This window comes from Microbispora sp. NPDC046933, from assembly GCF_040644635.1.
Lineage (GTDB): Bacteria > Actinomycetota > Actinomycetes > Streptosporangiales > Streptosporangiaceae > Microbispora.
In genome coordinates, this window is record NZ_JBEYWW010000007.1 from 171,673 (window position 1) to 229,343 (window position 57,671).

46 protein-coding genes and 2 pseudogenes (2 of these 48 only partly in view) are annotated in these 57,671 nt (G+C 72.2%); 26 read left to right on the forward strand and 22 right to left on the reverse strand.

Translation table 11 applies throughout. The annotated features are described in order from the left end of the window. Positions 1-2,284: the 5' portion of a BTAD domain-containing putative transcriptional regulator gene (locus ABZ857_RS11980; protein ID WP_357041551.1), read on the reverse strand. Its footprint begins 635 nt before the window's first position; 2,284 of the gene's 2,919 nt are visible here — the first part of the coding sequence; the start codon lies at positions 2,282-2,284; its stop codon lies off the left edge, out of view. A 1,089-nt stretch (positions 2,285-3,373) separates the two neighbouring features. Here ABZ857_RS11980 and ABZ857_RS11985 point away from each other — a divergent pair. The 3 genes from ABZ857_RS11985 (at position 3,374) to ABZ857_RS11995 (ending at position 7,425) form a co-directional block, all read left to right on the forward strand. Further along, a complete protein-coding gene (locus ABZ857_RS11985) occupies positions 3,374-4,666 on the forward strand; it encodes a helix-turn-helix transcriptional regulator (RefSeq protein WP_357041554.1) in 1,293 nt (430 codons plus the stop codon). 201 nt (positions 4,667-4,867) lie between these two features. Continuing rightward, a complete protein-coding gene (locus ABZ857_RS11990; RefSeq protein WP_357041557.1) occupies positions 4,868-5,434 on the forward strand; it encodes a copper resistance CopC family protein in 567 nt (188 codons plus the stop codon). Then, positions 5,431-7,425: a cytochrome c oxidase assembly protein gene (locus ABZ857_RS11995; protein ID WP_357041560.1), complete on the forward strand. Its 1,995-nt coding sequence runs from the start codon at positions 5,431-5,433 to the stop codon at positions 7,423-7,425. Before ABZ857_RS11990 ends, ABZ857_RS11995 begins: the two co-directional genes overlap by 4 nt. A 99-nt stretch (positions 7,426-7,524) precedes the next feature. Here the strand turns inward: ABZ857_RS11995 and map are convergent, their stop codons facing one another. After that, on the reverse strand, positions 7,525-8,373 hold the full coding sequence (gene map / locus ABZ857_RS12000) for a type I methionyl aminopeptidase (protein WP_357041563.1): 849 nt from the start codon (positions 8,371-8,373) through the stop codon (positions 7,525-7,527). 43 nt (positions 8,374-8,416) lie between these two features. Between map and ABZ857_RS12005 the strand changes: the two genes are divergently transcribed. Further along, entirely contained in the window at positions 8,417-8,593 is a 177-nt protein-coding gene (locus tag ABZ857_RS12005) for a hypothetical protein (RefSeq protein WP_357041566.1), read from the forward strand. Positions 8,594-8,752: 159 nt separating this feature from the next. Here ABZ857_RS12005 and ABZ857_RS12010 read toward each other — a convergent pair whose 3' ends face one another. Together ABZ857_RS12010 and ABZ857_RS12015 are read right to left on the reverse strand one after the other, a co-directional pair. Next, a complete protein-coding gene (locus tag ABZ857_RS12010) occupies positions 8,753-9,079 on the reverse strand; it encodes a hypothetical protein (protein WP_357041569.1) in 327 nt (108 codons plus the stop codon). Positions 9,080-9,244: 165 nt separating this feature from the next. Next, positions 9,245-10,309: a LuxR C-terminal-related transcriptional regulator gene (locus tag ABZ857_RS12015; protein WP_357041572.1), complete on the reverse strand. Its 1,065-nt coding sequence runs from the start codon at positions 10,307-10,309 to the stop codon at positions 9,245-9,247. A 116-nt stretch (positions 10,310-10,425) separates the two neighbouring features. Between ABZ857_RS12015 and ABZ857_RS12020 the strand changes: the two genes are divergently transcribed. Continuing rightward, positions 10,426-11,808, forward strand: a complete 1,383-nt coding sequence (locus ABZ857_RS12020) for an FAD-binding oxidoreductase (protein WP_357041575.1) — start codon at positions 10,426-10,428, stop codon at positions 11,806-11,808. A gap of 32 nt (positions 11,809-11,840) precedes the next feature. Here the strand turns inward: ABZ857_RS12020 and ABZ857_RS12025 are convergent, their stop codons facing one another. Next, positions 11,841-12,419 (reverse strand): hypothetical protein, encoded by a 579-nt coding sequence (locus tag ABZ857_RS12025; protein WP_357041578.1) that lies wholly within the window; start codon positions 12,417-12,419, stop codon positions 11,841-11,843. Positions 12,420-12,549: 130 nt separating this feature from the next. Here ABZ857_RS12025 and ABZ857_RS12030 point away from each other — a divergent pair, with 130 nt between their 5' ends. Then, positions 12,550-13,698, forward strand: a complete 1,149-nt coding sequence (locus ABZ857_RS12030) for a lipase family protein (protein ID WP_357041581.1) — start codon at positions 12,550-12,552, stop codon at positions 13,696-13,698. Positions 13,699-13,771: 73 nt separating this feature from the next. Here the strand turns inward: ABZ857_RS12030 and ABZ857_RS12035 are convergent, their stop codons facing one another. Beyond that, positions 13,772-14,437: a response regulator transcription factor gene (locus ABZ857_RS12035; protein WP_357041584.1), complete on the reverse strand. Its 666-nt coding sequence runs from the start codon at positions 14,435-14,437 to the stop codon at positions 13,772-13,774. Between the two features lie 12 nt (positions 14,438-14,449). Beyond that, complete coding sequence (locus ABZ857_RS12040; protein ID WP_357041587.1) at positions 14,450-15,148, reverse strand: histidine kinase; 699 nt, start codon at positions 15,146-15,148, stop codon at positions 14,450-14,452. Between the two features lie 282 nt (positions 15,149-15,430). On the opposite strand from ABZ857_RS12040, the gene ABZ857_RS12045 reads away from it, so the two are divergent. The 4 genes from ABZ857_RS12045 (at position 15,431) to npdG (ending at position 18,413) form a co-directional block, all read left to right on the forward strand. Continuing rightward, positions 15,431-16,135 carry an ATP-binding cassette domain-containing protein gene (locus tag ABZ857_RS12045; protein WP_357041590.1) on the forward strand — a complete coding sequence of 235 codons (705 nt, stop codon included), beginning with the start codon at positions 15,431-15,433 and terminating at the stop codon, positions 16,133-16,135. Then, positions 16,132-16,896 (forward strand): hypothetical protein, encoded by a 765-nt coding sequence (locus ABZ857_RS12050; protein ID WP_357041593.1) that lies wholly within the window; start codon positions 16,132-16,134, stop codon positions 16,894-16,896. Before ABZ857_RS12045 ends, ABZ857_RS12050 begins: the two co-directional genes overlap by 4 nt. Then, positions 16,893-17,666 (forward strand): hypothetical protein, encoded by a 774-nt coding sequence (locus ABZ857_RS12055; RefSeq protein ID WP_357041596.1) that lies wholly within the window; start codon positions 16,893-16,895, stop codon positions 17,664-17,666. The genes ABZ857_RS12050 and ABZ857_RS12055 overlap by 4 nt, the downstream gene beginning before the upstream one ends. A gap of 75 nt (positions 17,667-17,741) precedes the next feature. Next, positions 17,742-18,413 carry an NADPH-dependent F420 reductase gene (npdG, locus tag ABZ857_RS12060; protein WP_357041598.1) on the forward strand — a complete coding sequence of 224 codons (672 nt, stop codon included), beginning with the start codon at positions 17,742-17,744 and terminating at the stop codon, positions 18,411-18,413. A gap of 13 nt (positions 18,414-18,426) precedes the next feature. On the opposite strand, the pseudogene ABZ857_RS12065 reads toward npdG, so the two are convergent. Continuing rightward, a pseudogene (locus ABZ857_RS12065) lies at positions 18,427-18,735 on the reverse strand (transposase); the annotation flags it as partial. A gap of 245 nt (positions 18,736-18,980) precedes the next feature. On the opposite strand from ABZ857_RS12065, the gene ABZ857_RS12070 reads away from it, so the two are divergent. Beyond that, on the forward strand, positions 18,981-20,429 hold the full coding sequence (locus ABZ857_RS12070; protein ID WP_357041601.1) for a leucine-rich repeat domain-containing protein: 1,449 nt from the start codon (positions 18,981-18,983) through the stop codon (positions 20,427-20,429). 61 nt (positions 20,430-20,490) lie between these two features. Here the strand turns inward: ABZ857_RS12070 and ABZ857_RS12075 are convergent, their stop codons facing one another. Continuing rightward, complete coding sequence (locus ABZ857_RS12075; RefSeq protein WP_357041604.1) at positions 20,491-20,622, reverse strand: hypothetical protein; 132 nt, start codon at positions 20,620-20,622, stop codon at positions 20,491-20,493. 71 nt (positions 20,623-20,693) lie between these two features. Here ABZ857_RS12075 and ABZ857_RS12080 point away from each other — a divergent pair, with 71 nt between their 5' ends. Next, positions 20,694-21,989 (forward strand): esterase-like activity of phytase family protein, encoded by a 1,296-nt coding sequence (locus ABZ857_RS12080; protein ID WP_357041607.1) that lies wholly within the window; start codon positions 20,694-20,696, stop codon positions 21,987-21,989. Between the two features lie 55 nt (positions 21,990-22,044). Here ABZ857_RS12080 and ABZ857_RS12085 read toward each other — a convergent pair whose 3' ends face one another. After that, positions 22,045-22,725, reverse strand: coding sequence for an alpha/beta hydrolase (locus ABZ857_RS12085; protein WP_357041610.1), 681 nt, complete (start codon positions 22,723-22,725; stop codon positions 22,045-22,047). Positions 22,726-22,836: 111 nt separating this feature from the next. Between ABZ857_RS12085 and ABZ857_RS12090 the strand changes: the two genes are divergently transcribed. Further along, positions 22,837-24,015 (forward strand): aminotransferase class I/II-fold pyridoxal phosphate-dependent enzyme, encoded by a 1,179-nt coding sequence (locus ABZ857_RS12090; protein ID WP_357041613.1) that lies wholly within the window; start codon positions 22,837-22,839, stop codon positions 24,013-24,015. Positions 24,016-24,079: 64 nt separating this feature from the next. On the opposite strand, the gene panB is transcribed toward ABZ857_RS12090, so the two are convergent. After that, complete coding sequence (gene panB / locus ABZ857_RS12095; RefSeq protein ID WP_357041616.1) at positions 24,080-24,925, reverse strand: 3-methyl-2-oxobutanoate hydroxymethyltransferase; 846 nt, start codon at positions 24,923-24,925, stop codon at positions 24,080-24,082. 201 nt (positions 24,926-25,126) lie between these two features. Between panB and ABZ857_RS12100 the strand changes: the two genes are divergently transcribed. The 3 genes from ABZ857_RS12100 to ABZ857_RS12110 all read left to right on the forward strand — a co-directional run bounded on the left by ABZ857_RS12100 (position 25,127) and on the right by ABZ857_RS12110 (position 28,948). Further along, the gene (locus ABZ857_RS12100; RefSeq protein WP_357041619.1) at positions 25,127-26,353 is read left to right on the forward strand and encodes an MFS transporter; all 1,227 of its coding nucleotides are present in this window, start codon (positions 25,127-25,129) and stop codon (positions 26,351-26,353) included. Between the two features lie 449 nt (positions 26,354-26,802). Continuing rightward, on the forward strand, positions 26,803-28,317 hold the full coding sequence (locus tag ABZ857_RS12105; RefSeq protein WP_357041876.1) for an MFS transporter: 1,515 nt from the start codon (positions 26,803-26,805) through the stop codon (positions 28,315-28,317). Between the two features lie 7 nt (positions 28,318-28,324). After that, entirely contained in the window at positions 28,325-28,948 is a 624-nt protein-coding gene (locus ABZ857_RS12110) for a TetR/AcrR family transcriptional regulator (RefSeq protein ID WP_357041622.1), read from the forward strand. Between the two features lie 322 nt (positions 28,949-29,270). Here the strand turns inward: ABZ857_RS12110 and ABZ857_RS12115 are convergent, their stop codons facing one another. The 6 genes and pseudogenes from ABZ857_RS12115 to ABZ857_RS12140 all read right to left on the reverse strand — a co-directional run bounded on the left by ABZ857_RS12115 (position 29,271) and on the right by ABZ857_RS12140 (position 39,367). Further along, complete coding sequence (locus tag ABZ857_RS12115) at positions 29,271-31,787, reverse strand: glycosyl hydrolase family 18 protein (RefSeq protein WP_357041625.1); 2,517 nt, start codon at positions 31,785-31,787, stop codon at positions 29,271-29,273. Between the two features lie 209 nt (positions 31,788-31,996). After that, positions 31,997-32,439 (reverse strand): annotated as a pseudogene (locus tag ABZ857_RS12120) (response regulator transcription factor); the annotation flags it as partial. Between the two features lie 215 nt (positions 32,440-32,654). Next, entirely contained in the window at positions 32,655-34,403 is a 1,749-nt protein-coding gene (locus ABZ857_RS12125; protein WP_357041628.1) for an NAD+ synthase, read from the reverse strand. A gap of 50 nt (positions 34,404-34,453) precedes the next feature. After that, positions 34,454-35,941 (reverse strand): BTAD domain-containing putative transcriptional regulator, encoded by a 1,488-nt coding sequence (locus tag ABZ857_RS12130; protein WP_357041630.1) that lies wholly within the window; start codon positions 35,939-35,941, stop codon positions 34,454-34,456. 83 nt (positions 35,942-36,024) lie between these two features. Then, entirely contained in the window at positions 36,025-38,049 is a 2,025-nt protein-coding gene (locus ABZ857_RS12135; RefSeq protein WP_357041633.1) for a sensor histidine kinase, read from the reverse strand. A 112-nt stretch (positions 38,050-38,161) separates the two neighbouring features. Next, positions 38,162-39,367: an MFS transporter gene (locus tag ABZ857_RS12140; RefSeq protein ID WP_357041637.1), complete on the reverse strand. Its 1,206-nt coding sequence runs from the start codon at positions 39,365-39,367 to the stop codon at positions 38,162-38,164. 73 nt (positions 39,368-39,440) lie between these two features. Between ABZ857_RS12140 and ABZ857_RS12145 the strand changes: the two genes are divergently transcribed. After that, entirely contained in the window at positions 39,441-40,403 is a 963-nt protein-coding gene (locus tag ABZ857_RS12145) for a DUF5937 family protein (RefSeq protein WP_357041640.1), read from the forward strand. Here ABZ857_RS12145 and ABZ857_RS12150 read toward each other — a convergent pair whose 3' ends face one another. Continuing rightward, the gene (locus tag ABZ857_RS12150) at positions 40,404-42,608 is read right to left on the reverse strand and encodes a histidine kinase (protein WP_357041643.1); all 2,205 of its coding nucleotides are present in this window, start codon (positions 42,606-42,608) and stop codon (positions 40,404-40,406) included. Between the two features lie 248 nt (positions 42,609-42,856). Here ABZ857_RS12150 and glnA point away from each other — a divergent pair, with 248 nt between their 5' ends. Both glnA and ABZ857_RS12160 read left to right on the forward strand, forming a co-directional pair. Further along, positions 42,857-44,218, forward strand: a complete 1,362-nt coding sequence (glnA, locus tag ABZ857_RS12155) for a type I glutamate--ammonia ligase (RefSeq protein ID WP_357041879.1) — start codon at positions 42,857-42,859, stop codon at positions 44,216-44,218. A 160-nt stretch (positions 44,219-44,378) separates the two neighbouring features. Further along, positions 44,379-45,137 (forward strand): hypothetical protein, encoded by a 759-nt coding sequence (locus ABZ857_RS12160; RefSeq protein WP_357041646.1) that lies wholly within the window; start codon positions 44,379-44,381, stop codon positions 45,135-45,137. A 7-nt stretch (positions 45,138-45,144) separates the two neighbouring features. On the opposite strand, the gene ABZ857_RS12165 is transcribed toward ABZ857_RS12160, so the two are convergent. The 3 genes from ABZ857_RS12165 to ABZ857_RS12175 all read right to left on the reverse strand — a co-directional run bounded on the left by ABZ857_RS12165 (position 45,145) and on the right by ABZ857_RS12175 (position 47,473). Next, on the reverse strand, positions 45,145-45,303 hold the full coding sequence (locus ABZ857_RS12165; RefSeq protein ID WP_357041649.1) for a hypothetical protein: 159 nt from the start codon (positions 45,301-45,303) through the stop codon (positions 45,145-45,147). A gap of 81 nt (positions 45,304-45,384) precedes the next feature. Next, complete coding sequence (locus ABZ857_RS12170; RefSeq protein ID WP_357041652.1) at positions 45,385-46,590, reverse strand: aminotransferase class I/II-fold pyridoxal phosphate-dependent enzyme; 1,206 nt, start codon at positions 46,588-46,590, stop codon at positions 45,385-45,387. Between the two features lie 25 nt (positions 46,591-46,615). Then, positions 46,616-47,473: an alpha/beta fold hydrolase gene (locus ABZ857_RS12175; RefSeq protein ID WP_357041655.1), complete on the reverse strand. Its 858-nt coding sequence runs from the start codon at positions 47,471-47,473 to the stop codon at positions 46,616-46,618. A 69-nt stretch (positions 47,474-47,542) separates the two neighbouring features. Here ABZ857_RS12175 and ABZ857_RS12180 point away from each other — a divergent pair, with 69 nt between their 5' ends. From ABZ857_RS12180 to ABZ857_RS12205, 6 genes are all read left to right on the forward strand, one after another. Beyond that, the gene (locus ABZ857_RS12180; protein WP_357041659.1) at positions 47,543-48,274 is read left to right on the forward strand and encodes a type 1 glutamine amidotransferase; all 732 of its coding nucleotides are present in this window, start codon (positions 47,543-47,545) and stop codon (positions 48,272-48,274) included. 249 nt (positions 48,275-48,523) lie between these two features. After that, complete coding sequence (locus ABZ857_RS12185) at positions 48,524-51,541, forward strand: bifunctional [glutamine synthetase] adenylyltransferase/[glutamine synthetase]-adenylyl-L-tyrosine phosphorylase (protein ID WP_357041662.1); 3,018 nt, start codon at positions 48,524-48,526, stop codon at positions 51,539-51,541. 134 nt (positions 51,542-51,675) lie between these two features. Then, positions 51,676-53,034, forward strand: a complete 1,359-nt coding sequence (locus ABZ857_RS12190) for a hypothetical protein (RefSeq protein WP_357041665.1) — start codon at positions 51,676-51,678, stop codon at positions 53,032-53,034. Between the two features lie 44 nt (positions 53,035-53,078). Then, positions 53,079-53,294, forward strand: a complete 216-nt coding sequence (locus ABZ857_RS12195; RefSeq protein ID WP_357041667.1) for a hypothetical protein — start codon at positions 53,079-53,081, stop codon at positions 53,292-53,294. After that, complete coding sequence (locus tag ABZ857_RS12200) at positions 53,278-54,789, forward strand: nitrilase-related carbon-nitrogen hydrolase (protein WP_357041670.1); 1,512 nt, start codon at positions 53,278-53,280, stop codon at positions 54,787-54,789. Before ABZ857_RS12195 ends, ABZ857_RS12200 begins: the two co-directional genes overlap by 17 nt. Positions 54,790-54,841: 52 nt before the next feature. Then, positions 54,842-56,095 (forward strand): MFS transporter, encoded by a 1,254-nt coding sequence (locus ABZ857_RS12205; protein ID WP_357041673.1) that lies wholly within the window; start codon positions 54,842-54,844, stop codon positions 56,093-56,095. 174 nt (positions 56,096-56,269) lie between these two features. Here ABZ857_RS12205 and ABZ857_RS12210 read toward each other — a convergent pair whose 3' ends face one another. Continuing rightward, positions 56,270-57,040 (reverse strand): neutral zinc metallopeptidase, encoded by a 771-nt coding sequence (locus tag ABZ857_RS12210; protein WP_357041676.1) that lies wholly within the window; start codon positions 57,038-57,040, stop codon positions 56,270-56,272. Positions 57,041-57,173: 133 nt separating this feature from the next. Between ABZ857_RS12210 and ABZ857_RS12215 the strand changes: the two genes are divergently transcribed. Then, positions 57,174-57,671: the 5' portion of a GNAT family N-acetyltransferase gene (locus ABZ857_RS12215; RefSeq protein ID WP_357041679.1), read on the forward strand. The gene runs 24 nt beyond the window's last position; the window shows 498 of its 522 coding nt (coding positions 1-498); the start codon lies at positions 57,174-57,176; its stop codon lies off the right edge, out of view.

The following is a 57,671-nucleotide window of genomic DNA, read 5'->3' on the forward strand; positions in this document are numbered from 1 at the left end:
GGGCCTCGGCCCCCTTGCCGAGGTTCAGCAGCGCGTTGGCGATCTGGCCGTGAGCCAGGGACAGGATCTCCTGGTCGCCGGTTCGCTCGCCCACGGCCAGGGCCAGCCTGTTGAGCTCGCGCTGCTCGCGGCGGTGCGCGCCCCTCGTCAGCTGCCAGGTGAGGGAGAACCCGACGTAGGCCCCCAGGCGTGCGACCTCGTCGTCCTCGCTCGGCATCGCCTGCGCGGCGGCGGCGACCACGTCCGCCAGCTCCTCCTCCAGCCAGTTCCTGGCCTCGTCGGCGGTCCCCAGCGCGAGCGGGCGCTGCGGCACGCCGGGCCAGGGAAGCTGGACGCGGTGGGGATCGAGCACCGTGCTGGCGTGGCGTGCGGTCGCGCCGAAGAAGCCGAGCGCGCCCAGGAGCGCGTCCTTGCGGGCCTCCGGCGTGAGCCGGGCGTCCGCGAGCTCGATCGTGAACAGCCGTACGAGGTCGTGCGGGCGGTAGCGGCCCAGTCCCGAGATCTCCAGCAGGTGTGCGCGTGCGAGGCGGTCGAGGGCACGCTCGGCGGCGTCGACAGGCTCGCCGAGGAGGGCGGAGACCAGCTCGGGGGTCACGCTCGCCACGTGCAGGACGCCGAGGTGGCACATGGTCCGCGCGGCCAGCCGATCGAGCTCGCCGCCGTGGGCCAGACCCTCGTAACTCAGCTCCAGACCGGAACGGACGGCCCTCCGCCCCGATTCCAGCTCGTGCAGCGTACGCCGCCGGTCCTCCAGCCTCGTGGCCAGATCCCGCACCGTCCAGTCGGGGCGTTCGGCGAGCCGGGCGGCGGCCAGGCGCAGGGCCAGCGGCAGCCCGCCGCACAGGTGCGCCAGGCGGTCCGCGGCGGCCGGGTCCGTCGCGATCCGCTCCGCCCCGACGAGCTTCGCCAGCACGGTGACCGCCTCCGACCGCAGCAGCCTCCCGAGCACGAGCTGGACGCAGTCGTCGGTCACCGCGTGCGATTCCCTGCTCGTGATCAGCACGGCGTTGCCGGACGGCAGGCCCAGCAGGGCGCGGACCTGCTCGGGTCCCGCCGCGTCGTCGAGCAGGATGAGAGTCCTGCGTCCCTCCAGCCGGTCGCGCAGCACGGCGGCGGCCTCGTCCTCCTCGCACGGCACGGCGCCGCCCGGCAGCCCCAGGGCGCGCAGGAGCCTGCCGAGCACGTCGATCGGCTTCAGACGTTCGACCCCCGGCGTCGCCCCCTGCAGGTTGACGTACAGCTGCCCGTCCGGGAACGCGTGGGAGGAGGCGTGGGCGGCCTGTGCGGCCAGCGCGGACTTGCCCGACCCCGGGGCCCCGGTGATCGCGACCACCGCCTGCGGGGGTCCGCCGTCCCACGGAGAGAGCAGGGATCGCAGGCGGACCAGTTCCTCGGCCCGGCCCACGAAACCGCTCACGGCCCGCGGCAACTGCCGGGGAGGCCGCGCCGAGGGCTCCGCACCGGGCGAGCCGCCCCTCGCCCGCGCGAGCGAGGGATCGGCACGCAGGATCAGCTCGTACCGTTCACGCAGGGTCTCGCCGGGATCCACCCCGAGCCGCTCCGCGAGCAGCCGCTTGACGTCCATGTAGACCTGGAGAGCGTCGGCCTGCCTGCCGCAGCGGTACAGCGCCAGCATGAGCAGGTCGCGGGTGCGCTCCCGCAGGGGAGCCTCCGCGGCCAGCTCGGCCAGCGCCGCCGCCGCCTCCTGGTGCAGCCCCAGGCCGAGCAGCGTGTCGGCGTGGTCCTCCCGCGCCGACAGGCGCAACTCCTCCAGCCGGGCCCGCTCCGCCTCCGCGAAGGGGCCGGGGATGCCGCACAGGGCGGGCCCCGACCAGCATTGCGCGGCGGCCTGCAGCGCGCGCAGGCTGCCGTACGGGTCACCGGCGCCGCGCAGCCGGCGGGCCTCGGTGAGGTGGTGTTCGAAGTCCTCGACGTCCACCTCCACGGTCTCGCGCTCCAGCAGGTAGCCGCGGGACCGGTGCGGCAGCACGACGTAGGGGCCCCGCCGGCCGGCCTGGGGCTCCAGCGCCCGCCGCAGGCCGGCGATGTAGGTGTAGACGCTCTGCTCGGCGGTGTTCGGCGGACGCTCTCCCCAGAGTCCGTTGATCAGCGCGTCCCTGGTCGCGACCCGGCCGGGACGGGCGGCGAGGAGGCACAGGGCCGCGCGCTGCAGGGGCGGCCCGAGGTCGACGCTCCGGTCGCCACGCCACGCGGCCACGGGCCCCAGCAGCCGCAGACGGCACAGTGAGTGCCGGGACGCTCCCCGCTCTATTGCGTTATGCATAGGGTTGTCGGACTCCCCTGGTAACGGCACGGATGGGTTCCGCGGGCACCATGAGGAGCCGGAATCACACTCCCATGCTCGGGCCATGCGCTGAGTAGCGATTGCGCATGCAGGCCGTAGCCCCCAGAACTGCGGCTTTGCGATGACATCCCCGATTGGCCGGTTCTGCGCGCATCCTCGAGGCAGCTTCCGGCCTAACTTCAATATGCCATCACATATCTATATTTTGTCTAGATACCGGAATGAGAAGTGTCCGTCTCCGCTGCCCGCGGACGTCTCGGCTGAGTGGCCGAACCCCTGTGACCGGCGCGAACGGCGGCTCGCCGGGCCGGTGGGCGGACGGGCGCCGGCGGGTGGGCACCCCGCGGCCGGGCGGCGGGATCGCGCTGTCCGTACGGGCCCGTCTTCGCGGCCGCGCGGGGGACGCGCGCCGCCGGGACGGACATCGGGGTGGGGGCGCACCGCCGGGCACGACGGCCCGGACGCGCCGGCATGGCCGGGGCGGGCGATCGGGCGGCGGCCCGGGCGGTCGCGCCCTGGAAAGGCGACGGTCCGCGAAGCGGGGCCGATCGGGCGGCGAGCATGCGCCGGAAAAGCCCATTGCCCGGCCCGCGCTCATTGCGAATCACTCCGGCGACGTGATTTCATCGTCATGAAACCGGGTGAGATTACGGGAGATTTTCGTTATTGGGAGCGGTGGCGCCGAATGATGGAATTGCCTGAGCGCCGAGAACCGCCGGCCCAGTTTTCGGCCTAGTTTTCGGCCGAGAACCGCGGGGCCGGGTCGTCATTCGCGGGGCGGCCTGGCCGGCCCCTTGGGCGGAGGGGGTAAACGCCGGGACCGGCCAGTGTCCTGGATCATCGCTGCCGGAGAGTGGCTCCCGGTACGCAGCCACGACCGGGTCAGCAGCAGGCGCTGCCGTTCCCGTAGGAGATGAGGGGAGACGTGGAGCGGTCGGTGGTCGTAGCATTGGCCCCAGTGGCCACTACGGCCGGAATTAGGACGCTAAGTAGACACAAGGCTAGGCGGCGCACGGTGGATCTCCCATCGATTCGACTGTCGGGCCTACAATATTTCAAGAGGTGCCAATGGCCGCGCAAGATCTCGTCGGGCAGAGAATCAAGGCGATTCGTCGGCAGCGTGGGCTCTCCCAGGCGCAGCTCGCCCACCCCGAGCTTTCCGACAGCTACGTGTCCCTGATCGAGAGCGGCAAGCGCACCCCCACTCCCGCGGTCCTCGAACTGCTCGCGCAGAAGCTCGACTGCTCCCTCACCTACCTGGTCAACGGAGTGACGGCCGAGCAGATGGAGGACCTCGAAGTCGGCCTGAGCTTCGCCCGCATGGCGCTGGAGAACGGCGAGGTCGCCGAGGCCCGCCGCAGGTACGCCGAGCTGCTCGCCGACGGCAACCTCCTGGGTCTCACCTCGATGCGGGTGGAGGCGCGCCACGGTTACGCGCTGACGCTGGAGGCGTGCGGCGAGCTCGGCGAGGCGATCTCGGTGCTCAACGAGCTCAACGACGCCGAGGCCGACGCGCTGACGCCGGAGCGCAAGGTGGCCGTCGCGCTCGCGTTGTCCCGCTGCTACCGCGAGCGCGGCGACCTCTCGGCCGCCGTCCAGATCGGCGAGCAGGCCCTCGGCAGCCTCTCCAAGGGCGGCTGGAACGACGATCTCGTCGAACTCGGCGCCACACTGTTGTTCGCCTACGTGGTGCGAGGCGACCTGCTGCGCGCGAGCCACTTCGCCGGCGAGCTGCTCGCCGTGGCCGAGACCCTGGGCACGCCGAGGGCGACGGTCGCCTCCTGCTGGAACGCCGCGTTCGTGGCCGAGCAGGCGGGACGCGGCGACGACGCCATCGCCCTCATCGAACGTGCGCTCGCCATCCAGTCAGAGACGGGTGAGCCCCGCAATATCGCCAGGCTCCGCCAGGCCTATGCGTTCATGATGCTGCGGATCCACCCGGAGCAGGCGGAGACGGCGCGCGACCTGCTGCTGAGGGCTCTGCGCGAGCACGAGGAGTCCGCCACCAGCAAGTTCGACAAGTCGCGCGTCTTGATCGTGCTCGCGTTGGCGGAGGTCATCCTCGGTCGCCCGGACAAGGCGCTGGAGTGCGCGCGGGCCGCCGCCGAGCACGTGGACGGCACCAAGGGCGACCAGCGCACCGACGCCCACATCCTCCTCAGCCAGGCCCACCACCTGCTGCACGAGGACCTGGAGTCGGTGGCCGAGCTCGACGTGGTGAGCCGGTGGCTGGACGACGTGCCGCCCACGCGGAAGACCGCCGAGGACTGGATGACCGTCGCGGAGATGCACCGGCGGCTGGGCGACGACGTGCAGAGCGTGGCCGCCTACCAGCGCGCCCTCGCCTGCGCGGGTCTCTAGCCGCGCGCCTTCGACTGGATCCGAGAACGGGATGCTCTTCGCGCCGGGCCTCCTACGGAGGTCCGGCGCAGGGGGTCCGCGTACAGGGGTTCGGTGTGCGGGGTTCGGTGTACAGGGTTCGGCGAGGGAATCCGGCGTGATCCCCAGTCTTACGGTGCGGAGTATGGACCGGACCCCCGCGTCGGTAGCCTGGGAGGTGCCATGAAGAGACCCTTCCTCGCCGCCTTCGCCGCGCTCGTGGCGGCTTTCCTGCTGTGCGCCGCGCCGGCCCTGCCGGCCCAGGCGCACACCTCGCTCAAGAGTAGCGACCCGCAGAAGAACGCCCAGGTCAAGACCTTGCAAAAGGTCACGCTCGAGTTCGCGGACTCCGTTCAGTTCCCGGTCGTGGTCGTCCGCGGCGAGGACGGCAAGCGCTACGAGAAAGGCGCCCCGGTGGTGGACGGGCCGAAGGTCACCGAGGCGGTGACCGAGCCGGTTCCCCCGGGTCGCTACACGATCGCCTGGCGGGTGGTCTCTCCTGACGGGCACCCGCTCGAGGGGGAGATCCCGTTCACCGTGGTCGGCGACCAGTCCCTGGGGACGGCGACCTCGGCGGCCGCTCCTGACAGCTCGTCCTCCGCGCCGGTTGCAGGCGCGCCCGCGACCGCACCGGCGGCGCAGGCCGGCGACGGCGGGCAGACGGGCGTTCCCGGGTGGATCTGGGCGGTGATCTTCGGGATCGCCGGCGTCGGTATCGGGATGTTCCTGAGCCTCCGGAAGAAGCCGTGAACAGGGCGGTGCGCCTGACCGGCGCGGCGCTCTGCGCGGCCGCCGGCGCACTCGTGATCGCGATGGTGCTCGGCGGCGCCGCGACGCCGCGGATCATCCCCGGCCTGCCCGACGAGGGCACCCTGACCCGGTGGATGCTGCCACTGTCGAAGCTCGCGATGGACGTCTCCGGCGTCCTGACCGTCGGGCTGCTGGCCGCGGCGGCGGCGTTCCTGCCCAGCGACAAGGGCCTGCTCGGCAAGCAGGCGCAAAGTTACGTGAAGGGCGCCTCGTGGTCCGCGCTGGCCTGGGCGGTGGCCGCGGCGGTGGCGCTGGTCTTCAGCCTGTCGGAGACCCTCGGCGCGCCGGTGGGGCAGATCCTCGCCGGCAACGAGCTCACCAGCTACGCCAGCCAGGTGCCGCAGGGCATCGCGCTGACCCTGGTCGTGCTGTTCGCCGTCGCCATCGCGCTGTTCGCCCGGGGGGCGATCACGGTGGGCGCCGCCGGAGGGCTGCTGGTCTTCGCGCTCGTGACGCTGCTGCCGCCCGCGCTCACCGGACACTCCTCCTCCTCGCCCAACCACGGGCTGGCCACCACCTCGGTCGCCATGCACCTGCTCTTCCTGGCGCTGTGGGTGGGCGGCCTCGGGGTGGTCTGCGTCCACGCGCTGCGCGGGCAGCCCAACCTGGACGTCGCCGCCGCGCGCTTCTCCCGCATGGCGCTGTGGTGCTTCGCCGGCGTCGGCGTCTCCGGGCTCGCCGCCGCCGCCTCGCGCCTCACCTCGATCGGCGAGCTGTTCACCTCGAACTACGGCCTGCTCCTGCTGGCCAAGATCGTCGCGTTCGCGGTGCTCGGGTTCATCGGGTGGCGCCACCGCGGCCGTACGCTGCCGAGGATGTCGGCGGGGGAGCCGCACGCCTTCCTCCGCCTCGCCCTCGGCGAGGTCCTGCTGATGGGGGCGACGATCGGCCTGGCCGTGGCGCTGTCCCGGACCGCCCCGCCGCCCGTCGACACGCCGGTCGACCGGGCCTTCGAGCTGCTCGGCTACCTGGTCCCGCCGCCGCTGACGCTCGGCAACCTGGTGACGCTGTGGTGGTTCGACCTGTTCTTCGCCGTGCTCGCCGTCGTCATGGCCGGTCTGTACGGCGCGGGGGTCGTCCGGCTGGCGCGCCGGGGCGACCGGTGGCCCCGGGGCCGCACGGTCAGCTGGTACATCGGCGTCGTCATCCTCGTCCTCAGCACGCAGAGCGGCGTGGCGCGTTACTCGCCCGTGCTGTTCAGCGTGCACATGACCGAGCACATGATCCTGTCGATGCTGGTCCCGATCTTCCTGGTGCTCGGCGCGCCGGTCACGCTGGCGCTGCGTGCGCTCAAGCCCGCCGCCCGCCGGGGCGACCGGGGACCGCGCGAGTGGATCATGGTGCTCCTGCACAGCAGGGTCATGAAGTTCGTCAGCCACCCCGCGATCGCGACGGCGATCTTCGTGGTGTCGACGTTCGCGCTGTACTTCACCCCGCTGTTCGCCGCGGCGATGGAGGAGCACCTCGGTCACATCGCGATGACCGTGCACTTCCTGCTGAGCGGCTCGCTGTTCTTCTGGGTGATCATCGGCGTGGACCCGGCGCCGCACAAGCTGCCCTACTACGGGCGGCTGCTGCTGCTCATGGTGACCATGCCGTTCCACGCGTTCTTCGGGATCGCCCTGATGAGCATGGGGACGGTGCTCGCGTCCGGGTACTACGACCAGCTCGGGCGCACCTGGGGCGCCTCCTCGCTGGCCGACCAGCAGGCCGGCGGCGGAATCGCCTGGGCCTTCGGCGAGATCCCCACGCTGATCGTGCTGCTCGCGCTCGGCTTCCAGTGGTGGCGCGACGACGAGCGCGTGGCGCGCCGGGCCGACCGGCGCGCCGACGCCGCCGCGGCAAGGTCAGGCGGCACCGGGGACGCGGAGCTGGACGCCTACAACGACTACCTCACGAAGTTGAACAAGCGGGACACGGCTGCCGAGTAGGCCGTCGACACCCGGTTGGTCGTCTCCCGCCGGAACCGCGCGGCGCCTCGCCGGAACCGGCGAAGCGCCGCGGGGTTCCAGGGCAGCTCTGGGGCGGTTCTAGGGCAGGGTGAGGATCTCGTGACCCGTATCGGTCACCACGATCGTGTGCTCGAACTGCGCGGTCCGCTTGCGGTCCTTGGTGACCGCGGTCCACTTGTCGGGCCAGATCTCGTAGTCGATCGTGCCGAGCGTGAGCATGGGCTCGATCGTGAACGTCATCCCCGGCGCCAGGGTCACCGACAGTGAGGGATCGTCGTAGTGGGGGACGACGAGCCCGGAGTGGAACGAGGCCCCGATGCCGTGCCCGGTGAAGTCGCGGACGACGCCGTAGCCGAAGCGCTTGGCGTAGGCCTCGATCACCCGGCCGACGATGTTGAGCTGGCGGCCCGGCGCGACCGCCTTGATCGCCCGCATCATCGCCTCGCGGGTGCGCTCGACCAGCAGGCGGGACTCCTCGTCGACCTCCCCGACCAGGAAGGTGGCGTCGGTGTCGCCGTGCACGCCGCCGATGTACGCGGTGATGTCCACGTTGACGATGTCACCGTCGCGCAGCACGGTGTCGTCCGGGATGCCGTGGCAGATCACCTCGTTGATCGACGTGCACAGCGACTTCGGGTAGCCGCGGTAGCCGAGGGTCGAGGGATAGGCGCCGTGGTCGCAGAGGAACTCGTGCCCGATGCGGTCGAGTTCGTCGGTCGTCACGCCGGGGGCGACGTGCCTGCCGACCTCCTCCAGCGCCTGCGCGGCGATCCGGCCCGCGATCCGCATCTTCTCGATGGTCTCGGGGGTCTGGACGTCGCTGTCGCCCTTCCTGGGCTCGGCCTTCCCCACGTACTCGGGCCGGGGGATGTGGGCGGGAACCTTACGAGTGGGCGAGATTCGCCCGGGGCGGAGCAGCGTGGTCATGCGGCCAAGTCTAGTTGCGCGTCAAGGGGGCACGATTAAGGGCGTGAGCGATCAATGGTGGTTCTGCCTGAAGCACATGAGCGTCGAGCCCGAGAAGGGCTGCCCGAACAAGGACCGGCTCGGCCCCTACGACTCCCGCGACGCCGCCGCCCACGCCCTGCAGACGGCGGCCGAGCGCAACGAGCGCTGGAGGGAGCAGGACAAGGAGTGGGACGACTGATCCCTGACCTCCTTTCCGGACCCGGTCCTCCGGCATTGACAGTTCACCGAGGCGCCATCCCCGACCGGTGCGTATGGACCGGAGCCGGGCGCTGTCCCCGTCGAGGTCGATGACGTGGTCGGAGCTGACGTGGTGGGTTGCCCGGAAGAGGGAGGGCTCTTACTGTCCCGGAGCCGGAGCCGGAGCCGGAGCCGGAGCCGGAGCCGGAGCCGGAGCGGCCTCGGCCGTGTGCCGGCGGGCCGCCGCGCGGCGGGCGACGAGCCGGCCGAGCGTCCACACGCCGATGCCGCTCCACACCAGGTTGAGGATCGCCGAGGGCCAGGCCGAGTGGTACGCGCTGTTGATCATCAAGGTGCTCGCCCCGCCGAAGTTGAGCAGCTGGTAGGGCAGGCCGTCCCCGGACATCCTGCGTGACGACACCATCGCGTACGCGAACAGGAGCACGACGGCGCCCGCGGTGCCGATGATCGTGATGAAGGTCGACATCAGGACGGCTCGCCGTCTGCGGAAATGGTCATGGTGCGATGATCCTGCCCGCGGAGAGCGAAGAGCAGGTGAAGGATTCTTGATCCGAACGTAAGATCTGCGGTACTGAGATCGACCCGCGGCGGCTGCGCGCGAGGTGCCCCGCTCCGGCCGGTGGGTGCCCGGTCACTCCGGCGGGGCCACAGTGTGCCCGTGCAGGAGGGATGCGAGCTCGGACCGGCTTCGGACGCCGGTCTTGGCGAAGACGGCCTTGAGGTGGTCCTGCACGGTGAACGCCGACAGGAAGAGAACCGAGCCGATCTCCTTGTTGGTGAGCCCCCGCCCGGCCAGCGTGGCGATCTGCCGTTCCCGGGCGGTGAGCCGGTAGGCGTCGGCGAGCAGCTCCATGATCTCGTGCGGGCGCGTCGCCTCCAGAATGACGGAGACCGAATCCTCCCCGAGACGCTCGGCGTGCGCCGTCAGCCATCGTCCCGTGCGGACGCGGATCCGGACGCGATGCGGGGCGCCGCAGGCCGCACGCCGGTGCGCCGCGTGCACCAGTGACGCCAGCGTGTACGGGAGATCGCCGAGGCGGCCGTCGTCGATCTCGTCGAGCAGCCGCCGGGCGGACGCCGACGTGTGCTCGACCACGACGGCGCCGGCCACCCTGCACAGCAGCAGGCCGGGCCCGTCGTCGCCGGTCGGCGGCCGTTCGGAGAGCACCGTGGCCCGGCGCAGTCCGTCCGCGACGACCTGGCTGATCGCGCGCAGGACGCCGAGCTCCCGCGCGGCGAAGTCGGGGACGTCGGTGCCCCGCATGAGGACCATCGCACCCCACACCCGGCCGTCCTGCGCCCGGAAGGCGACGCGGACCTCGTGCCCGACGCCGGACGGGCTCAGCACGTCGCGGAAGCGGTGGCTGCGCACAAGGTCACCGCCCGTCGCCTGCGCCAGGGTGCGCGCGGTCACGCCGCTGCGGACCAGCTCGCGCATGGTGAGGACGTCCGGGTCGGTCTCCTGCTGCTCGATCTCGGTCAACCGGCCGAGCAGCCGGAACGGCAGTCCTTCGTCGTGGAAGCCGCCGCTGATGTTGTGCGTGTCCGGGTCGATGGTCAACGCGCACCACAGGTCGGCCGGAACCACCCGGGCCACCTGGGCGGCCACCGCCCGCTCCAGCGCCAGGGGGGAGTCCGCCCGGCGAGACAGGTCGGCCACCGCCTCCCGTACGTCTCGCACCGTCGCACTTCTCACCGCGCCAGTATGGGCGCGGCTCCCGCGTCCGGACCATCCCTCACATCAGGGATGCCGCCCGCGCGCCGCACTGCCTCAGGCTTGGCGCGGTCACGGCGACAGACAGGAGAACTGACATGACCATCGGCGTCCCCGCTCCCGCCCTCGACGGCTTCCAGGGCGAGCTGCTCACCCCGCGCCACGCCGACTACGACACGGTCCGGCGGATCTGGAACGGCTCGATCGACCGCCGGCCCGCCTTCATCGCGCGGTGCCGCTCGACAGCGGACGTGGCCGCCGCGGTGGTCTTCGCTCGCCGCCACGGCCTCCCGATCGCCGTGCGCGGCGGCGGTCACAGCATCCCGGGCTACTCGGTCGTCGAGGGCGGGCTGATGATCGACCTCAGCCCGATGAAGGGCATCGCGGTGCGCGCGGCGGCTCGTCTCGCGGACGTGGACCCGGGGGTCCTGTGGCGGGAGTTCGACGCGGCGGCGCAGGCGGAGGGACTCGCGACACCCGGCGGCGAGATCTCCGACACCGGGGTGGCGGGCCTCACGCTCGGCGGCGGCATCGGCTGGCTGTCCCGGCTGTACGGCCTCGCCGCGGACAACCTCCTCGGTGTCGAGCTCGTCACCGCGGACGGAGACGTCGTGACGGCCGACGACGACACCGACCCCGAGCTGATGTGGGGGCTGCGCGGCGGCGGCGGCAACTTCGGCATCGTCACCCGGTTCACCTTCCGCCTTCACCCGGTCGCTCCCGCCTGGGCAGGCATGGTGATGTATCCGGGAGAACTCGCCCGCGACGCCCTCCATGCCTTCCACGAGGCCGGCGAGCGGGCGCCACGCGAGCTGTCCCTGGTCGCGGCGCTGGTGTCCGCCCCTCCGGCGCCTTTCGTGCCCGCCGAGGCCGTCGGCAGGCCCGTCGTCGGCGTCGCGGCCGCCTACTTCGGCCCGCACGGCACGGGTCAGGAGCTGACCGCGCCGCTGCGCGGCCTCGGACGGCCGCTCGTCGACACCTTCGGGGTGACCGGGTACGCCGGCCTGCAGCGGATGCTCGACGACGCGAACGTCCCCGGGCGGCAGCAGTACGTGCGGTCCGACTTCCTCAAGGGCCTGCCGGAGGAGGCCGTCGCCGCGCTCGCCCACCACGGCACCCACCCGTCGTCCCCCCTGAACCAGGTGCTGCTCCGCCGCCTCGGGGGCGCCGTCGCCGACAGGGACCCGGGGGCGACGGCCTTCGGTCACCGGTCGGCGGACTACATGACGATGATCGCGGCCACGTGGGAGGACCCGGCGGAGGACCCCGAGCGGCACCGCCACTGGGTGAGCGAGACGTGGAACTCCACCCGGCCGTGGGCCCACGGCACCTACGTCAACCACCTGGGCGACGAGGGCGGCGGCCGCATCCGAGAGGCGTATCTGCCCGGCAGCTGGAGCCGTCTGACCCGGCTGAAGGCGCGCATGGATCCGGACAACGTCTTCGCGTCGAACCAGAACATCCCGCCCGCAGGCGCCTGAGGCGCGCTGGGGGACCGGAACCCGGCCCGGCCTCAGTCGCTCACGTGGGGGCCGGTGATCCGGTCGGCCAGGCGGGCGAGGCGCTCCCTCAGGCCGAGCCGTCGCACCTCCCCGGCCGCGCTGCTCACCAGGTGCTGCGCCGCGTCGAAGCTCAGGACGGCTCCCTCGGCCGGCACGGCGATCGCGTCGTGGGCGAGCGACTCCAGCTCGGGGTCGCCGCCGTCGATGGCGAGGATCGTGGCGCCCGTGCGGCGGGCGTCGTCCACGCGTTCGAGCAGGGGCACGGGCGCCCGCTGCTCGGCGACCACGAAGAGGGTCTCGCCCCTGCCGGCGCTCCGCAGACGCTCGATCCCGACCCGCAGGTGGGCGGGCGCGCCCGGCGGCGGCGCCCAGCGGACCAGCGTGGGGGAGAGCTGGGCGAGCCCCGACAGCCGGGCCTCGTCGGCGAGATGGGCGGTGACGTGCCACGGTTCGTCCTCGGGGGTGCCGACGACGAGGAGCCCCCCGGCCGACCGGGTGGTCCGCAGGGCCAGGCCGAGCTCCCGGGTGCGTTCGAGCCATCCGGTGGAGGCGAGCACCTCGCGCAACAGGTTCACCGATGCGGCGTCCATGAAGGTCATGGTGCCTGACACGAGCGCGTGAAGTCCCCCAATTGGGTCCTTGACACATCGTTACCATCAGGTAACGATCAGCCCACGGCGTCGATTGTGGAACGTGATCCAACAGCCGGAAGGCGGCTTCATGAACCTTCGCGTTCGTGCCACCCTGTCCATGATCGGGGCTCTTCTCCTGCTGCCCGCATTGGGCGGCACCGCACGCGCGACCTCCGCGGGAGACGTCGTCGAAGCCGGCCGTACGACCGTCTACCTCGCGCCCGGCAAGCTGCTCGAGGTGCCGGTGAAGGCCTGGCACCTCCGCTACCGGTCGACCTCCGCCACCGGGGAGCCGAACGTCGTCTCCGGCACCCTGCTCGTCCCCGCAGCCCCCTATCCCTTCGGCAAGCGGCCGATCGCGGGGTACGCCGTCGGCACGCACGGCATGGGCGACCAGTGCGCCCCGTCGGCCGCCATGGCGGGCGGCACCGAGGCCGAGCTCGCCATCATGAGCCTGATGCTGCTCAAGGGCTGGGCCGTCGCGGTGACCGACTACGAGGGTCTCGGCACGCCGGGCGACCACACGTACATGGCGGGCCTGTCCCAGGGGCACGCCGTGCTCGACTCGATCAGGGCGGCCGCGCGGGTGCCGGACGCGAACCTGTCCGGCGCCGCCCCCGTCGTGGTCATGGGCTACTCGCAGGGCGGGTCGTCGGCGGCCTGGGCCGCCCAGCTCCAGCCGTCGTACGCGCCCGAGCTGCGGCTCAAGGGCGTCGCGGCGGGCGGGGTCCCGGCCGACCTGCGGGCCGTGGCCGATCACCTGGACGGCACCGGGGACTTCGGGCTCGCCGCGGCGGCCGGCATCGGGCTCGACGCCGCCTATCCCGAGCTGAAGCTGGAGAGCTACCTGACCCCCGAGGGCGCGGCGCTGTTCGGCGACGCCCGCGACGACTGCGTGAGCGACCTGCGGACCAAGTTCGGCGGGCGGCGGCTGGCGGAGTTCACCACCGCCGACGTCATGAACCTGCCGGACTGGCGGGCCCGCCTCGCCGAGAACCGCCTCGGCGCGTCCGCGCCGCGGGTGCCGCTGTTCCTCTACCACGCCAAGGGCGACGAGATCATCCCGTACGAGGTGGGCAGAACCTTGCGGAAGGAGTACTGCGCGCGGGGCGTGAACCTCCTGTGGACCGGTCTGCCGGCCGGCAGCCACGTGCTCGGGGCGGTCGAGGGCGGCCCGCTGGCGGTGGCCTGGCTGGCGACCCGGGTCGCCGGTCTCCCCGCGATCCCGAACTGCTGAGGGAGGCCGAAAGCACGCACCGGCGGTCTCCACGCAGGAAGAGACCGCCAGGTGGTGGCCGGATCGGCCGCGTTCAGCGGCCTACGAGGTTGCCCTCGTAGGCCGCGATGACGAGGTGCGCGCGATCTCGTGCCTGGAGTTTGCTCAGCAGGTTGCCGATGTGCGTCTTGACGGTCTTGATCGAGATGGTCAGTCTCGCCGCGATTTCGTCGTTGGAGAGCCCGCGACCGACCAAGGTGAGGACCTCGGTCTCCCGCTCGGTGAGAGCGTCCAGGCTCGCCGGCTTCGCGCCCGGAGGCTGGGCGATGTAGGCCTCGATCAGGCGGGTGAGGACTTTCGGGGCGAACAGCGATTCGCCTAGGTGAGTCCGGCGGATCGCGTCGAGGAGCTTGTCGGGGTGGGAATCCTTGAGGAGGAAGCCGCTGGCGCCGGCCTGGAGCGCGCCGCGGACATACTCGTCAAGCTCGAACATCGTGAGAACGACGACCTTCACCGACTCGATGCCCGCGGTCACGATGCGGCGGGTGGCGGCGATTCCATCGGTGCCCGGCATCCGAATGTCCATGAGCACGACGTCAGGGCGCAGCTCGGCGCTGAGCCTGACAGCCTCGTCGCCTGTGCCCGCCTCGCCGACCACCGTCATGTCGTGATCGGCGTCGACGACGAGGGCGAGGCTGTGGCGCAGCAGCGGCTGGTCGTCGGCGATGACGACGCGAATCGGGGTTCCGCGGTCATTCATGACATTCGGGCCTCAGGAAGTCTCGGGAATACGGGCGGTGACACGGAAGCCGTTCTCGACGTGCTCGGCCTGGAAGATCCCGCCGATCGCGGTGACGCGTTCCCTGAGCCCCTCGATCCCGTGCCCGGCCCCCGGGTGAGGCGTCCAGCCGTCCACGGGGCCTTCGTCCCGGACACTCGTGACGATCCAGTCGCCGTCGCGACGGACGTACACGTTCGCGCTGGTGGGTCCGGCGTGCCGAGCGGTGTTCGCGAGGGCTTCGCGCACGACGGAGCAGACCGCGAGTTGTGCCCCGGAGCTGATGTCGTCGATCTCGCCGAGCTCGAGAGTGACGGTTGGGCCCGCCCTCTCGGCATCCTGGATGATGGCCGGCAGGTCGTGGAGAGATTCCGCGGGCCGCAGAGGCGCGGCCACATCGGCTGAGTCACGCAGCACGTTGAGCATCCGGCGTAGCTCCGTCGTGGTCTGCCGTCCGATGCGCTCGATGTCCGACAGCGCCGCGGAACTGTCGTCCCCTGCGCCGGGATAGCGTGCCGCGCTCGCCCGGACGGTGATCAGGCCAAGGCCGTGGGAGACGAGGTCGTGCAGCTCGCGCGCGATTCGGAGCCGTTCGGCCTGCGCCGCGCGTTCGCCGGCCCACGCCGTCAGCCGCGCTTCGTACGCGATCCGCTGCCGGCGCGCACGAGACAGCGCCCACACGGTGACCGCCAACGCCAGCGCGGCGATGACGATCGGGAGGACGACCGCGCCGGCACCTCCACGGCCGACCGCCAGAAGGGCGAGTAAGAGCACGACGTGAACGGCGACGGCCGGTGGCCAGACTCGCCGGCCGCGTCTCGGAAGCGCGTCGTCTACCCCCATCCTCCAAATTTAAGGACTCGCCGGTGGAGGAAGCATCGGACCAGGGTCCGAGAGGCCCGGGCCCGAGCCGCGGAACCGGGTCCGGTCTTCGGGCCGATGACCGGAGACGGTGCTCCGAGGTCACATGTGAACATGATTACGATCGCCGACCTCGTCAAGCGGCGCGGTTCCAGAGAGATTCTGACCGGCATCAGCTTCCAGGCCCGCCCTGGGAGAGTGACCGGGTTCCTCGGCCCGAACGGGGCGGGCAAAAGCTCCACACTGCGCATCCTGCTGGGCCTGGATCGGGCGACCTCCGGTGCGGCCCTCATCAATTCTGTGCCGTTTGCGAAGCTTCGTGACCCGCTCGCCACGGTCGGCGCCATGCTGGACGGCTCGGGCGCTCATCGGGCCCGGACGGGCCGGGCGCACCTGCGGTGGGTGGCCCGCTCCGCGGGACTGCCGCGTGCGCGCGTCGACGAGGTGCTCGAAATCGCCGGCCTGACGGACGTCGCGTCGAAGCGGGTCGGCCGTTACTCCCTGGGCATGGGGCGCCGGCTCGGGCTGGCGACGGCGCTGCTCGCAGACCCGGAGATCCTGATCCTGGACGAGCCGGTGAACGGGTTGGACCCGGACGGCATCCGGTGGATCAGGACATTCCTCCGCGACCGCGCCGCGTCCGGCCGGACCGTGCTGCTGTCCAGCCACCTGATGGGAGAGCTCGCGGAAACGGTGGACGACGTCGTGGTCGTCAACGAGGGCAAGGTCGTGGCGGACGGCACCCTCGACGAGGTCACCGGCTCCCACCGCAGCCTTGAGGACGCGTTCTTCGCCCTCACCACTCGTGGTGCGCCATGAGGGCGCTCGCGGCGGAGGCCTCGAAGCTCGTCTCATTGCCGAGCGTGTGGATCGCGACGGCGGCCGGGGTGCTCGTGCCGAGCGTGATCGCCGCGATCATCGCCTCCTCGGCCCTTGGCGCGATCGATCGCGGCGCCGCGACGACCGCCGGGGTCGACACCGGCTATCAGGAGCTGGCTTTCGGCGTGGTCGGAGCGATCATCCTCGGCGTCGTCGGCATCAGCAGCGAGTACTTCACCGAGAGCGCGGAATCCGGAGGCGGACGTCAGATCACCACCAGCCTGACCGTGGTCCCCTCCCGCCTCCGACTCCTGCTCGCGAAGATGTCCGCGATCGCGATCGCCGGCGCGTTGCTGGCGATCATCGCGGCGGGCACCACCTTGGGCGTCGTCCGGACGGTGCTCGGCGAGCACGCCCCGGCCCTGGGCGCGGACGACCTTCCGCGGCTGGCCGGGGTGGTCTGCTACTGGGTGTACACCGCGCTCCTCGCCTTCGGAATCACCGTGCTCACCCGCCACGGGATCGTTCCGCTCGCGGTGCTCGTCGCGAACACCTCGGTCGTCTCCGTCACCTACCTGCTCACCAAGATCACGCCGTGGGCGAACTATCTGCCCGACATGGCGGGGGTGCGCATGTTCATCCGGAAGCTCGCCGGCGACACCGCCGAGATCAGCCCGCTCACCGGAGGCCTGGTGATGACCGCCTGGGTGACGGTGCTGCTCGTGATCGCCGCCATCGCGTTCACGCGGAGGGACGCATGAGCGCTGTCCCCGCGCCGGCGACCCGCACCCGTGGCCGGGAAGCGGCCCACGCGCTCGCGGCGGAGCTGTCGAAACTCGTGTCTCTTCCGGCGACCTGGCTCACGCTCGGAGGCACGCTGGTGGTGAATCCGATCCTCGCGATCGCGTTCACCCTCGCCGCTCTGCGAGGTGCGACCGGCACCAGGAGCGCTCCCGACGTCGGGCTGGCCTCGGTCGGCTACGCGCAAGCAGGCTTCGTCATCCTCGGCGTCCTGGCCGCCTGCTCCGAGTACACCGGCGGGCAGATGCGCACCACGCTGATCGCGATGCCCCGCCGGGCCCTCCAGTTCGCCGCCAGGCACCTCGCGCTGGCGATCGTCGTCCTTCCCGCGGCGGCGATCACGGCCGCGTCCGGGGTCGTGCTCGCGGGCGCCGCGCTCGGCGACACGGCTGCGCCCGCGACCGCGGGCCGCGTCGCGGGGGCGCTGAGCGGTGCGACCGCGTATCTCGCGCTCACGGCGTTGATCAGCGCGGCCGTCGGTGCCCTGGTGCGCCGGTCTCCTGCGGCGGTCGCCGTCCTGCTGGCGTACTACTTCGTCGCCGGACCGCTCCTGCGCGACCACGCCCCTGCGGCGAAGTACCTCCCGGACAGTGCCGGATTCGCCATGTGGTTCCCGGTGACCGACGACGCCAGCGCGGTGACACCGGCGCAGGGCGCGCTGCTCCTCATGGCCTGGACCATCGTTCTGATCGTCGTCGTCATGCTCGGGTATCGCCGCTGGGACATGTGACGCACGATCCTCGGACATCGTGCCGGGCACGCCCCGGGCGGCTCGCGGCCGTGGCCTGCTGGCATGATCTGACCCATGGCTGAGCACACCACCGCAGACCTCCCCGACGTCTCCGCGCTGACCATCGGCATCCTGGGCGGGACCGGTGACCAGGGCAAGGGACTGGCCCGCCGATTCTCGATGGCCGGGCACACCGTGCTGATCGGCTCGCGCAACGCCGAGCGCGCCCAGGACGCGGCGCGCGAGATCGGTGTGCGCGGAGCCGCGAACGCCGAGGTGGCGGCGGAGGCGGACGTCGTGATCGTCGCGGTGCCCTGGGAGGGGCACAAGGCGCTCCTGGAGTCCCTGCGCGAACCGCTCGCCGGGAAGATCGTGGTGGACTGCGTCAACCCGCTCGGCTTCGACAAGCAGGGGGCGTACGCGCTGCCCGTGGAGGAGGGGAGCGCGGCGCAGCAGGCGGCGGCGGTGCTGACCGGCAGCCGGGTGGTCGCGGCCTTCCACCACGTGTCGGCGGTGCTGCTGCTCGACCCCTCGGTGGATGAGATCGACCTCGACGTGCTCGTGCTGGGCGACGATCGCGAGGCCACCGACGTCGTGCGTGCCCTCGCCGGTCGCATCCCCGGCGCGCGCGGCGTCTACGCGGGCCGGCTGCGCAACGCCCACCAGGTCGAGGCGCTCACGGCGAACCTGATCTCCATCAACCGCCGCTACAAGGCCCACGCCGGCATCCGGGTCACCGACGTCTAGGGCGTGTCCGTGATCATGTAACTGTATCTCGCAGCCAGACGCGGATCGACGCGACATCGACGGTGCCCTGGTAGATGACCTCGCGCTTGTCGTAGCGCGTGGCCACGGCGCGGTGCCGGCGGAGCTTGTGCACGCAGCGCTCGATGGTGTTGCGTCCCTTGTGGCGATCGCGGTCGAAGGCCGGAGGCCGACCACCCCTGGAGTCGAGTTTCTTCCGGTTGGCATCCTGGTCCTTCTTCACGGGGATGACAGCCTTGACTCGACGTCGGCGCAGATAGAAACGGTTGGCGCGAGAGGAGTACGCCTTATCGGCCATAACCGCTCGGCCAGACCATGGACAAGCCGGGCCTCTACACGGGCGCGGCGGGGTGGAGTCCTCGTGACGCCGAACCTGCCGACGCCGAAGCTGCTGGCCGCGGGCGGCTACCGGGCCGGCACCGTCGGCCGGGCAGCATCGGGAGACCGCCCCGGGACGCGCTGGTGATCCGCAAGTCGTTTCCAAACGGCGATCTTTAGCGTCATCACCGGCCTCGCCTCCATACGGTCAAGGGGCGGAGCCGGTACAGAGTGTCGACGACGATGATGGAGACCTCGATGGGCTTAGGGAACGGCAAGGAGATCGCCGGCGACCGTATCGGCAGATGCCTGCGCGAGGGATCGGACAGCCTCGACTTGTCCGGACTCGATCTGGATGAGGTGCCCGCCTCGCTTGGGGCCCTGACCCACCTCACCGCGCTCGACCTGAGCCATAACAGATTGGCGGCCCTGCCCGAATCGCTGGGGAATCTCCTCGGCCTCACCATCCTGAACCTCAGCGACAATCGCCTCGTCGCTCTGCCCGAGTCGATCGGTGGCCTCACCGCTCTGACACGGCTCGACCTGAGCCGTAATCAATTGACCTCTCTGCCTGAGTCGTTGGGGAACCTCACCGCTCTGACCTGGCTGGACCTGAATTTGCAGGTGGACTCGCAGCTCACCGGGTTGAAGACCCTGCCCGAATCGCTGGGAAACCTCGTCGCTCTGACCCGGCTGGACCTGAGCTACTGTTTCATGGCCGTTTTGCCGGAATCGCTGGGTAATCTCACCTCTCTCACGCACCTGGACCTGCATCACAACCGGTTCGCCGCTCTGCCTGAGTCGCTGGGGAACCTCACCTCTCTGACGCGCCTCGATCTGAGCGGCAACGATTCACTGCGCGTTCTCCCGGAATCGCTCGGGAAACTCACCACGCTCACCGAGCTTGACCTGAGCGGGATCCAGTTGACCTCTCTGCCTGAGTCGTTGGGGAACCTCACCACGGTGACGCGACTGAACCTAAGGGGCAACGAGCTGACGACCCTTCCCGCGTCGTTCGGGAATCTCAGCGCCCTGACGTGGCTGAACCTGAGCTACAACCGGCTGACCGCCCTCCCCGAATCGCTGAGCAGCCTTACCGCCCTCACCGAGCTCCATCTGATGAGCAATCGGTTCACCGTCCTCCCCGAAGGGCTGCTGAACCTGCCCGCTCTCGCCCTGCTCGACCTCAGCGGCAACAGGTTGACCACCCTCCCTGAATCGCTGGGGGACCTTCCCGCTCTCAAGATTCTGGACCTGAGCCACAACCGGCTGATCAATCTGAGCCGGCCGTTGAGCGGATGCGCCAATCTCGAGTGGCTGAATCTGAGCAACAATCGGCTGACTGACCTGCCCGAGTCGTTGGGCACGCTCAGCAGCCTCACCCTGCTCCATCTGAGTGACAACCGGTTCACCGTCTTCCCCGAAGGGCTGCTGAGCCTTCCCGCCCTCGTGAGGCTCGACCTGAGTGACAACAAGCTGACCACGCTGCCCACGTCGTGGGGAAACCTCACCAATCTGACCATGCTTGACCTGAGACGTAACCGGTTGACCGCCCTCCCCGAGTCGCTCGCGAGCCTTCCCGAACTCGACCTACTCGACGTGCGCGGCAACCGGTTGACCTCCCTGCCCAGATGGCGCAAGCCTGTCGAAGTCCTCACTGACCTGCGCTCCTCAAGCTGAAGCCGGGCACCGCCCACGCTGCGCGCCCTGGCCGGGCCGCCCGCCTGGCGCGCCGGTGCGGCTACGCCTCGCGGGCGTCGAGAAGCTCGTCCCAGTGGTTCTCGGCCCACGCGCACATCGCGTTCAGGGGTTCGATCAGGCTGCAGCCGGGCGGCGAGGGGCGGACTGTTCTGCCTAGCCATCCGCGCTTCATCTGATCGTCACGTCGGGGACGTGGTCGTTCACTACCTTCAGGCGCTGTCGTCGCTGTCTGAAAGGTCTCCAGTGCCACGTCACCTCTCCGCCGGTCTGGCGATCGCCGCCGCGCTCACCCTCACCCTCACCGGTACGGCCGCCGCCACCCCGGCCAAGGGCCCCCTCGTCGTCGCCGACGTCACGCTCCCCGCCCCCGCGCTGAAGCAGGTGCAGCCGTCCGTCGCCGACGACCGCGGCGTGCGGCTCGGCGGCGTCGGCAGCGGCCTGTTCCCGGCCGACCGGGCCGGGGAGTTCTGGCTCGTCACCGACCGCGGTCCGAACGGCCAGCCGACCGTGGACGGGGAGAAGCGCCGGACCTTCCCGGTGCCCGAATTCGCCCCGGCGATCGTCCGGGTGGCCCTCACGCACGGCACGGCGAAGATCAAGCAGTACATCCCGATCGTCGGCGCCTCCGGCAAGCCCGTAACCGGCCTGTCGAACCAGGCGGGGCACGACGAGACGCCCTACACCTGGGACGGCCGCACGGTCCTGCCGCACAACCCGAGCGGGCTGGACGTGGAGGACCTCGTGCGCACCCGCGACGGCGGCTTCTGGCTGGTCGACGAGTACGGCCCGTCGCTGGTGCGGGTGTCGCCGAACGGCCGGGTGCTGGAGCGGCACGTCCCCGCGGGGCTCGGGCTGACCGGCGCGGACTACCCGGTGAGGGAGACGCTGCCCGCGATCCTCGCGAGCCGCCAGCAGAACCGCGGCTTCGAGGGGCTCGCGATCTCGTCCGACCAGCGCACGCTGTACCTGGCCGTGCAGAGCCCGCTGGCCAACCCCGACAAGAAGGCCGCGAAGAAATCGCGGTTGGGGCGCATCCTCACCTTCGACCTGCGCGGCCGGAAGGTGACCGGGGAGTATCCGTACCGGTTCGAGGACGTCACGACCTTCGACCCGAAGGTGAACGGCGACCAGAGCGAGATGAAGATCTCCGGCCTGGCGTACGCCGGCCGGGGCAGCCTGCTCGTGGACGAGCGCACCGACAACGTCGCGCGGGTCTACTCCATCGACCTGACCAAGGCGACGAACCTGCTCGGCGGGCCGTACGACGACCCGAAGACCAGCCCGGCGCTGGAGGAGCTGACCGGTGAGTCCGGCTTCACGCTGCCCGCCAAGTCGCTCGTGCTGGAGCCGAACGCGCTGGTGCCGTCGATGCCCGGCAAGATCGAGGGGCTGGCGGTGCTCGACCCGCGCACGATCGCGCTGGCCAACGACAACGACTTCGGCCTCGGCGACTTCGGCCCGGACGGCAGGCTGGTGGACAGCGGCGTGCCGAACCGCCTCGTCGTCGTCCGGCTCGCTCGGGCGCTCGGCACCCACTGAACGCACCCGTTGACTGCACCTGCTGAGCGCGCCCGCTGAGGGCGCACGGCGTCCGCTACGTGGCGGTGGCGAGCAGCCAGTCGGCCACCGCCTCGGGCGCGACGAGCTGGTGCAGGTGCTCGCCGGGGATGCGGGCGACCGGCCAGCCCCGCTCCCCGGCCTCCTCGGCGAGAGCGGCGTACGCGTCCGCGAACCACAGGTAGCCGCTCCTGAGGTGGTCCCAGCGGGCGGGCACCGGGATGTCCTCCTGGTAGTACGTGAGGGGCAGCCGCGGCTGCTCGGCCACGACCACCTGGCGGATCACCGGGTCGGGGAGGAGGGCGGCGACATCGTCCTCGGGCCACCAGTCGGTCCAGCGGGGCAGGACGCCCGCGTCGTCGGCGAGGGAGCGCAGGAAGCCGAGGTGCTCCGGCTCCGCCGCCTGGCACACGCCCCTGCGCGGCGGCAGGGCGGCGTCGACGAACAGGCACGCGGCGACCTGCCCGGCGAGGGCCTGGGCGATCAGCGGCACGAACAGCCCGGCGTTGCTGTGGGCCACGACGGCCAGCGGTCCTCGCGGCGCGCTCGCCGCCACCTCGCCCACCACCCTCGGCCAGTACGGCGGCGGGCCCGCCGTCACGTCGGTCAGCCGCGGCACCACGGCGGTGTGCCCGCGCGCCCGCAGGGCCTCGGCGACCGGGGTCCAGGTCGAGGGGCCGACGGAGGGACTGTGCACGAGGAGAAAGGTCACATCCACCCCCTCATCCTCACCGTGGGCGGCGGCGCCGGACGCCTTCTCCGCTCGCCGCGTAACCGCTCGTCGGCGGCCAACCTGACAAGAGGGACTTTCTGGGTAATTCTGGACGGCATGAGCTCCCTGCATCCGGAAACGCGCGTCGTCCACCTGCCCCGGCCCACGCCGGAGGGCAGCACGCCGATCTCCATGCCGATCTACCAGACCTCGGGGTTCGTCTTCGACGACCCGGCCGTCTTCGCCGACGGCATGGGGCGGCCCGACGGGGCGTACGTCTACGGCAGGCTCTCCAACCCCACCGTGCGCGCGCTGGAGGAGGCGGTCGCCGGACTCGAGGGCGGCGTGGCCGCCGTGGCCACCGGCTCGGGCATGGGCGCGATCAACGCCGTGCTGCTCGGCCTGCTGAGGTCGGGCGACCACGTGATCGCCCAGTCGGCGCTGTACGGCGCCACCGCGCAGACGCTGGCGGACCTGGCGGAGCGTTTCGGCGTCGAGGTCACTCACGTGCCGCAGGACGACCCGGCCGCCGTCCGGGAGGCCGTGCGGCCCACGACGAAGCTGCTCTATCTGGAGACCATCGCCAATCCGATGACGCAGGTGGCCGACCTGCCGGGGATGTGCGCGGCGGCGCGCGAGGCCGGGATCCTCACCGTGGTCGACAACACCTTCGCCTCGCCGGTCCTGTGCCGCCCCGTCGAGCACGGCGCGGACGTCGTGGTGCACTCCGTCACCAAGTACCTGTCCGGGCACACCGACGTCGTCGGCGGGATCGCCGTGTTCGCCTCGGAGGACGTGTACCGCAGGGTGTGGTCGTACGCGGTGGAGCTCGGCGCGACGGCCGACCCGTTCGCCGCCTGGCTGACCCTGCGGGGGATGCAGACGCTGCCGCTGCGGATGGAGCGCCACTGCGCCAACGCCCGCGTGCTCGCGACGCGGCTCGCCGGGCATCCGGCGGTCACCGCGGTCCACTGGCCGGGCCTGCCCTCCCACCCGTCGCACGAACTCGCCACGAAGCTCCTGCCCGACTTCGGCGGCGTGTTCTCCTTCGACCTCGCCGGAGGGCGTCCCGCGGGCGAGGCGTTCATGCGCAACGTGCGGCTCGCGCTGCTCGCGCCCTCGCTCGGCGGCGTGGAGACCCTGATCCTCCACCCGGCCACCACGTCGCACCGCTCGGTGAGCGCGGCGGGCCTGGCCGCGGCGGGCATCGGCGAGGGGACGGTCCGGGTGGCCGTGGGCATCGAGCACGCAGAGGACCTGTGGGCCGACTTCGCCCAGGCGCTCGACGCGATCTGAGGCGCCCTGCGGGGGACACAGGTCAGGGGCGGCCGCCGCGCGTGCGGCGGCCGCCCGCGGAGCGTCAGCGGTAGCTGTGCTCGGGCCTGGGGAAGACGCCGGCGACGACCTCGTCGGCGTACGCGCGGATCGCGCGGTCCATCTCCCCGGCCAGGTCGAAGTACTTCTTCACGAACTTCGCGGGCTGCGGGGTCAGGCCCATCAGGTCCTGCCAGACGAGGACCTGCGCGTCGGTGTGCGGCCCCGCCCCGATGCCGATCGTGGGCACGCTCAGCGACGTGGTGACCCGCTGGGCGAGGTCGGCGGGAACGCATTCCAGCACGACGGCGAAGGCGCCCGCGTGCTCCAGCGCCTTGGCGTCGGCCATGATCTCGTCACCCGCCTGGCCGCGGCCCTGCACCCGGTAGCCGCCGAAGGCGTTGACCGACTGAGGGGTCAGGCCGAGGTGGGCCATGACCGGAATCCCGGCCGACACGAGCATCTCCACCTGCGGGAGGACCCGGTGGCCGCCCTCCAGCTTGACGGCGTGCGCGCCGGCCTCCTTCATGAAGCGGGCCGCGGTCTCCAGGGCCTGCTGGGGTGAGGCCTGGTAGGAGCCGAACGGCAGGTCGGCCACGACCATCGCCCGGGACGAGCCGCGTACGACCGCGGCGGTGAGCGGGATGAGGTCGTCGACCGTGACGGGCAGCGTCGACTCGTAGCCGTAGACGACCATGGCGGCCGAGTCGCCCACGAGCATCACCGGGATGCCCGCCTCGTCGAACACCCTCGCGGTCATGGCGTCGTACGCCGTCACCATCGGCCACTTCTCGTGGCGCTCCTTGGCTGCCGCGATGTCGCGGACGGTGACCCTGCGCCCCGTGGACCCGCCGTACAGGGCGGGTTCGGACACAACGGAAACAGAGGACATGGCTACCTCCAGGCCTCGTGGCGCCCCTGTGGCGTCCCCGGACAGTCAGATCATTGCATGCCGCCATGGGCTGGAACACCCCCATACGGGCGCCGTAATCCAGGCCTGCGACGAGTGGGACCAAAGGGACGAATGAGGCGACCCGGCCGCGCGAATGTCGGAGGCACCCGGCACAATGCCGTGCGGAGGTAAGGAACCACAATGGCTTTTGATCGTTACCGGCAGGTGCTCGCCCTGCCGGGCGTGCGGGCGCTGCTGCTGGTCGGCATGATCGCGAGAATTCCCCTCACCGGCACCGGCATGACGCTGACCCTGCACGTGGTGAACAGCCAGCACCTGGGGTTCTTCCAGGCGGGCCTGGTCGGCACCGCCTCCATGGCGGGCGCCGCGATCGGCTCGCCGCTCGTCGGCCGTTTCGTCGACCGGCGCGGGCTGCGGCCGGTGATGGCCGTGACCACCGTCGTGCAACTGTGCCTGTGGTGCGCCGCGCCGGCGATGCCGTACGCCGTGCTGCTGCCGGGGGCGCTGATCGGCGGGCTGTTCAGCCAGCCCGTTTTCGGGGCCATCCGGCAGTGCGTGGCCGCGATGGTGCCGGTGGAGAACCACCAGACCGGCTTCGCCCTCGACTCGATGGGCGTGGAGTTGTCGTACATGGTCGGGCCCGCCCTCGCCGTCGCGAGCGTGACGGCGTTCGGCAGCACCGCGACGATGTACGGCGTGGCCGCCGGTCTGGTGGGCTCGGGAGTGGCGCTGTATCTGCTCAACCCGCCCACGCGGTCGGCCGAGGAGGACGCGGGGCACGAGGGGGCCGTCCCCCGGCGGCAGTGGCTGCGGCCCGGCCTGCTCGCCCTGCTCTGCCTGGTGTCCGGGCTGACCTTCGTGCTCACCACCACCGAGCTGAGCGTCGTGGCGATGCTCAAGGCCGACGGCGCGACCGCCTGGACCGGGCTGGTCCTCGCGCTGTGGTGCGCGTACTCCCTCGTCGGCGGATTCGTGTACGGCGGGCTCTCCCGGGGACTGTCGCCCGCGCTGCTCGCGATCGGGCTGTGCGTGCTGACCGCGCCCGTCGGCCTGGTCGGCGGGGGCTGGGGCTGGCTGTGCCTGGCGCTGGTGCCGGCCGGGCTGTTGTGCGCCCCGGCGCTGTCGTCCACCGTGGACGCCGTCAACAGGCGCGTCCCGGCGGCGGCCAGGGGTGAGGCGATGGGCCTGCACGGCACGTCGCTGACGATCGGCGGAGCCCTGGCCGGGCCCCTCGCGGGCGGGCTCCTGGACGCCCACGGCCCCGCCTGGGCCTTCGCGGTGTCCGGAGCGGTCGGCGTCGCGCTGGCCCTGCTCGCCGCCCTGGTCCGGCGCGAGCGTCCGGCCGCCGCCCACGCCGCGACCGGGTCCGGCGGCACGACGCCCCTGCCCGCCTCCAGCCGGGAATAGAAGCCGGGGAACAGAAGCCGGGAATGAAACCGGCCACCACCGAGGATTTGATTCCGCCCGGAACCGGGAATAGAACCGGCCCTCGCGCAGATGTACAGGGGTGCGCACCACCCGCCGTGCGGTCCCCCGGGATCGCCGCGCGAAGGGCGTCCGCCGGCTCCTGCTCCGGTGGCCGTGCGAGACGCGGTGGCGTCCCGGCGCTCCGTGGCGCGCCGGAACGAGTGGTGCATCGGGACCGGGCCTGCACCCCGGCCGAGCATTTTTGCCCAGTTGACCAGCGGAAACGGCGGCACCGCCCAGATTATGAAACGGTGCCGTTGCGTATCGGAATGGCCAACGCTACGCTTGCGTTGCGAAACTTGAGCGTATCGAAATCATGGGGGGAATCCGTGGAAGCTCATCCAGAAGCCCATACAGGTCACCCACGCCGATGGCAGGTCCTCGGCGTGATGGTGTTCAGCCTGCTGGCCGTCGTCCTCGACAACACCATCCTCAACGTGGCGATCAAGACGATCGCCGATCCTGTCCACGGCCTGGGCGCGACCCAGAGCCAGCTCGAATGGGCGATGAACTCCTACACGCTGGTGTTCGCTGGCCTGCTGTTCACCTTCGGGGTCCTGGGCGACCGCTACGGGCGTAAGCGGATGCTCATGGCCGGCATGGTCCTGTTCGGCCTGGCCTCCCTGGCCAGCGCGTACGCGCAGGACCCGATGCAGCTCATCGCGGCGAGGGCCCTGATGGGCCTCGGCGGCGCCGCCATCATGCCGGCGACGCTGGCGATCATCTCGAACGTCTTCCCGATCCACGAGCGGGGCAAGGCGATCGGCATCTGGGCCGGCGGCGTCGGCATCGCCGTCGCGATCGGCCCGATCACGGGGGGCGTGCTGCTGGAGCACTTCTGGTGGGGCTCGGTCTTCCTCGTCAACGTGCCCATCGTGATCGTCGGCCTGGCGCTGATCGCCGCGATCGTGCCCGACTCGAAGGACCCGAACAAGGCCGGTCTCGACCCGGTCGGCGTGCTGCTGTCCATCCTCGGTCTGATCAGCCTCGTCTACGGCATCGTCCGGATCAGCGACCTCGGCACCGTCGCCGACGTCTCGGTCATCGTGCCGTCGCTGCTGGGCATCGCGATCCTCGCCGCGTTCGTCTGGTACGAGAGCCGGATCGACCACCCCGCCTTCGACGTGCGCAACTTCCGCAACGCCGGCTTCTCCACCGCGATCGCCACGGTCGGCCTCGTGTTCTTCGCGGCCATGGGCGTGATGTTCTTCCTGGCCTTCTACTGGCAGATCGTCCGGGGCTACTCGCCGCTGCAGTCGGGGGCGCTCGTGCTGCCGTTCGCGGCCGCTCAGCTGATCTTCGCGCCGCAGAGCGCGCGTATGGTGCAGAAGTACGGCGCCCGGGCCGTCGGCACGGTCGCCATGCTCGTCATCACACTGGCCCTGGCGGCCTACGCCTTCGTGCAGGTGGACACCCCGATCTGGCTGCTGCTGGTCCTCGGCTTCGTCCAGGGCGCCGCGATGGCCAACATCATGCCCCCGGCGACCACGGCCATCATGAACGCGCTGCCGCGTGAGAAGGCCGGTGTGGGCTCCTCGATGAGCAACGTCGTCCGGCAGGTCGGCGGCACGCTGGGCATCGCCATCCTGGGCGCGGTCCTGTCCGCCAGCTACCGCAACGACATGGAGGACAAGGTCACCGCTCTGCCGGAGCAGCTCCGCCACGTCGTGACCGAGTCCATCTCCGGCGCGTCCGGTGTCGCCGGCCACCTGGGCGCCCGGGGCGCGAGCCTGCTCGACGCCGCGAACGCCGCGTTCGTGACCGGCGTCCACTGGGCGGCCCTCGGATCGGCCTTCGTCGCGCTCGTCGGCACTCTCGTGGTGGCCCGCTGGATGCCGGGCAAGGCTTCGGTCGACGCCGACGTCATGAAGGCTGAGACCGAAAAGGAAGCGGCGGTAGTGTGAACTCGTCATGAAGACGCAGCAGACGGCTGAGGGGGTGGCCCGCCCGGCGGGCCGCCCGCGCAGCGAGAAGGCGGAACGGTCGATCATCGAGGCCACTCTCGAACTGCTCGGTGAGGGCATCGGGGTGTCGGAGCTGTCCATCGAGTCGATCGCCAGCCGCGCCGGTGTCGGGAAGACCACGATCTACCGCCGGTGGTCCAACAAGGAGGACCTGGTGGTGGACGCCCTGGCGACGCTCAAGCCGCCGATCCCGCTGCCGCAGGGCGGAACCGTGCGGGACGACCTGGTGACCTACCTCCGGGTGATCCAGGAGGAGTCCCGCCACCACCGCACCCGCTGCATCATGAACATCGCCATGAGCGACTCCGAGCGGCATCCCCGGCTCGCGGAGCGGTTCCGCGAGCTGGCCGTGGAGCCGCGCAGGGCGGTGGTGGCGGCGGTCCTGCGGCGTGGCATGGAGACCGGGGAGCTGCGTGCGGACCTCGACGTGGACATGGCGCTCGCCCTCCTCAGCGGGGCGGTGATCTGGCTCACCAAGTGGTCCCACCCCGGCGACTCCCATGCCGACCTTCCCGAGCGGATCGTCGACGAGGCGCTCAGGGGCTTCCGCCCCCGCCCCTCCGAGCCGTGACCCGTCCCTCCGCCCCCGAGCTGTGACCCGGCTCCCTACCCTGGGCCGTCGTGTGGCCCCCCACCTCGGAGCCGTGACCCGTCCCGTGCGGCCGAGCGCCGTACGGGGCGTCATCCCGGAGCGCGGGGCAGCGTGCCACCACGATGAGTGGCGGAACGGGTGGCCGCCCGCGATGAGCGGCGCACCGCGCGAGCATTCTCGTGGGAGCCGGGTACCACTGGCGGGAACGGACGCGAGGGCGGGCGGCCGTCTGCCGATGATGCCGCCCCCGACGACCCCGTGACCGGTGCCGGACGCCTGCCCGGCACCGGTCACGGCGTTTTCACTTGAGGCCCGCGTCGAGCGCGCCCATCAGTGTGCCGGTGTCGCCGGACATCTCCCAGATCATCGCCCCGAGCAGACCCTTGCTCCGCAGCCAGGCGGCCTTGCGCCCGATCGACCAGGCGTCGTCGAAGCTCCACCACTGGCCGCCGCTGCCCGTGTAGCACGAGGTGGCCACCGCCTGCTCGTCATGGCTGACCGTGCAGTTCGGGACGCTCGCCACCAGGTTGGAGTAGCCCCGGGTGCCGGCCTCCTCCTGGAACTGGCCGGGCGCCGCGCCGTTGGCCTGCTGCCACTCGCCGCCCTTCCCGCCGTCGGTCACGCCCTGCCAGCCACGCCCGTAGAAGGCCAGGCCGATCGTGAGCTTGCGCGGGTTCACGCCCGCCTGGAGATAGGCGTTGACCGCGTTCTCCACACTGAAGTGGAACGAGTAGGGGTCGTCGACGTCGGTGTAGAGGTTCCCCTGGTGCCCGGTCCGGTTGGGCTCCCACGAGTTGTCGCTGCCCGAGCCGTGGAAGTCGTAGCCCTGGATGTTGAACACGTCGAGGTACTTGGCCACCTGGGGCAGGTCCCAGCCGGAGGCGATCTTCGCCGGGTCGGCCGGGGTGAACGCGCTGAGCAGGTAGTACTTGCCCGTCGTGGCTCCCAGCGCGTCGAGCTGCCGGCGGAACTCGGCGATCAGCGCGGTGTTGTTCGCCTTGTCGTTCGGGCTGACATGGTTGCCGGGGTGGCCTTCGGCGCCGGGCCACTCCCAGTCGAGGTCGATGCCGTCGAAGATCCCGGCGGCGCTGCCCGGGCCGCCCGCGCTGTTGTACACGGGCAGGTTGCCCTTGATGTACATGTCGATGCAGGAGCTGACGAACTTCTTGCGCGACGCGTCGGTGGCCGCGACGTCGGAGAAGTACTTCGAGTACGTCCAGCCGCCGATCGAGATGAGCACCTTGAGGTCCGGGTGCTTCGCCTTGAGCTTGCGCAGTTGGTTGTAGTTGCCGCGCAGGTTCTCCCAGCCGGTGTCGCCGACGCCGTCGACCGACTGCGCGGCGCTCATCGGCCGCCCGTAGTCGGCGTCCGCGTCACCCGCGCCGTCGCCCTGGCTCGGGTCCTGCGGGTTGGACGTGGTTCCCTTGGTCACGCCGTTGAGGCAGGTCAGGTTGATCGGGTCGATGTTGGCGAAGGCGTAGTTGAGGTGGGTCAGCTTCGCCGCCGCGCCGGTCGTTTCGAGGTTGCGCACGAAATACTGCCTGCCGTAGATGCCCCACTGGACGAAGTAGCCAACCCGGGCGTAACCGTTCCCGACGATGTCGGCCGTGCTCACCTTCACCGGATCGCTCGCGGCCGACACGTTGTCGTACAGGTCGCGCGCCCGCACGGTGAACGTGTACTCGGTGGACGGCGACAGCCCCGTGACCTTGGCCGAGGTGCCGGTCACCGTGGTCGCCAGATCGTTGCCGGTGTACACGTCGTACGCCGCCACGCCCTTGTCGTCGGTGGAGGCCGTCCAGGCGAGCGTGACGCTGGTGGCGTCCTTGGCGGTGCTGTGCAGACCGGCCGGAACCGTGGGCGGCCGGGTGTCGTCGGCGGGGTCGTTGGTCGTGACGGTGAGGGCGCCGCTCGCCGGGGACGGGTTGCCCTTGCGGTCCTTCGCCTTGACCGTGAACGTGTACGTGGTCTTCGGCGTCAGTCCGGTGATCGTCGCGCTCGTGCCGGTCACCGTCGCCGCGAGCGCCGAGCCGTTGAACACCTCATACGTGGTGACGGGCAGGCTGCCGGGGGGTGCGGGGTCCCAGGCCAGCATCACCGTCTTGGTGGTCTTCGCGGTGGCGCGCAGGTTCGCGGGCGCGCCCGGCGGGGTGTCGGGCGCGCCGTCGCACCGGACGTCGTTGACCCGGCAGCCGGTCGGCTCGGCCGCCGTGCTCAGCGTGAAGGAGGGGCTGTACGGCTCCGTCGAGCCGTGCGCCGCGATGGTGGTGTTGTAGAAAACCGGGGTGAGCGTGACCTGCCGCCCGCTCTGGTTCAGCGTGCCGTTCTGGGCGCCGCTCGCGGTCACCCCGGCAGGCAGCTCGAACACGATCGACCAGCCGTTCAACGCCGTGCCGGAGTTGTTGTTCACCACGAACTTCGCCTGCGTCCCGCTGGCGGAGAACGTCGCCGTCAGCGGCGCGGGCGGGGGAGGCGGGTCGCCGGTCCCGTCGCAGTTGGCGCCGTTGATCGTGCAGTTGGCCGGCTGGGCGGCGGCGCTGAGCGTGAAGGTGGGGCTGTACGGCTCGGTGGTGCCGCCCGCCCGGATCGTGTTGATGTAGTAGGCGGGGGTGAGCCTGACCTTCGTCCCGCTCTGGCTGATGGTCGCGTTCTGGGGATTGCCCGCCGTGACACCGGCCGGCAGGTCGAACTGGATCGACCAGCCGGTGACGGCGGTGGAGCCGGAGTTGGTGACGACGAACTTGCCCTGGGTGCCGGTGAGCGTGAAGACGGCGGTGATGCCGGTGGCCGCCCGAGCCGGCACGGCGAGAACGGACATCAGCAGGAGTGTCACGAGGAAAACGGCTGTTCGGCGCATCCGGCCTCCATCAATCGTTAGGAAAGTTTCCTAAGAATTAGCCGGAGCGTAGTTCCGCCGTGCGGCACGGGCAAGGCCCAATTTCCGCCCGTGCCGCCCGTGCCGCCGCGAACGGCCCGCCGGTGCCGCCGGTGCCGCAGGGAACGGCCGGCCGGTCAGGGCCGGTCCGGTCAGGTTCGGTCCGCGATGCCCTGCCCCTGCGGGCCGAGGTCCTGCCGGCCCGGCGATCCCGTGGAGCGGGGCACGACCAGCCCGGTCTCGTACGCCATGACGACGGCCTGGGGCCGGTCGGCAGCCCGAGCTTGCCCAGCACCCGGCTCACGTGCGTCTTGACCGTCTCCTCGGTGACGGTCAACCGGGCGGCTGTCTCGGAGTTGGACAGCCCCTCGGCCACCAGCCGCAGCACCTGCGTCTCGCGTGGGGTGAGCGCGGCAGGGACGGCGGGCTCGGGCATCGGCCGCAGGCGGGCGAACTCGCCGATGAGGCGGCGGGTGATCGAGGGGGCCGGCAGCGCATCGCCCGCCGCCACGACGCGGACCGCGTCGAAGAGGCGCTCGGCGGTGACGTCCTTGAGCAGGAAGCCGCCGGCTCCGGCGCGCAGCGCGTCGTAGACGGGACGGGTGGCGCGATCGTCGTGCCCCCACATCCTCGCGACCGCCTCCGTCCTGCCCCCGGACGTGGCGCGGTGGCTGCTGCGGCTCACCCCGGCGGCCGGGTTCGCGGTGCAGCAGAGCGTCCCGGACTACGCGCACGTCCTCGGCTGCTACGGCCCCCAGGCGCCGGGCTGCTCGGCGCCTGGCTGCTGGTGCGGGCGCGCGACGTGCGGGCCTAGAGGCGCTCGCGCCAGCGGGTGGTGATGGGCAGGCGGCGGTCGCGGCCGAAGTTCTTGGGCGTGATCTTCGGGCCCGGCGGGTATTGGCGGCGCTTGTACTCGGCCAGGTCCACCAGGCGGATGATCTGTGTGACCAGCTCGGGGTCGTGACCGGCCGCGACCAGCTCGTCGCGGCCCATGTCCCGCTCGACGTAGTCGCGCAGCAGCCGGTCGAGCACGTCGTACGGCGGGAGCGAGTCGGTGTCGCGCTGGTCGGGCCGCAGCTCCGCGCTCGGCTCCTTGGTGATCGAGTTCTCCGGGATCGGGGGCCGCCCCGGCTGGGCGTTGCGCCACTCCGCGAGCTTCCAGACCACGCTCTTGAGCACGTCCTTGATCGGGGCGAACCCGCCCGCGGAGTCGCCGTACAGGGTGGAGTAGCCGGTGGCCAGCTCGCTCTTGTTGCCGGTGGTCAGCACGAGGTGGCCGTGCTCGTTCGACAGGCTCATCAGCAGCATGCCGCGCACGCGGGCCTGCAGGTTCTCGGCCGCCAGGCCGTGCAGCTCGACCTCCTTCTCGAACGCCGAGACGATGTCGGCGATCGGGACGACCTGGGAGTCGACCCCCTGGCGGCGCACCAGCTCCTCGGCGTCGGTGATGGAGTGGTCCGAGGAGTAGCGCGAGGGCATGAGCACCACGTGGACCCGCTCGGGCCCGACGGCGTCGGAGGCGATCGTGGCGACGAGAGCGGAGTCGATGCCGCCGGACAGGCCGAGGATGACCGACCGGAAGCCGTTCTTGCGCACGTAGTCGCGCACGCCGAGCACGAGCGCGTGGTAGATCTCCGCCAGGTCGTCCAGCCGCTCGGCGACGACCGGCGCCTCCGGCTCGTACGGCTCGACCGGCGCGGCCGACAGCAGCACCCGCTCGACCGTGATGACCGTGCCGTCGTGCGCGTCGTGGCGGGACTCGCCGAGCTCGCCCGTGCCCTCCGGGAGCTCCAGGTCGGTGACGAACAGGTCCTCCTCGAACTGCGGCGCGCGGGCGACCAGCGTCCCGGAGGCGTCCACGACGAGTGAGTCGCCGTCGAAGACCAGCTCGTCCTGGCCGCCGACCATGTTCACGTACGCGAGCGCGCAGCCCGCCTCGCGGGCCCGCCGCGCGCACAGCTCCAGCCGCACGTCGTCCTTGTTCGTCTCGTACGGCGAGCCGTTGGGGACGACGAGCAGGCCGGCGCCGGCCTCGGCGACCACCGAGACGGGACCGCCGTCCTGCCACAGGTCCTCGCACACGGCCACGGCGACGTCCACGCCGTGCAGACGGAAGATCGGCAGGCGGTCGCCGCGCACGAAGTAGCGATACTCGTCGAACACCCCGTAGTTCGGCAGGTGATGCTTGGCCGACTTCGTCACCAACCGGCCCTCGTGGAGCAGGGCGACCGCGTCGAGCGGGGCGCCCTTGGGCTGGCCCACGCGCGGGGCGAGGTCGGCCCGGTCGAGGTAGCCCACCACGACGGGGAGGTCCCCGAGCCCCTCGTCGGCGAGTCGCGTGGCCGCCTTCGACAGCGCCGTGATCGACGCCTCCACGAACGACGACCGGAGCACCAGGTCCTCGGCCGGGTAGCCGGTCAGGAACATCTCAGGGAACACCACGAGGTGCGCGCCGCGCTCGGCGGCCCTTCGGGTCCACTCGATGAGCATGTCGGCGTTGCCGGCGATGTCACCGACGACCGGATTGGTCTGGGCGAGAGCGATACGCAGTTGAGCCACGGTCCCACCCTAAGGTGTCCGACGATTTGTCGTCAAAGCGACGATAAGGGTCAGGCGCCGAGTGACCCGGGGCTGACCAGCCCTCTTTCGTACGCCAGGACCACCAGCTGGGCGCGGTCGACCAGGCCGAGGCCGCGCAGCAGCGCCGCGACCTCGTCGGCCACCTCCTGTTCCGGCACGGCCAGCGTCATCGCGATCTGCCGGTTGGTGAAGCCCCGGGCGACGAGCTTGATCAGGTCGATGTCGGAGTCGGACAGGCCCTCCGGCGCCGCCGGGTCGCGCCGCCCGGCGAAGGCCGCGATGAGGTGCGTGGTGACCGCGGGGTCGAGCAGCGCGTCGCCCGCGACGGCGGCCCGGATCGCCGCGATGAGCTGCTCGGGGGCGGAGGTCTTCAGCACGAAGCCGCTCACGCCGGCCCGCAGGGCGGCATAGAGGTTCTCGTCGGTGCCGAAGGTGGTCATCATGATCACCTTTGGCGGGGCCTCCGCCGTGAGGATCCGCCGGGCCGCCGCCAGGCCGTCCAGGCGCGGCATCTGGATGTCCATGAGCACCACGTCGGGCCGCACCGCCTGGACGAGCGCGATCGCCTGCTCGCCGTTCTCCGCCTCCCCGACGAGGTGGAGCCCCGGCTCGCTGTCGAGGATCACCTTGAGACCGGTGCGCACCAGCGCCTGGTCGTCGGCGATCAGCACGCGCAGGGCCGCCGCGACGGCGCTCGCCCCCTCCGGCGCGGACGGCGCGGCCTCCGAGGCCCCGCTCGAAAGCGCGACGGCGGCCGGATCGGGGGCGTCCAGATGCTCCGCCTGGACGAGGATGTCCTGCTCCAGCCGCTGCAGGGTGGGGCCGAGGTCGAGACCGAGTTCGTCGCGCAGCGCCTCCCGGGCCCGCCGCAGCGCGCCGAGCGCGTCGCCCTGCCGTCCGGCGCGGTAGAGCGCGAGCGCGAGCAGCCGCCAGGCCTCCTCACGCAGCGGGTGCGCCGAGGCGTGGGCCTCCAGGTCGGGGATCATCGGGCCGGTACGGCCCAGCCGCAGCGCGGCGTCCGCGCGGCGCTCCACGGCGAGCAGGCGAAGCTCGTCCAGCCGCATGGCCTCGGTCTGCGCCCAGGCCAGCTCCTGGAACCCGGCGAGCGCGGGCCCGCGCCACAGGGCGAGGGCCGTCTCCATCCGCTCCAGCGTCGCGGCCGGGCTCTCGTGGTCGCTCTTGACCAGGTGCTCGAAGTGCCAGGAGTCCACGTCCTCGACGTCGGCCCGCAGCGCGTAGCCGGGCGGAGCGGACACCAGGACGCCGGCCTCCTCGCGTGGCGCGCGGTTCGGTTCGAGCGCCCGCCGCAGCCGGGAGACGTACCCCTGGATCGTGGACAGCGCCTGGGCGGGCGGCTCGCCGGGCCACAGCTCGTCGATCAGCACGCTCACCGGTACGGCGCGTCCTCCGGCCACGAGCAACCGGGCGAGCACGGCCTGTTGCCGTTGGCCGCCCAGGTCGAGCGTCTCGCCATCGGCAATCGCCTCGAACGGCCCAAGAGCACGAAAAGTCACCATCGCACGGTAAGCGTAGAGGCAGTGACCCTCCCGGGCGTGCCGGCAGCCTCTCGGTTGGGTCACGAGGCGGGCGGCGGGCGCGCTCAGGCGGCGAGGGGGAACCGGGCTTCGACGACCGTGCCGCCGCTGTCGGGCGCGGTGACCACGCAGCTTCCGCCCAGCTCGGCCGCGCGTTCGCGCATCGAGGACATGCCGACCCCCGCGCGCAGGTGGGCGGGCAGGCCGACGCCGTCGTCGGCGACCGTCACCCGCAGCTCGCCGCCGCCGTTCCCGCCCGGGGAGCGGGTGACGCGGACTTCGACCCGGGTGGCCCGCGCGTGGCGGCGCACGTTGTTCAGCGCCTCCTGCACGACGCGATACACCGCGACCTCCACGGCGGCGGGCAGTCCGGTGAGATCGCCGTCCGCCCGCACGGAGACGTCCGCGACGCCGTCCGTCCCCGCGGGCAGCGTCTCCTCCGCCAGCGCCCGTACGGCTCCCGCCAGCCCGAGGTCGTCGAGGGCCGGAGGCCGCAGGCCGTACACCAGCTCGCGGATGTCGCCGGCCACCGCGTCCATGCCGGTCCGCAGGTCCCGCAGCAGGTTGTCGGCCGTGTCCGGGGACCTGGCCAGGCTGATCCTGGCCATGTTGATCGTCATCGCCATCGCTCCGAGCGTCTGGCCGAGCCCGTCGTGCAGGTCGCGGCGCAGCCGCCGGCGCTCCTCCTCCCGGGCGGCGAGGATGCGCTCGCGCGAGCGCTGGAGGTCGGCCGCCATCCGCACGGCGTGGGCCACGTCGGCCACGTAGGGGAGCAGCGTGGCGAGCACCCGCTCGTCGTGGGCGGCGGCGAACCGCCGGGCCCCCGGCGGGCCGACGAGCAGCCGGCCCACCTGCTCGCCGTGCCAGATCAGCGGCACCTCGCGCGGCGACGGCCCGACCTGGCCGCTCTCGACGTACCGCGGGCTGCCGTCGGCGATCTCGACCGCGACCCCGCTCACGGCCAGGCCCTCGCGCACGACCGTCACCACCGACGCCAGCGCGTCGGCGGGATCGGCCCGGCGCACCTCCTGGGTCAGCCGCTCGGCGAGCAGCGCCGGATCGCCCACCCGGCCGTACAGCGCGCGGTCGACCAGGCGCTGCAGGGAGCGGCGCAGCGGCTGGAAGAACCCGCCGGCGAACAGCGCCGCCGCGAGCCCGGCCACCTGGTGATATCCGGAGACGACCAGGCCGGCGACCGCACCGACCCCGAAGTAGACGGCGCTGATCGTGCCCAGGAGCCCGGCGGTGACGAAGGTCCGGCTGATCACCGTGTCGATGCCGTACAGCCGGTAGCGCAGCGCCGCGAAGAGGATCGCGAACGGGATGAGCGCCGTCCAGAGCGTCGCGGGCAGCCACCACGACTCGCCCATCAGATACACCGCCACGTACACCGCGAAGGCGGTGAGCGGCCAGGCGATCTGCCGCCGCGTCGCCGGGTCGGCGTGCCGCAGCCGGAGCGCGAGCGAGGCGAGCGCGGCGACGACGCAGGCCCGGATCGTGTAGTCGAGGACCGTCCACGCCGTCGCCTGGTAGGGGACGAGGGCCCTGACCTCCAGCGGGTTGTGGATCACCTCCGGCCAGGCGTACGTGCTGGGGTCGGGATCGGGCCGCAGCAGGCCCAGAGCGATCTCGGCGAGGGTGGCGGCGGCGGCCGGCACGACCACCCAGCGCCAGCGGCGCGAGGGGAGCCGGCCGTCGGGTGAGTAGAGGGGGAGCAGGATCGCCAGCATCAGGCCCGCCAGCGCCCAGCAGGTGATCTCGATCACCCGGGCCGTGTTGGCCGCCCCCATCGCGCCCCGGGAGGCCCAGAAGAACGAGAGTGCGGTGAAGGCGGCGTTGCCCGAGCCCAGCAGGCCGCCCGCGCAGATCAGCCACGCGAGGCTCAGCCGGGGCCGCTGGGACACCAGGAACGCTCCCGTGACCGGGAACGTGAGCGCGACGCCGAAGTCCGGCGTCAGCGGGGGGTACGGCTGCCATTCCGCGGGGACCCGGACCTGGACCAGCACCCCTACGAGGGTCAGGACCAGTGCCATGGCCGCCATCACCCAGGCCACCGTCCGCGCGGGAAAGGCTGGGGGGTTCTCGTCCATCCTGGGATGGATTATGTCCTGTCCCGTTCCGCTCTGACCAGGAAACCGTCAGCTCGTTGAGAGCGAGGACCGGAGCTTCCGCCCGGCGCGGCGACGCCCCGATCCCCGAGACCTACGCCGTCTGCGCGGAGCGGCGGCGGACGGCGCGGCCGATGAGCAGCTGGCCCGCCGCCGCGAGCAGGCCGAGGCCGCCGAACAGGGGCCACACCAGCCCGGGGGCGGCGGCCAGCAGCCGGGTGCCCACCAGGGGAGCGAGCAGGGACCCGGCCGACCAGGCCAGGCCGTACAGGCCCGAGTAGCGCCCCCGCAGGTGGGGCGGCGCGAGCGCCGCGACGATCGCCCCCGGGATCCCCGCCGTGAGCACCTCGCCGAGCGTCCAGACGGCCACGGCCGCCGCGTGCCCGGCCGCGGACGACACCAGCGAGGTCAGCGCGAACCCGAGCCCGACGAGCGCGAACCCGGCCGCGAGCACCCTGGACGGGTCGAACCTGGCCAGCCACGCGTTCGTGAGCGGCTGGACGACCACGATCAGCAGGCCGTTGACCGCCATCGCCATGCCGTACGCGCTCGTGGGCAGCCCCTGGCCGGTCATGGCGAGCGGCAGCGTGCTGTACGCCTGCAGGTAGACCAGCGCGTACGCCAGGTTGCCCAGCACGAAGGCCAGCATGAGCCGGTCGCGCAGCACGTCGGCGAACCGGCCGGGCTCGGCGTCCTCGCGGGCCGGGCGGGTCTCCGGGATCGCCCGCCACACCAGGAGGCCGAAGATCAGGCAGGTGACGGCGTCCACCCAGAACAGCACCGTGAAGCCCGAGCGGGCGAGCCAGCCGCCGGCCACCATCGCGACGGAGAAGCCGAGGTTGATGGCCCAGAACAGCAGCCCGAACGCCCGGGGGCGGTCCTCCGGCGGCACCAGGTCGGCGACGATCGCCTGCGACGCCGGCCGGTAGGCGTCCACCACGATGCCCAGCACGAGCATGCCCACGACGAGCCCCGGCACGCTGGTCGTGTAGCCGAGCGCGACCATGGTGACGGCCGTGGCGACCATGCCGCCGGTGAGCGTGACCCGGCGCCCGAGGCGGTCGGCCAGCCATCCGGCGACCGGCTGCGACAGCAGCGATCCCACGCCGAACATCGTCATGACCAGCCCCGCGGTGGCGAGTGAGACGCCGCGCGCCTGCGTGAGGTAGATGCCGATGAACGGCTCCACCATCGTGCCGAGCCGGTTGACGAACGATCCGCCGAACAGCACCCAGAACGGACGGGGCAGGCCGCCGACCTTCGACTGGATGAAGCCGGTCCTGCTGATCACAGTGGTCACGGTGTCCACCCTTGGACAACCGGGGCGTGCCGTGCCAATCTTTTAGCCCTGGCTGAAACGTGGGGGAGTGGCCGTGCCGGTGGAGTGGCGTTTCACGCCGGACGACGTGGCGCGGCTGCGCTTCGCGTTCTCCCCGATGTGGGAGCTGGTGGCCAGCCTCCGGGTGCTGCGGGCCCCCGGCCGCCACTCGCTGCACCTGCCGTGGCTGCGGGCCGTACGGCCGCGCCTGCGCGAAGTGGATCTCACCGACCTGTTCGCGCTGGTTCCGGAGAGCGGCTACATGCCCGACTTCCTCACCCCGCCGCCCGACACCCCGCTGCCGGACTTCGCCGAGGAACTGGAGCGGGTGCGCGCGACCCCGCCCGACACGGCGTTCGAGGAGGCGGTCTGGGTGCAGACGCCCGATCCCGCGGCGCTGCGGCGGTTCGCCGACGACCCGGCGGAGGGCGTGCGGCGGGTGGCCGACCGGCTGCGGGAGTACTGGACGGTCGCGTTCGAGGAGTTCTGGCCCGGGATCCGCGCGCTGCTGGAGGCCGACGTCATGTGGCGGGCCCGCACGCTGGCGGCCGGGGGAGTGCGGGAGCTGTTCGCCGACCTGCACCCCGGCGTCACCTGGCACGGCGACCGTCTCGTCACGGCCAAGAGCTGCGCCTACGACGGCGACCTCGGCGGGGACGGCCTCGTCCTCGTGCCGAGCGCCTTCTCCTGGCCGGACGTCTGGGTGATGTACGAGCCGTACCGGCCGATGCTGTGCTACCCGGCGCGGGGCGTCGGGACGCTGTGGTCGGACGGCACGCCCTGCACGCCCGAGGCGCTGGCCGCGCTCATCGGCCGCACCCGGGCGCAGGTGCTCACCGCGCTGGCCGAGCCCGGCTCGACCACCGGGCTCGCCCGGCGGCTCGGCCTCACGCCGGGCGCGGTCAGCCAGCACCTCGCCGTGCTGTCCGACGCGGGCCTGGTGGCGCGGCGGCGGCTCGGCCGCGAGGTGCTCTACCGGCGGACCCCGGTCGGCGAGTCGCTCGCCGCCGTCTGCTGATCACCCCAGGTGGGGCGGGGCGGGCACGGCGGGCAGCCGGGCGGCGACCGTCGTCCCGCGGCCGGGCTCGGAGGTGACGGCGCAGGTGCCGCCCAGCTCGGCCGCGCGCTCGGCCATCGAGCTCATGCCCACGCCCGACCTGCGGCCAGGCGGCAGTCCCACGCCGTCGTCGGCCACGACGACCCGCAGCTCGCCGTTCCTGTGCAGGACCACCCGCACACGCCGGGCCCGCGCGTGCTTGCGCACGTTGGTCAGCGCCTCCTGCACGATCCGGTAGGCCGCCACCTCCACGGCGGCGGGCAGCCCGGTCATGTCCCCGGTCACCCCGACCTCGGCCACCGACTCCTCACCCGCGGCCAGGCCGGGGCGCGCCTCCTCCGCCAGGGCCCGTACGGCTCCCGCCAGCCCGAGGTCGTCGAGGGCGGGGGGACGCAGGCCGTACACGAGCTGGCGGACGTCGGCGGTCACGCTGTTCATGCCCTCGCGCAGGTTCCGCAGCAGGGTGTCGGCCGTCTCGGGGGACCGTTCCAGGCTGTGGCGCGCCATGTTGATCGTCATCGCCATCGACGCCAGCGTCTGCCCGAGCCCGTCGTGCAGGTCGCGGCGCAGCCGCCGCCGTTCCTCCTCGCGGGCCGTCAGGATGCGCTCGCGTGAGCGTTGCAGCGCGGTGGTGAGCGTCACCGTGTGGGCGGCGTCGGCGACGTACGGCGCCAGCACCGCGATCACGCGCTCGTCGTGGGCGGCGGGGAAGCGGCGCCCGCCCGGCGGGCCGATGAGCAGGCGCCCGACCGGCTCGCCGTGCCAGACCAGGGGCATCTCCCGCACCACGGGATCGGGCCGCCCGCTCGTCGTGACGGTCCCGTCGATCTCCACCGCGATGCCGGTGACCGACAGGCCCTCGCGGAGCACCTCCAGGGCGGCGAGCAGGGCGTGCGCGGGGTCGGCGTGCTGCAACCGCCGCCGCAGCCCGGCGGCGAGCGTGAGCGGGTCGCCCCCCCTGCCGTACAGCGCGCGGTCGACGAGCCGCTGCAGGCCGCCCCGGATGGGGTGGAAGAACGCCCCGGCGAACAGGGCCGCGGCCAGGCCGGCGAACCGGTCGACGCCGGACAGGATCAGGCTGGAGCCCGCCCCGACGAGCACGTAGACGGCGGCCACGACGCCGACCAGGCCCGCGCCGACGAGAGCCCTGCTGATCAACGTGTCGATGCCGTACAGCCGGTAGCGCAGCACGGCGACCGCGATGGCGGCCGGCACCAGGGGGAGCGTGAGCGAGGCCGTCCACCAGACCGGATGACCGATCACCCACGGGATCACCACCCCGGCCATGGCCACCAGAGGCCACAGGATCTGGCGGCGCTCGATGCCGTCGGCCCGGTTGAAGCGGACGACGAGCGAGGAGAACGCCAGCGCCATGCCCACCGCGACGACCGTGTGCAGCGCCTGCCTGGTGCCCTGGTAGTACGGCGCGAAGGCCGCCACCTCCAGCGCGTTGTATCCCGTGCGCACGCTCGACGGGGCGATCAGCGAGCACAGCCAGTCGAGGGCGAGGGCCGTGGCGGTCACGCCCCCGGGCACGCACCACCGCTTGGACAGGATCCGCCCGGTGGGATAGAGCAGCGGCAGCAGCACCCCGAGCGCGTACGTCGTGAGGTTCCACACCCCGTCGGCGAACACCCAGATCGGGTGGACCAGCGGATGGCCGCCGTCGTGGACGAGCAGGGTCGCCGTGTTGGCGGCGAGGATGTTGGCGGCCGAGCCCAGGCCGCCCAGGCACAGCAGCCAGCCGAGCAGCAGCCGGGGCCGCGAGATCACCAGCAGCGCGCCGAAGATCGGGAACGTGGTGCCCGCCACGTCCTCGGGCGCGAACGGCAGCGGCGTGTAGGGCGCGTCGGGCAACTGGGCGGTCACCCAGATGTCGGCCAGCTCCAGGCAGATCGCCGCGCCCGCGATCGCCACCGCGACGGCGGGCCCGAGCACCCGCACCCGGCCCGGCCAGTCGAGCGCCCGCAGCCGCCGGAGCCGGTCGAGCGGACCCGCCGGGCCGGGGACGCCGTCCTCGATCTCCGCCTCCGGCGCCTCACCGGGTGCGGTGACGGTGCCGGGCGCTCCGGGTGTCGCCTCGTCCGCGGAGCCGCGCCGGGGTTCCGCGGAGTCGAGCAGCGGTCGTGCCACGGACGGGGGCTCCTTCGGGTTGTGCACCGGCATGCCGGGACGGTAAGGCGCGCGGGTCGACACGCGATCAACGCCGGATCAACAGCAACGACGACCCGGCCGCGAGTTTAGTTCGGTGTGATCTGTGTCACCGTCTGCCGTGCCCGTCTCCCCGGCGCCGCCGCCGTCGTGCGTCGGCCGTGAGCCGGAGGACCACCGGCTCACACCTCGTCGTAACCGCTGTGAAACACTCAGGAGGCAGACTGGTAGGCGACCAGACCTGTAACTCCGTGAGGTACGCCTTGGACCGCCAGCAGGAATTCGTCCTCCGCACGCTCGAAGAGCGGGACATCCGGTTCATCCGGCTGTGGTTCACCGACGTGCTCGGTTTCCTGAAGTCGGTGGCGATAGCGCCGGCCGAGCTGGAGGGCGCCTTCGCCGAGGGCATCGGCTTCGACGGCTCGGCGATCGAGGGCTTCTCGCGGGTCTACGAGTCGGACATGCTGGCCAAGCCCGACCCGTCGACGTTCCAGATCCTGCCGTGGCGCAGCGAGTCGCCGGGCGCCGCCCGCATGTTCTGCGACATCCTGATGCCGGACGGCTCGCCGTCGCACGCCGATCCGCGCTTCGTGCTCAAGCGGACGCTGGCCAAGGCGGCCGACATGGGCTTCACGTTCTACACCCACCCCGAGGTGGAGTTCTTCCTGCTGCGCAACCGGCCGGAGAAGGGCGACAAGCCGCAGCCCATAGACGAGGGCGGCTACTTCGACCACACGCCGCACAGCGCGGGCCACGACTTCCGCCGCAACGCGATCATGATGCTGGAGTCGATGGGCATCTCGGTCGAGTTCAGCCACCACGAGGGCGCGCCGGGCCAGCAGGAGATCGACCTGCGCTACGCCGACGCGCTGACCACCGCCGACAACATCATGACGTTCCGGCTGGTCATGAAGGAGGTGGCGCTGGAGCAGGGCGTGTGGGCCTCGTTCATGCCCAAGCCGTTCACCGACTACCCCGGGTCCGGCATGCACACGCACATGTCGCTGTTCGAGGGCGACCGCAACGCCTTCTACGAGCCCGGCGCCGACTACCAGCTGTCCAAGATCGGCCGGTCGTTCATCGGAGGCCTGCTCCGGCACGCGGCGGAGATCACCGCGGTGTGCAACCAGTGGGTCAACTCCTACAAGCGGCTGTGGGGCGGCGCCGAGGCGATCGCCGGAGCCGGAGGCGAGGCCCCCGCGTACATCTGCTGGGGGCACAACAACCGCTCCGCGCTCGTGCGCGTGCCCATGTACAAGCCGCACAAGAGCGGCTCGACCCGCATCGAGTTCCGGTCGGTCGACTCCTCCTGCAACCCGTATCTCGCCTTCGCCGTCATCCTGGCCGCCGGCCTGAAGGGCATCGAGGAGGGGTACGAGATGCCGCCGGGCGCCGAGGACGACGTGTGGGCGCTGACCAGCGCGGAGCGGCGGGCGCTCGGCATCCAGCCGCTGCCCCAGTCGCTGGACGAGGCGATCGTGGCGATGGAGCGCAGCGAGCTGGTCGCCGAGACGCTGGGCGAGCACGTCTTCGACTACTTCCTGCGCAACAAGCGCGCGGAGTGGCAGGATTACCGCCGTCAGGTGACCGAGTACGAGCTCGGCCGCTACCTGCCCGTGCTCTGACGGCGGTCACTCCGTCATCGCGGTGTTACAGTGTGCAAATCTTCCTGACACCCCTGTCTGTTTGGCTGGTCCCTACGCCGGAACAGTAAAATCGGTTCACTTGTTACGACTTTTACGGGTGAGCCGTATCAAGACGTGACTCAGGGAGGGCGTGGGCCATATGACGGCGGCTGCGGGGCTGCAGACCGTTCTGACCGTACCGAAGCGTTTCCGGGGACCCGAGGGCACCGCCAACGGCGGATGGATCGCGGGCACCCTCGCCGGCACGCTGACGGGGTGCGGTCACGACTCGCCGGTGGAGGTCACCCTTCGCAGACCGGTCCCGCTGGAGACCGGCCTGTCGGTCGAGCACGTCGGCAACGCCGTCGTCCTCAGCCAGGGCGACAGCCACCTCGTCGAGGCGATCCCCGTCGCCGAGACGCTGACGCCGCCGCCGTTCGTGCGGTTCACCGACGCGGCCCGCGCGGAGGCGGGGTTCCCCGGCAGGCACGGCCACGGCATCGCGGGCTGCTTCGCCTGCGGGCTGCGCGAGCCGGGCGACGGGCTGCGGATCTTCCCCGGCCCGGTGGAGGACCCGGTGGAGGGCGCCGAGCTCGTGGCCGCCGGCTGGCGGGTGCCGTTCAACGTGACCGACGAGCAGGGCGTGGTCCCCGACTCGATCGTCTGGGCGGCGCTGGACTGCGCCACCGGATGGGCGCACTACCGCAGCTTCCCGGATCGGCGGCCCATCCAGCCCCCGCTGCTCGGGCGGCTGACCGGACAGGTGTTCCGCCGGGTCTACCCGATGGGCAGATACTCGGTCGTGGCCCGGGCGGAGGGGCGCGACGGCCGCAAGCTGTTCGGCACGAGCGCGGTCTACGAGGTGGACGGCGCGCTCGTCGCCGCCGCCAAGGCCACCTGGATCCTGCCCCGCCAGTGACGGCCGGTCACTGCTGGGAGCCCCTGGCCGCACGGGGGAGCAGCGTGGTCAGCAGGGCCGCCAGCAGGAACGCGGCGGCGTCGTACCAGAGCGTGGCCGGGGCCGCGAAGTAGAGGCTCGCGCCGCCCCGATCGTCGGCCAGACCGGCGAAGACGGCCCCGACCACGACGATGCCGGCCGCCGCGCCGAGCTGCCGGGCGGTTCGGCTGTCCGGCGGCGGGTGACCTGTTCCAGGGCCATTCGACGGTCACCCAGGATGAAGCGCGCGACCGAGGCGGGACAGGGCCGGCGTCAGGCGGCCGAGGATCTCGTCCAGGACGGCCGGGCTCGTGGCGAAGTTGAGCCGCGCGTACCCGCTCGTGTGCACAGGTGTCCCCTGCGAGAAGTCGGCGCCCTCGGCCAGTTTGACTCCCGCCTCGCGCTCCAGGCGCTCGGCCGGCGCGCCGCCCTTGAGCGGCGTGCCGGTGAAGTCGAACCAGCTCAGGTAGGTGGCCTGCGGCGAGTGGTAGCCGAGGTCCCACGGCAGGTCCGCCGCCCACCGCTCGATCGTCAGCCGGTTGCGCTCCAGCGTCCGCATCAGGCCGGCGTGCCAGTCCGCCGACTGCCGCCACGCCGCGACGGTGGCCGCGCGGCCCACGACGCCCGGGTCGCCGAAGTACTCCTGCGGCACGCGCGACAGCGCCTCCCACACGCCGTCGTGTCCGACGTGCGCGACGGCGCAGCGCAGCCCCGCGATGTTGAACGCCTTGGTCGCGGAGGTCGCGGTGATCGTCCGCGCCGCCGTCCCCGGCCCGAGCGAGGCGAACGGCAGGTGGCGGTGCGGCGCGTAGGCGAGGTCGGCGTGGATCTCGTCCGAGACGACCACGAGGTCCAGCTCCTGAGCGGCCTCGGCGAGCGCGGCCAGTTCCGCCCGGGTGAAGACCCGGCCGGTCGGGTTGTGCGGGTTGACGAGCACCAGCATGCGGCAGCCCTCCGCGCGCAGCCGCCCGGCCAGCCCTTCGGCCGTGAAGCCCCAGCCGTGTCCGGTTCGCGTCATGGGCAGCGGCACGATGCGGCGTCCCGCCCCGGCGACGCTCGCCAGGAACGGCGGATAGGACGGCACGTGGATCGCCACCCCGTCACCGGGCCGCGTAGCCAGTTCGATCATCACCTGGAGGATCTGGATCACGTCGGTGAGCACCCGGGTGCGGCCCGGCCGGGGAGTCCAGCCGTGCCGCGTGGCCATTCGCTCATCGAACGCCTCGGCCACCGGGTCCTCGCCCGGCCAGTACGGGTAGCCGAAGTCCTCCCGCTCGGCCAGGCGGATCACGCACTCCCGCACGGCGGGCGGCACCCCGAAGTCCATGTCGGCGACCCAGGCGCCGAGGACGCCGGGCGCGAGCGAGCCCCACTTGACGCCGGATCCGGAGCGCAGGCGTTCGACGTCGACGTGGGCGAAGACATCGCGGGACATGGCGGTCCTTCCGTGCGGGAGGCGGTCATCCGGTGAGGCGGGCGGCCACGACCGCGGCGCAGCGGGGGTCGAACAGGATCGTGTAGTGGTTGCAGTCCGGCACGACCTCGTCGCGCAGGCCGGGCAGTTCCGCCGCCCACCGCGCGGTGAGGTCGTCCGGGAGCATCCCGACGTCCTGGTTCAGCAGCCCCCTCGGTGCGCGGAGCAGGAACGGCGCGGGCTCGACGGCCTTCAGGGCCGCCCCGATCGCCTCGTGCTCGGTGAGCAGCCAGCGGCCGTCCTGCCGTACGGCGTCCTCGCGGGCACGCGAGCGGACGGCGCCGTCCGGCCCGGTGGCGTCGTAGCGGACGTACTCCTCGATCAGCGGGGACCAGTCATGGGCGAGCGCGGGATGGGCGCGGAAGAAGTCGAGGTAGGCGTCCACGCTCGGATAGGTCTGGGAGAGCCGGGCGATGGCCGGGCCGAGCGTCGCCTCCAGCACCTCGTCGGGGTCGGCCCCGGGCGGCAGCGGCAGCGGCAGGCCGCCGTCCACGAGCACCACCCGGTCGTAACGCCGGTGCGCGCCGTGCAGGGCCGCGACGTAGGCGCCCATCGAGTGCCCGGTGAGCACGCTCGTGCCGTCCGCGCCCACGTGCCGGGCGACCAGTTCCAGGTCCTCGGCGTGCCGGTCCAGGCCGTACGGGCCGGGCAGATCGGCGCTGTGGCCGCGCCCGCGCAGGTCCACGGCGACCAGCGACCAGCCGGGCGGCAGCGCCGCGGCCACCGCCCGCCACGCCACGAGCGAGGCGGTGATGCCGTGCGCCGCGATGATCAGGCGGGGACCGCCGCCGAACCTGGCGATCCGCAGCCGTCCGCCGGGGACGGCGACCTCATCGATGTTCATGTTTCGGACTGTACGGTACGACCCTCGTAGGTATCGCCTGTCCCGATATGTATCTTTAAGCTCTCCCATATGGGTGAACGTCTGATCGTCATCGAGCACGAGGCCGACGCCGGCCTGGGCTTCTTCGCCGGCTGGCTGGAGGCCGCGGGCGTCGAGGCCGAGGTCGTCCGGCCGTACAAGGGGGAGCAGGTGCCCGGACGCGCCCCCGGCGGGCTGCTGGTCCTCGGCGGCTCCGCGGCGGCCTGGGACGACGAGGGGTACGGCTGGCTGCCGGCCACCAGGGACCTGCTCGCCCGCGCCGTGAACGAGGGCGTGCCGACGCTCGGCATCTGCCTCGGCGCCCAGCTCATGACCATGGCCTGCGGCGGGATGGTCGAGCGCGGCGACGCGGGCCTGGAGATCGGCCTGGGGGAGATCGAGCCGCTGCCCGAGGCCGCCGCGGACCCGCTGCTGTCCGCGCTGCCCGGTGGCCCGGTCCGGGCGATCCAGTACCACTACGACGCCATGACCGTCCTGCCCGCGGGCGCCGTACGGCTGGCCACCGGCGCGCGGTACGCCAACCAGGCGTACCGGCTCGGCGACCGGGCCTGGGCCGTGCAGTTCCATCCCGAGGCCACGCCCGCGATCTTCGCCTCCTGGACCGGCGGCGGCGAACTGCCGCCCGAGCGCGCCGAGGAGCTTAACGCGCAGGTCGAGGCGGCCGGAGACGAGCTCGAGCGCACCTGGAGGCCGCTGGCCGAGGCGTTCGCGGCCCTGCTCGCCGCGCGCTCACATGAGCTGACATGGGCTGACATCGGCTGACATGGACGGATGGGTGCGCGGGCAAACCGCGTGATGGGCCGATTACGCAGAGAAACCGCTAAGGACGCCCGCAACGCGGAGGGTTAGCGTGTGCGCTGGGCCCGGCACGCGCCGGGCGGCGACATCCAAGGTCGGCTCCCCGCTGGGAGGCCGATCTCTGCGAGGAGGCTTCCGACCCATGTGTACGGTTACTGGGAAGGTTCGTCTCGGGGGGCCGACGTGATCGACGTCGGGGTGGAGGAAGGAACGGTGAACGCCGCGCCTCGGATACAGACGACGGCGGGGCGCCTGGCGGCGCTCGGATTCGCCGACGGCGCGCGGGCCGAGCGGCTGCTCGACGAGCTCGGCCCCGAGGCGGTCGGCGATTTCGCGCTGCTCGACGACCTCGTCAGGGCCGCCGACCCGGATCTGGCGCTCACCACGCTGAGCCGCCTGGTCGAGCGGGACCCGAGCGTGCTCGGGGCGTTCCGCGCCGACCCTGACCTGCGCCGCAGGCTGCTCGGCGTGTTCGGGCTCAGCGCGGCGCTCGGCGAGCACGTCGTACGGCACCCGGAGTGCCTGCCGTCCATCCGGTGGACGCGGTGGCCCACGCTCGGCGAGCTGCGCGAGGAGATGCTGCTCGCCGTCGGGGCGGACCCGGACGCGGCCGAGCCGGTGGCCGGGAGCGTCACCGCGGGGATCACGGCGCGGACCGCCGAGCCGGGCGCGGCCGGGCCGGCGATGGAGGCGCTGCGCGTCGCCTACCGCGGTCGCCTGCTGCACCTGGCCACCCGGGACGTGACCGGCGAGTGCACGCTCGCGGAGGCCGCCGCCGCGCTGGCCGACCTCGCCTCGGCCGCGCTGGAGGCCGCCCTCGCCATCGCCAGGGCCGAGGTGGCCGACGCGGGCGACGTACGGCTGGCCGTCATCGGCATGGGCAAGTGCGGGGCCCGGGAGCTGAACTACATCTCCGACGTCGACGTCGTCTTCGTGGCCGAGCCCAAGGAGGGCGTGGACGAGACCAAGGCGCTGCAGACCGCCACGCGCCTCGCGCAGGGCATGATGCGGGCCTGCTCGGCGAGCACCCCGGAGGGGGCGCTGTGGGAGGTGGACGCCAACCTGCGCCCCGAGGGCAAGATGGGCCCGCTCGTGCGCAGCATGGAAAGCCACCTGACCTACTACCGGCGGTGGGCCAAGACCTGGGAGTTCCAGGCGCTGCTCAAGGCGCGACCGGTCGCCGGCGACCTGGAGCTCGGCCAGGAGTACGTCGCCGCGGTCAACGAGCTGGTCTGGCAGGCCGCCGCCCGGCCCAACTTCGTGGAGGACGTGCAGGCCATGCGCCGCCGGGTGGAGGCGCACGTGCCGGCGGGCGAGGCCGACCGGCAGATCAAGCTCGGGCCGGGCGGGCTGCGGGACATCGAGTTCGCCGTCCAGCTCCTCCAGCTCGTGCACGGCCGCTCCGACCCGCTGCTGCGGCGCCGGGCCACGCTGTCGGCCCTCGCCGCCCTGTCCAGGGGCGGCTACGTCGGGCGCGACGACGCCAAGGCGCTCGCCGAGGCCTACACCTTCCTGCGCCAGGTCGAGCACATGCTCCAGCTCCACCGGCTGCGCCGCACCCACGTGGTGCCGTCGGACACCGCCGACCTGCGGCGGCTCGGCCGGGGGCTGGGCATGACGACCGACCCGGTGGGGGAGTTCACCACCACCTGGAAGCGGCACGCGCTGGAGGTGCGGCGGCTCCACGAGAAGCTGTTCTACCGCCCGCTGCTGCAGGCCGTCGCCCGCCTGCCCGAGACCGAGGCCCGCCTGTCCACGGCCGCCGCCACCGCGCGGCTGGAGGCGCTCGGCTACGCCGACCCCGAGGGCGCGCTGCGCCACATCGCCGCGCTCACCAGCGGCGTCTCCCGCCGGGCGGCCATCCAGCGGACGCTGCTTCCGGTCATGCTCGGCTGGTTCGCCGACGCCCCCGACCCCGACGCCGGCCTGCTCGGCTTCCGCCAGGTGAGCGACAAGCTCGGCACCACGCCGTGGTATCTGCGTCTGCTGCGCGATGAGACCGCCGTGGCCGAGCGCCTCGCGCGCCTGCTCGGCACCAGCAGGTACGTCACCGGGCTGCTGCTGCACGCCCCCGAGGCCGTCGCGATGCTGGGCTCGCCCGCCGAGCTCGCCGTACGGCAGGCCGCGACGCTCGCCGCCGAGGCCGCCGCCGCGGTGGGCCGCCACGCGGAGAGCGCCGAGACCGCCGTCGCCGCCGTCCGGGCGCTGCGCCGCAGGGAACTGCTCCGCACGGCCTGCGCCGACCTGTCCGGGCTGATCGACATCGAGCAGGTCGGCCAGGCCCTCTCGTCGCTGAACGACGTCACGATCCAGGCGGCGCTGGACACGGCGATCAACAAGGTCACGCTGGAGCGGCGGGCCGCGTTCCCGACCCGGATGGCCGTGATCGCCATGGGGCGCCTGGGCGGCCTGGAGAGCTCCTACGCCAGCGACGCCGACGTCATGTTCGTGCACGCGCCGCTGCCGGGCGTGGCCGAGCGGGACGCGACCGGCGCCGCGCACGCGGTGGCCGAGGAGACGCGCAGGCTGCTCGCGCTGCCCGCCCCCGACCCGCCGCTGCAGATCGACGCGGGCCTGCGGCCGGAGGGCCGGCAGGGGCCGCTCGTGCGCACCATCGCCTCCTACCGCGCCTACTACGACCGCTGGGCCTCGCACTGGGAGGCCCAGGCGCTGCTGCGGGCCCGGTTCTGCGCCGGCGACGCCGAACTCGGCCGCGAGTTCGTCGCGCTCGTCGACCCGCTGCGCTACCCGGCCGAGGGCATCTCCGCCGACGCCGTACGCGAGATCCGCAAGCTCAAGGCCCGCATGGAGGCCGAGCGGCTGCCGCGCGGCGCCGACCCGGCCCTGCACACCAAGCTCGGCAGGGGCGGGCTGAGCGACGTGGAGTGGGTGGCCCAGCTCATCCAGCTGCGGCACGCGGGAGCCGTACCGGCGCTCCGGACGACGCGCACGCTGGAGGCGCTGCGCGCGGCGGCGGGGGAGGGCCTGCTCGACCCGGCCGACGAGGAGGTGCTCGCGCAGGCGTGGCTGTTCGCCTCGCGCATCCGCGACGCCCTCATGCTGGTGCGCGGCCGGGCGGCCGACAGCATCCCCACCCCGGTCAAGGAGCGCGTGCTGCTCGCGCGGGCGCTCGGCTACCCGCCCGAGGGCACCGAGGACTTCGTCGAGGACTACCGGCGCGCCACCCGGCGGGCCAGGACTGTGGTGGAGCGCGTCTTCTACGAGGACTGAGTCCGATCGGGCCGGGGGCCCGATCGGGTCGAGGGGGGATTGCCGCCTTCGCGCGATGCTTGTTCCGAATGACGCATATGTATGCGCATCGGAGCGTTGCCATCGCAGCCCGTAACGTGTATCAACGGGTGCGGGTGATCTCTTTGATCTCGTATTACGCCGATCTGGCCATCGGGCTGATCCTGGCCTTCCTGTTGCTGTCGCTTGTCGTCAGCGGCATCAACGAGGGCATCGTCAGGCTGCTCGGAATCCGCAGCAAGTTCCTGTGGGCGTACCTGCGCGACACTCTCGACGGAGCGGAGACGGCGGACGGGACCTCCCGGCTGGACCGGATCCTGGACGCGCTCAAGGGGTTCGGGCGCAAGGCGCGGACGCCGCTCACGCAGGCGGCGTCGCCGGAGGAGGGCCGCTCGCGCCTGCCGGCCAGCGTGCTGGGGGTGTTCGCGCGGCTGCCGTTCGGCCGGGACCCGCGGCCCGCGTTCAGCCGTCAGCCGCCGCCCGTGGAGAGCCCGCCGCTCGCCGCCGCCGCGGACTCCGTGGCCGCCGAGCAGATGGCCGCCGAGCAGATGGCCGCCGAGCAGGCGACGGCCGAGCAGGCGACGGCCGAGCAGGTGACCGCGGCCGGGGAGACCGCGGACCCTGCTCACCCCGCCGGACAGGCCGATCCCGTGGAGGCCGCCGTCCTCACGGTGGACCCGGTGGCGGACGGCGCCGGGGCCGGGGCGCTGCCGCCAGGCCAGGGCAAGTCGATGGCCGAGCTGCTCCACGAACGGCTGCAGGAGATCGACCACAACAAGCGCGGAAGGACGAGCATCGCCGACATCCCGCCCGCGCGCTTCGCCGTCGCCGTCATGGAGATCGCCACCGAACACGGCGGCGTGGAGGCCCTCATGCGGGACCTCGACGCGCTCAAGAGCCCCTTCTCCCGGCCGCTCAAGGCCGTGTGGGACAGGGCGAGCCACGACCTGGAGGCGTTCCGGCGCGGCGTCGAGGACTGGTTCGACGGCGAGATGGAGCGGCTCAGCCTGCTCTACCGCCGCTACGTCCGCTGGGTCCTCGTCGCGCTCGGCCTCGTCGTGACGCTGGTGTTCAGCATGGACTCCCTGGAGTACGGCAAGACGCTGCTGCGCGACAACGCCTACCGCAGCGCGGTGTCCGCGTTCGGCCAGGCGGGCCCCCAGGCGCTGGAGTCAATACGTGAGCAGTGCGAGCCGGGCCAGGATCCGTACGCGTGCGTCACCGATGTGCTGAGCACCCCGGCGTTCGTGAAGATCTTCACGAACGCCCCGGTGAGCGTCACGATGGACGCGTCCGGCGGCCCGGTGTGGGCCTGGCACGGCGGGGACTGGTGGCAGCGCCTCACGTCGCCGGGCCACTGGCCGGGGTTCCTCGTCACCCTGATCGCCCTGTTGTTCGGCGCGCCGTTCTGGTGGGACATCCTGCGCCGCCTGAGCGGCCTGCGCACCCGGACCTCCGGCTCCACCCCGTCCTGACGGGCGGCGCGTACCCGGTCCGGGTGGGAGAACCCGCGCGCTCTGTGTATGCGGTAGACCTCGCGGAGGGGATCGAGCAGGGGATGCGGGAGGGACGGCTGCGGCCCGACGATCCCCTGGAGGTCGCCATGGCCGTCATCGCGCTGGTCCAGGACCTCGTCCGGCTCTACCTGGGCAACCGCATCGGCATGTCGGAGCAGGACTTCCGCTCGCTGTGCGAGCGGTCCGCGCGGAGGATGGTCAATGGGCTCACAGGTTGAACCGCACACGGCGTCGCCGGACGCCGTGGACGGCACGGGCGGGACCGACCGCGCGCGTCTGGCGATCGCCGTATTCGGCGGCTTCGCGGGCTCGGCCCCAGCGTTCTTCAACGGCACGGGGTTGTCGCCCGTGCCCGCCGTGGCCTGGATCGCTCCACTGGGCGTGTTCCTGCTGGCCCCGCGGGTCACCGCCAGGTGGAGCGCCGCCGTCGCCTTCGCGGCGTACCTCGCCGGGACGGCCGGCAGCTGGGACTACCTCCTGCGGCCCCGCCCGTCCCTCGCGATCCCGCTGCCGGCCGCGCTGTCGATCATCATCGGCGGGTCGGCGCTTTTCGCCCTGACCACGCTCCTGTTCCGCGCGCTGGTCGTCCGGGGCCTCGTGACGCTCGCCGCGTTCGCCGCCCCCGCGGCCTGGGTGAGCGGCCTCTACCTGGCCTCGCTCGCCAGTCCCTCCGGGGTGCTGGGGCCGCTGGCCACCTCCCAGGCCGACGTCACCACAGTGGTCCAGATCGCCTCCGTCACGGGCGCCTGGGGTGTGGAGTACCTCGTCATGTTCGCGTCCTCGGCCCTCGCGGCGCTGTTCGCGCCTCGTGTCACGCGGGCCGTACGGGTGCGCGCCGGCGTCGCCGCGGCCGCGGTGTTCACGCTCGCCCTCGGGTACGGCGTGCTCCGGCTGGAGGGCGCGCATGGAGCCGGAAGACCGCAGAACGTCGCCGTGGTCGCCAGGGGCAGGGGTCACTGGGGCGCCGACGTCTCCACGAGCGAGGGCGAGTCCCTGGTCAGGGCATACGCGAAGCGGATCGCCGCGCTGCCCGCCGGAGTGGAGCTCGTGGTGCTGCCCGAGGCCGGGTTCGCCGCGGACGACGCCTCCCTGGCGTCCCTCGTGGGCCCGATGGCACGCGTCGCACGTTCGAGGGGCACGGACATCGTGGCCGGGCTGCTCCACACCACGGCCGAGGGGACGTACAACGCGGCCCTGGCGATCCCGTCGGACGGCGGCGCGCCCGTGGAGTATCGCAAGTGGAACGTCGGGGCGGGCGAGGACCTGCGGCCCGGCCACGACCTGGTCTTCCTCCCCGGCGGCTCCCACACCGCCCTGGAGGTCTGCGCGGACGTCAACGTCCCCGCTCCCACCCGCGACTACGCGGCGGTGGGGGCCGCTCTGCTGGCGGTCCCGGCGTCGGACGAGGACGTCGACGGATGGCAGCACAGCCGCACGGCGCTGCTGCGGGGCGTGGAGAACGGGCTCGCCATGGCCTGGTCGGCGCAGCGGGGCGTGCCGATGGTCTCCGACGGCCGGGGTCGCGTGCTGGCCGAGGCCGTGACCGCCCGCCCGCGCGACTTCGCCGTCGCGTCCGCCCGGGTGACGCCGGGCCCGGGCGCCACGCTCTACACCCGGATCGGGGACGCGTTCGCCTGGCTCTGCCTGCTCACCGCGCTGGCCGGTCTGACCTTCCTCCGCATGCGGCGGCCGCGACCGGACGCCGCGGTCTGAGGCCGCGATATCCGGTTGCGGCGGCCGGACCGCCGTGCGTACGGTCTGCGGGGTGGTGGAGGGCGTCGCGCGTGGGCGAGGGCCGGGCGGGTCGCTGTGGCGGCACCGGGACTTCATGCTGCTGTGGAGCGGTCACACGGTGAGCCTGTTCGGCTCGCAGATCAGCTGGATCGCTCTGCCGATGGTCGCGGTCGCCGGACTGCACGCCACCACGTTCGAGGTGGCGGTGCTGGGGGCCATGAGCACGCTGCCCGCGCTGCTCGTCTCGCTGCCGGCCGGCGTGCTGGCCGACCGCCATCGCAGGCGGCGGCTCATGATCGCCTGCGACGCGGGATGCGCGCTGGCCATGGCGTCGGTGCCGGTCGCCGCCGTGGCGGGCCGGGTCACGATGTCCCAGCTCTACGCGGTCACCCTGGTCGTCGGCGCGCTCGGGGTGGTCTTCGCCACCGCGGCGGGAAGCCTGACGCCGGTGCTGCTCGGCGGGGACCGGCTCGCCGACGCCAACGCCAAGATGAACACGGCCCGCGGCCTGGCCGAGATGGCCGGGCCGAGCGCCGGAGGCTTCCTGGTGGGCCTGGTGGGCGCCGCCCGCGCGGTCGCCGCGGACGCCCTCTCGTACGCCGTGAGCGCCGCCGCCCTGGCGTCGATGCGCGTGCGGGAGCCGAAGCCCGAGCGCACCCCGCATCGTGGGCGCTTCCTCGGCGAGATCGCCGAGGGGCTGCGGTTCGTGCTCGCCCAGCCGGTGCTGCGCGTGCTCGCCCTCTCCGGGGCGGTCAGTGCCGTGCTGCTGCGCGGGATCAGCTCCATGTGGCTGCTGTACGTCGTCAGGGAGCTGGGCTGGAGCGCCCGGGCGGCCGGGCTCGTCTACGGCCTGAGCCTTGTCGGCGGGGTCGCCGGGAGCATGGTGGCCGGGCGGGTGACGGCCCGGCTCGGCATGGGCCGCGTGATCGTCCTCGGCGCCCTGCTGTCGGCCCCCTTCGAGCTGGTCACCCCTCTCGTGGCGCCCGGCCTGGCCGGCCAGTGGACCGTCGGGCTGGTCTTCACCTTCCTGACGGCCGCCGGGATGGTCCAGATGACCGCAGCCCAGACCGCGCGCCAGTTGCTGTGCCCGCCCGGCATGCTCGGCCGGATGAACGGCTCCACCCACTTCATGCAGGCGGGACTGCTGCCGCTCGGGCCGCTCCTGGCCGGCGCCCTGGGCACCTGGATCGGCCTGCGCCCGGCCCTGATCATCCTGGGCGCCGCGACCCTGCTGTGGCCGCTCCTGCTGTTCCTGTCACCCGTACGCACTCTGGATGTGAGATGAACCTCGTGGACGACGACCGGTCGCGCTCTTCCCGGCGGCTCGCGAAGAGATCCTGAGCCCGGACTCGGCGGATCACGCGCATCCGGAGGTTGCCGGGCCGCAGGGCGTGCGGGAGGCGGCCGAGCGGATCCGCCGCGCGCAGCCGGAAGCCGGTGATCCGCGACGGCGCCGGCGTCACGCCACCTTCGCGGACGGGGCGCTCCACGTGTTGCAGGACCCGGGGTCGCCGGACTTGAATCCCTCGCCGGCCCAGTAGGTGATCGACCTCCTGCTCCCGCCGTCCTTGCCCGCCCAGCCGCGCAGGTAGAAGAGCAGGTCGTCCCAGTCCTCGCGAGGACGGTGGAGGGACTCCCAGACGCTTCGCAGGGAGGCTCCGGCGAGGCAGTGGGCCTGCAGGTTGTAGCGCCGGTTCTGCTCGGCGAGTTCGGCCTTGCTCCGGTAGCGGAGGTTCTCCCAGGCCCGGTAGATACCGGCGACGTTCTGCACGTGCTCTCCGTACTTCGTCGCCAGCAGGTTGAACAGGTAGAGATCCCCCGGCTCCTTGAGAAGGTCCTTGGAGAGCACCATCAGAACGGTACGAGACGCGTCGCAGTAGTAGGCGTCCCAATCGTCCTTGCGCCACTTGAGCCCGCAGTACTTCGCCGGCACCTTGTCGGCGTACGTGAGCTTCACGCGGGACTGCTTCAGCCCCGCCTGGTCCAATTCAGGAGCCCAGGAACGGTTGAGACACTCCAGAACACCGGCCAGATAGCTCTTCGCCGATTTCACGTCCCTCTTCTTCACCGGTCTTTCCCGGCAGGCGGTGGTCGGCAGAGGGCCCGCGCCGTACAGGCGGTTGTCGGTGAGGGTCCCGTCCTTGACCGGGTGGGCGGCGGCCGATACGGAGGCGGCGGGGACGAGCCCCAGGGCGGTCGAACCGGCAAGCGCGATCATGGCGAGTTTCACGGACGACGAGGCTAGGCCAAACAAAAGTCCGTGCGGAAGCCTTTTGCGAATTTCGATCCGCCCGGTGCTGCCCGCAGCGAGGTGTAGAACAAGACGACGGTGTCCGGCAGCCGGAAGCGGATATGGAGCGTGCATGGTCATCAGACGCGCCGAACCGGGGGACGCGGAGGCGATCGCCGCCGTCCACGTGAGGTCGTGGCAGGCCGCCTACCCGGGTCTCATGCCCCAGGCCCATCTCGACGGCCTCACTCCGGCCATGCGCCTGCCTGTCTGGAACCGGCTGCTGGGGGAGTCGCCGCCGCGTACGGAGGTCCTCGTGGCGGAGGCGGACGGCTCCGTCGCCGGGTTCGCCGCGTTCGGCCCCGGGCGGGACGACGACGTCGACCCCGCCACGGTGGCGGAGATCTCGGCGATCTACCTGATGCCCGAGGTGTGGGGCGCCGGGGTCGGCGGGCGTCTCATGGCCGCCGCGCTGGACGGCCTCGCCGCCGGCGGGTACGAGCAGGCCACCCTCTGGGTCATCGACGGGAGCACCCGCGCGCGGCGGTTCTACGAGCGCGGCGGCTGGCGCCCCGACGGCGCCGTCCAGCGGGACGAGTCGGACGGCTTCCCGCTGACCGAGGTCCGCTAC

What these genes read in the sequence shown, in the direction of transcription:
- ABZ857_RS11985 (WP_357041554.1), top strand. Translation starts at nt 3,374, where the DNA reads ATGGCCGCGCAAGATCTCGTCGGGCAGAGAATCAAGGCGATTCGTCGG.
- ABZ857_RS11990 (WP_357041557.1), top strand. Translation starts at nt 4,868, where the DNA reads ATGAAGAGACCCTTCCTCGCCGCCTTCGCCGCGCTCGTGGCGGCTTTC.
- map (WP_357041563.1), bottom strand. Translation starts at nt 8,373, where the DNA reads ATGACCACGCTGCTCCGCCCCGGGCGAATCTCGCCCACTCGTAAGGTT.
- ABZ857_RS12010 (WP_357041569.1), bottom strand. Translation starts at nt 9,079, where the DNA reads ATGTCGACCTTCATCACGATCATCGGCACCGCGGGCGCCGTCGTGCTC.
- ABZ857_RS12020 (WP_357041575.1), top strand. Translation starts at nt 10,426, where the DNA reads ATGACCATCGGCGTCCCCGCTCCCGCCCTCGACGGCTTCCAGGGCGAG.
- ABZ857_RS12025 (WP_357041578.1), bottom strand. Translation starts at nt 12,419, where the DNA reads ATGGACGCCGCATCGGTGAACCTGTTGCGCGAGGTGCTCGCCTCCACC.
- ABZ857_RS12030 (WP_357041581.1), top strand. Translation starts at nt 12,550, where the DNA reads ATGAACCTTCGCGTTCGTGCCACCCTGTCCATGATCGGGGCTCTTCTC.
- ABZ857_RS12035 (WP_357041584.1), bottom strand. Translation starts at nt 14,437, where the DNA reads ATGAATGACCGCGGAACCCCGATTCGCGTCGTCATCGCCGACGACCAG.
- ABZ857_RS12045 (WP_357041590.1), top strand. Translation starts at nt 15,431, where the DNA reads ATGATTACGATCGCCGACCTCGTCAAGCGGCGCGGTTCCAGAGAGATT.
- ABZ857_RS12050 (WP_357041593.1), top strand. Translation starts at nt 16,132, where the DNA reads ATGAGGGCGCTCGCGGCGGAGGCCTCGAAGCTCGTCTCATTGCCGAGC.
- ABZ857_RS12055 (WP_357041596.1), top strand. Translation starts at nt 16,893, where the DNA reads ATGAGCGCTGTCCCCGCGCCGGCGACCCGCACCCGTGGCCGGGAAGCG.
- npdG (WP_357041598.1), top strand. Translation starts at nt 17,742, where the DNA reads ATGGCTGAGCACACCACCGCAGACCTCCCCGACGTCTCCGCGCTGACC.
- ABZ857_RS12075 (WP_357041604.1), bottom strand. Translation starts at nt 20,622, where the DNA reads ATGAAGCGCGGATGGCTAGGCAGAACAGTCCGCCCCTCGCCGCCCGGC.
- ABZ857_RS12090 (WP_357041613.1), top strand. Translation starts at nt 22,837, where the DNA reads ATGAGCTCCCTGCATCCGGAAACGCGCGTCGTCCACCTGCCCCGGCCC.
- panB (WP_357041616.1), bottom strand. Translation starts at nt 24,925, where the DNA reads ATGTCCTCTGTTTCCGTTGTGTCCGAACCCGCCCTGTACGGCGGGTCC.
- ABZ857_RS12100 (WP_357041619.1), top strand. Translation starts at nt 25,127, where the DNA reads ATGGCTTTTGATCGTTACCGGCAGGTGCTCGCCCTGCCGGGCGTGCGG.
- ABZ857_RS12105 (WP_357041876.1), top strand. Translation starts at nt 26,803, where the DNA reads ATGGTGTTCAGCCTGCTGGCCGTCGTCCTCGACAACACCATCCTCAAC.
- ABZ857_RS12110 (WP_357041622.1), top strand. Translation starts at nt 28,325, where the DNA reads ATGAAGACGCAGCAGACGGCTGAGGGGGTGGCCCGCCCGGCGGGCCGC.
- ABZ857_RS12115 (WP_357041625.1), bottom strand. Translation starts at nt 31,787, where the DNA reads ATGTCCGTTCTCGCCGTGCCGGCTCGGGCGGCCACCGGCATCACCGCC.
- ABZ857_RS12130 (WP_357041630.1), bottom strand. Translation starts at nt 35,941, where the DNA reads ATGGTGACTTTTCGTGCTCTTGGGCCGTTCGAGGCGATTGCCGATGGC.
- ABZ857_RS12135 (WP_357041633.1), bottom strand. Translation starts at nt 38,049, where the DNA reads ATGGACGAGAACCCCCCAGCCTTTCCCGCGCGGACGGTGGCCTGGGTG.
- ABZ857_RS12150 (WP_357041643.1), bottom strand. Translation starts at nt 42,608, where the DNA reads ATGCCGGTGCACAACCCGAAGGAGCCCCCGTCCGTGGCACGACCGCTG.
- ABZ857_RS12160 (WP_357041646.1), top strand. Translation starts at nt 44,379, where the DNA reads ATGACGGCGGCTGCGGGGCTGCAGACCGTTCTGACCGTACCGAAGCGT.
- ABZ857_RS12170 (WP_357041652.1), bottom strand. Translation starts at nt 46,590, where the DNA reads ATGTCCCGCGATGTCTTCGCCCACGTCGACGTCGAACGCCTGCGCTCC.
- ABZ857_RS12175 (WP_357041655.1), bottom strand. Translation starts at nt 47,473, where the DNA reads ATGAACATCGATGAGGTCGCCGTCCCCGGCGGACGGCTGCGGATCGCC.
- ABZ857_RS12180 (WP_357041659.1), top strand. Translation starts at nt 47,543, where the DNA reads ATGGGTGAACGTCTGATCGTCATCGAGCACGAGGCCGACGCCGGCCTG.
- ABZ857_RS12200 (WP_357041670.1), top strand. Translation starts at nt 53,278, where the DNA reads ATGGGCTCACAGGTTGAACCGCACACGGCGTCGCCGGACGCCGTGGAC.